We start from the raw sequence: 56,849 nt of genomic DNA, 5'->3' as shown, positions 1-56,849 counted from the left end.
GTGGTCGCGGTCATCGGGCTGCTCCCTCGGCGGTGGCGGACTTGCGGCGCCTGGCCAGCCGCATGGCTCCTCCGACCACCAGCAGGGCCAGTGCGAGGACGTAGGCAGCCGACGCCCCGTAGCCGGCGGTGAAGTTCTTGAACGCCTGCTCCCAGATGAAGTAGACGATGACGGTGGTCGAGCCGAGTGGCCCGCCCTTGGTGGTGACGTACACCAGGTCGAACACCTGGAGGGACTGGAGTGTCTGCCACATCACCAGGAACACACTGACCGGGGTGAGCGTCGGCAGGACGACGTGGCGCAGCAGGTGCCGGCGGCCCGCCCCGTCCAGCTTCGCCGCCTCGATCAGGTTCTGCGGCACGTCCTGAAGCGCCGCGAGGTAGATGACCACGCAGAACCCGGTGCCGCTCCACAGCGAGACGGCAACGAGGACGGGGAGCGCCTGGTTCGGATCCGTGAGGAAGCCCTGGGAGGGCAGGCCGAGCTTGTTCAGCACGGAGTTGGCCGCACCGAACTGGGGGTCGAGGATGAAGGAGAACAACACGCCCTGCGCCGTCTCGGAGATGATGAACGGGACGAAGATCAGCGTCCGGTACAGCCCGACGAGTTTGATGCGGCGGTTCAGCACCAGGGCGAGCAGCAGGCCGAGGACGATGCTCAGCGGCACGTAGAGCACCGTGTAGAGCAGTGTGTTGCCGACGGCCTGGCTGAAGTGCGGGTCCTCGGTCAGCGCGCGGTAGTTGTCGAGCCCGACCCAGTGGCTCGGCGTGACCAGGTCGTCCGCCCGGAACGACAGCAGAAGCGACCAGATGACGGGCACGACGCTGAGACCGATGATGATCAGTACGGCGGGGAGGACGAACCCCCAGGCGGTGGCGGACTCGCGGCGGCGGCCGCGGCGTTTGGCGCGCAGTTGGCGCTCGTGGTCGGGGAGCGTGAACGGGGTGGGCAGTGCGGACATCGAAACGCTCCTCAACGCGGGATGACGAGGGCGGCCTTGGCCTCGGAGGCGCAGCGGCGCATCGCCTGCGCCGGGCTGCTCTTGCCGAGCAGCACGGCCACGATGGCCTGGCCGAGCGCCGTGGACACCTGTGCGTAGGCGGGATGTGCGGGGCGCACGCGCGCCGAGTCGAGCGCCTTGGTGAAGACGTCGAGCCCGGTGGTCGCGGCGGCGTGCGCCCGCCAGGTGGGCTCGTCCTCGCTGCGCCGGCTCAGCGGCAGGCTGCCTGCCTCGATGTCCCAGTGCACGTCCTGGTCGGGCTGGGCGAGCCAGGACACGAAGGTGCGGGCTGCCTTCGAACGCGCGCTCCCGTTGTCGAAGACCGTCCAGGTGTCGGGGCCGGATATGGTGACGGGCTTGCCGCTGTAGCTCGGCAGCGGCACCACCGCGTAGTCGATCTTCGCCTGGCGGATGTCGGGGAGTTGCCAAGGTCCTGTGACGACCATGCCCATGCGGCCGGACGCGAAGACCTGGTACATCTGCTCGCTGCCGGGCTTGGGGTCGATGTAGACGCTCTTGGCGCGCGCGAGTGCCTGCACGGTCTCCAGGGCACGGGCGCCGGAGTCCTCGAAGCCGATGCTGCGCCCGTCCGCGCCGATGACGTCCCCGCCGAGGTCCCACACCATCGGCCACAGCCGCCAGACGGTGTCCTCGTCCCCCACACCTGGCCAGCCGGTGCCGAACGTGCCGCGCCCCGAGTCTGTGAGGCGGTGGGCGACGTCGACGAAGTCCCGCCAGGTCCAGCCCGCTTCGGGCAGGTCGACGCCTGCCTGGCGGAACAGCTTCTTGTTGCACACCACGGCGAGTGAGTCGAGGAGCGCGGGCGAGGCGCGTACGCGCCCGTTGATGGTGACGGCCTCCCTGGCGGGTCCCCAGTAGTTCTTCCAGGGCGTGGGCGCGGAGTGCACCGTGTCGGTCAGGTCGACGACCTGCGGGCTGCGGGCCACGCCGGCAAGGTCGGAGCCGAAGATGTAGGCGATGTCGGGGTAGGAGCCGGAGGCCAGGGCCGCGGTGACCTTCTGGAGCATCGCGTCGGCCAGCACGCCCCCGCTGAGGTCCACGCGGATGTGCGGGTGGAGGCGGGTGAACCGCGCCACCAGGCGCTTGATGGCCGCAAGACCGGTGTCGGTCTGGCCGTGCCACATGTTGATCGTGACCGAGCCGTCGGGGCTCACACCGTCGCTCACGCCGCCGCCGCACCCGGCGAGGAGGGCGGTCGCGGCGGCCCCCGAACCGGCGAGCAGCACGCTGCGGCGCGGATGCAGGGCGGGATGGTGCTGGCCGAGTGCCACTGGACCTCCAGGTGGGGATCGAAAAGCGCGGGTCGGGGACGGGCGTGGCCCGGGCGGCGGAACGGTACGGTGCGGCGCTGCGCGGCGTGCTGCCGCGGGCTTCCGTGGGCGCCGGCACGGTGGCACCACGGGGACGGCGGCGCGAAACAGGGCCCCGGTACGTGGACGCCGGCGGGAAGGGCCCGCGGCCCGGCTACGGGTGGTCGCCGACGTGGTCGGCGCGGCGGGCAGCAGGGGCGCTGCGCGACCCCCGCGTGCACCGGCGGCGGGCGCAGGGGCGGCGGGACCCCGGGAGGAGGCGGACGTTCATCATCGAGCTCCGGCGGTGGCGGGCACGTCCCCGCCTCGGGCGGTGTCGACCACCGCCCTGGCGACTTTGTCCGGGCTCGCGGCATCACACCGTCCACCGGCTGGGCGTACCTCTGACGCCGACCACTGGTGCGGCGTCGCCAGCAGTAAATCGAGCAGTATTCGTCATGTCAAGGGTTCGAATCTGATCAGAACTGCGCACTGGATTGGGGCCGTCACGAGGGGAAAACGTCCTCTGTGCGGCCGTGGGATCTCTATTGAGAGGCTCCGACGAGTGCGAATGGCTATGCTGCGGGCATGCTGAGAACTGAGCGCCATGCGCGCATCCTTGAGCATGTCTCCGCGAAGGGCAGCGTGGGCGTCGAGGAGTTGTCCCGGCTGCTGCATGTCTCAGGGGCCACGGTGCGGCGCGATCTCCAGCACCTGCACGCCCTCAACCTCCTGCGGCGTACACACGGCGGTGCGGCGGTGGGGAACATCGGCCTCGAAGCACCACTGCAGTACCGCAGCGAGCGGCGCAGGCCGGAGAAACTGGCCATCGCCCGCGCCGCGGCCGCGCTGGTGCCGGCGGGCGCGGTGGTCGGGATGACGGGCGGGTCGACAGCGACGGAGATCGCCCGGCTGCTCGCCGAGCGCGGCCCGGTCACCATCGTCACCAACGCGGTGAACATCGCGGCGGAGCTGGTCCTGCACAAGGACGTCACCCTCGTCGTCATCGGTGGCACCGCGCGCACCGAGAGCTACGAACTGGTCGGCCCCACCGCGGAGAAGGCGCTCACCGAATACCACACCGATGTGACGTTCCTCGGCGTCGACGGCATCAGTGCCGCGCACGGCTGCACCACGCACGACCAGCTGGAGGCCGCGACCGACCGCGCCTTCACCAACAGCAGCAGCCGCACGGTGGTCGTCGCGGACAGCTCGAAGATCGGCAAGGTCACGCTGGCGAAGATCTGCCCGCTGGCGGCGGTCGGGCACCTCGTGACGGACGGCGAGGCCGCGCAGGAGGAACTGGAGCGCATAGCGGCCGCGGGGGTCCCGGTGACCTCGGTCTGACGCGCGTCACCCGTCGGCGAGGCGCTGGATGGCGGCGCTCAGCCACGCCTGGAGATCAGCCGGGTGGCCGAGTTCGGAACGCAGGACACGGCGGCGCGTGGAGACCCCGAGCACGAAGGCGTCGATCGCCGCGGCTCGTCCGCGGGCGTCCGTGTCGTCAAGGCTGCTGTCGCGCAGGTAGTGGTGCAGCGGCTCCAGCGAGTTCGTGTCGAGGAAGGCGGCCAGCGCCTCCGCGGCCTCCGGGCGTTCCCCGGATGCGCGTTGAAGCACCAGCAGCGGATCCTCTCCGGGGTCGCTGAACCAGCGCTGCACGATGCTCGCCGCGAGACGTGAACCCAGCGTGGAGCGGTCGCCGACGAAAGGGTTGGAGACAGGAATCCGCACCTGGGTCGCCGCGAGGAACAGGCCGTCCTTGCCGCCGAAGTACCGCGTGATGAGGTTGGGCGACACCCCGGCCGCGTCTGCCACGCCTTTGACCGTGGCCGCCGCGTACCCGCGCTGGGCGAACTGGCGTTGCGCGTGCTCAAGGATCCGCTGCTTGGTGGCGGCCGCATTGCGGTAAGTCATGTGTATGAGCGTACACAGTTTGTGTACGCTCATACACATGACCAACGAGATACGGGAACGACTCCGGCGGACGCGGCGCGTCACCACCCCGTGGAGCGACGACGAGGCGCGCGGCATCAGCGGAACCCGCCTCGACGAGCTGCTCGAACGCTGGGCGAACGGGTACGACTGGGGCGTGCACGAGCGCCGCATCGGCGCGTACCCCTGGGTGACGGTGCGGGCAGGCGGCACCGACCTGCGGGTGATCCATCAGCGGTCCGCGGACCCGGACGCCCCGGCTGTCGTGCTGCTGCACGGCTGGCCCGACTCGGTGCTGCGGTTCGAACGCGTTCTGCCCCTGCTCGCGGACATGCACGTGGTGGTGCCCGCGCTGCCGGGCTTCCCGTTCTCGGCCCCGCTCACCGTTCCGGGTATGTCGTTCAACCGGATCGCCGGGATCGTCGCGGACGCCATGGATCACCTCGGCTATCGGCGCTACACGCTGTCCGGCGGCGACGTGGGGGGCGCCGTCGCGGAGCTCCTCGCGGCCGAACACCCGGACCGGGTGGCTGCCCTGCACCTCACGAACACCGCCCCGCAGCACGCGTTCACCGCCGACCCGGCGAAGCTCGCCCCCGACGCGGCGGCCCACCTCCGCCGCTCGGCTCAGTGGTTCAAAGCCGAGGGCGGGTACATCGCGGAGCAGTCGACTCGGCCGAACACACTCGCCGTCGCCCTCGGCGACTCACCCGCGGGGCTCGCGGCGTGGATCGTCGAGAAACTGGAGTCCTGGTCCGACGAGTCGGCCTTCACCCCGGACGAGCTTCTCACCTGGGTCACCGCCTACTGGGTCACCGGCACGATCGGCACCTCCTTCGCCGCCTATGCCGAACCGGCCGCCTTCCCCGACCGGATCGACACGCCGACCGTGCTCTCCGTGTTCGCGCACGACACCAAACCGGAGCCACGAAGCTATGCCGAGGCGTTCCTGAACATCTGCCACTACGTGGAACACCCTGCCGGCGGCCACTTCGCGGCCTGGGAACAGCCCGCGGCGTACGCCGACGACGTACGCCGCGCGGTCGAATCGAGCGGCTGAGGGCGGCCCGCGGCTTGCGGTTGCCGCTGCGTCAACTCCTACGGTCGTCCGTGTGGCCGGAGGTACCGGCCCGGTGATGGGAGGCACGGCAATGTCCTGGTCGATCGCGGACGTGGCCCGGATGTCCGGGGTGACGTCCCGGACGCTGCGGCACTACGACGCCATCGGCCTGCTGCCGCCCGCGCGCATCGGATCCGGCGGGCACCGCTACTACGAGGACGCGGACCTGCTGCGGCTGCAGCAGATCCTGCTGATGCGGGAGCTGGGCCTGGGGCTGCGCGCGATCCAGGCGGTGCTGGACAGCCAGGTCGACCGCGTGACCGTGCTGCGCGAGCACCACCGGCGGCTCCTGTGCGAGCGCGACCGGCTGGACACGCTCGTACGCACGGTCGGGCGGACCATCGCCGAACTGGAGGAGAAGGACGGCAGCGCCATGACGAAGATCAATAGGCCGGAGAACCTCTTCGAGGGTTTCCAGGCATCGTCCGCCGACGCCCGGGCCATGGACGCGGAGGCGAGAGAGCGGTGGCCACGGGCGTGGGAGGAGTCCCGGCAGGCCATACAGGGAATGACCGACGCCGACCAGGAGCAGTGGCAGCGTGAGGTGACGGCGCAGATGATCCGCGTGGCGGAGTTCATGGTGGCCGGCACACCGGTCGCCGATCCCGCCGTACAGGCCGAGATGGACGCGCACTACCGGGGCGTGTGCCGGTTCTGGACGCCGGACGCGGCCGCGTACAGGGGCCTGGCCCAGACGTACGTGGACGACCCCAGGATGCGCGTGAACTACGACAGGATCGCCGACGGGCTGGCCGTCTACCAGCGTGACGCGATGGTCGTCTACGCCGGGACCCGGCTGGGCTGACGGCACCCGTCCGGGCGCGCTCGGCGATGCTCCTCGCGGGCAGCCATCGGCGGTGCGCCGCAGGCGGCTGCGCGCCGGGCCACCATCGCGACGCCGGTGCGCTCAGAGGGACTCGCGGGCCTCGGCCGTGGGTGACATGTCCGCGTAGCGGTCGCCGCCACCCGCCCGGCCATCGGTTCGAGCAGGGCCAGTTCGCCGGGGATCGGCACCACGGCCGGTCCGTGCACTTCGGCCGCCCACTGCTGCGCTCGGGCCAGGGCGGTCTGCGCCGTCGTGGCGCCGTGCTCGTCCGCGATCTCGCGCATCGGCGCGAGGGCGACGCCGAGCCCGGCGGCCGCGGCGACCGCGCTGCGCTGCGGGCACCCGCCGGGCGCCGTAACGACGGCAGACGGCAGACGGGCTTGAACCTCACGCCGCGTGAGGATGCATCGTTGTCCCATGGACGTTTCCGGGACCTGGAAGGTGGGCCCACTCGCCGAGGCCAGTGGGGTGACGGTGCGCACGCTGCACCATTGGGACTCCATCGGCCTGCTCAGCCCGTCGCGGCGCACGCCCGGCGGGCACAGGGAGTACGCGGAGGAGGACCTCGTGCGCCTGTACCAGATCCTGGCGCTGCGCGGGCTGGGGTTGAGCCTGGAGTCCGTCGCCGCCTGCCTCGATGCCGGGGTGGAGCCTGCGCGCCTGGTCCGTGACCATCTGGCCGGCGTCGAGGCGTCCATCGCCGCGCTCGGCGCGCTGCGCGAGCGACTGGTGCGGCTCGAAGGGGAGCTGTCCGACGGCCGGGCTCCGACGGCCACGGCTCTGCTCGACGCGCTGCGGGCAATCGGTGCCGCAGGGCCCGAGGCTCAACAGGCGCTGCTGCGCCACCTGGACGCCGACCAGGTCCAGCTCCTGCGCACGCGCACCGCCGCGCTCGGTCCGGCGGCGCACTATCTCCTCGAGGTCGAGTGGCCGGAGCTGTACCGCAGGGCGGACCGGCTGCGCGCGGCCGGGACCGCACCGACCGATGACAGGGTCCGCCGGCTGGTGGCCCGAATGGACGAGTTGAGCGCGCTGTTCACCGGCGGTGACGCGGGCGTCTCGGCCGGCGTGCGGCAGGCCTGGCACGACGATCCCGCCGCCGTGTCCGGTGAGGCCGGCGCGCCGGCCGACGACTGGCGGGACCTGGCCGACTACCTCGCACGGGCCCGCGACAGCTCAGCCCCCGGCAAGGAGCTTCCCGGCAAAAGGTTTCCCAGTAAGGGGTCCTCATGAATCGCCGTACACGTGTGCGCATCGCGTTCGCGTCAACAGTGCCCACTTTCCTGGCCGTTGCCGCATGCTGCCTCCTGGCTGCCGTCGGCTCCGTGGCGTGGAGCCTTCTGCTCGCCGTGGCGGTCTCGATTCCGGTGCATGCGGCCTTCACCTATGCGCGTCTCGGCCGGAGGCTGCCGGACGCGGGCGCCGCCGGCCAGGACCGCGCGTAGCGGGCGCCGTCACGACGTCGCCGGCTGCGCGGCCGCCTTCGCGGGGGCCTCGGACGCGCGGCGCAGGGCGACCAGCGTGAACAGGCAGCAGGCCAGTGCCGCGGCGCCGCAGACCACGTAGCCGACCGCGTATCCGTGGCCGAGCGCGTGCAGGGCCAGGTCGGACGCCTTGCCGACCGTGCTCGTGGCGGGCTGGTCCTCCACGGGCAGCGGGCTGCCCGTCTGAGCCGCGAGCGTGCCCGCGGCGGCCTTGACGTCGGAGGGCAGCGAGGAGCCGGCGAGCGCGCTGGTGAAGGCGGCGGACGAGCGGGCCGCGGCGACGGCGCCGATGACTGCCGGGCCGAGCGTGAAGCCGAAGTCGCGCAGCATGCTGGTGGTGGCGCTGGCCATGCCCGACAGGTGGTGCGGCACCGTTCCGACCACCGTCTCCGTCACGGACGAGACGACCAGGCTGAACCCGACGCCCACGAGGCCGAGCGGCACGATGAGGGACGGCAGGGTGGAGTCGGTGACGGGCAGCCGGCCTGCGAGGAAGTCGCCCACCGCCATGAGCACGAACCCGGCGCCCAGCACCCAGCGCGGTTCGAGTGTCGCCATGAGGCGTGCGGTCAGCGGCATGAGGAAGATCGTCAAACCGCTGAGCAGCAGGAACGCGACCGCTATGCGCAGTGAACTCTGGTGCTGCACGGGGCCCATGCGCAGGCTGGTGGTGAACGCCGTGCCGAGGAAGGCGAACATGCCGATGACAGTGACCGCGGAGGCGACCGCGAACGCCCGGTTGCGGAAGAGGCCGAGTCGCAGCAGCGGGTTGCGCACCCGCAGCTCCACGACGATGAACAGGGCGATGGACAGGGCCGCCACGATGAACGCCGTGACCACGAGCGGACTCCGCCAGCCGTCCGAAGCGCCCTGGATGACGCCGAACAGCAGGGCGCACAGGCCGATGCCGATCGTCGTCTGGCCGGCCGGGTCGAGCGAACGGCCCTCGGGGGACGTGGACTCCTGCGCCCCGAACCAGCTCAGCCCTGTGCCCACGACCGCCAGAACGACCACCACGATGAAGGCCCAGCGCCAGGTGGCATAGGTGGCCGTGAGGCCGCCGAGCAGGGGCGCGAGGAAGTTGCCCGTGGACAGGATGGCGGCCCACAGCGCGATCATGCGGGCGCGCCTGCCCGGCGCGGGCGAACCGGACATGAGCATCGCGAGCGACGTGGGGAAGAGCGCCGCGCAGCCGAGACCCGCGACGATCTGCCCGGCCCACATCACGTGGACGCCGTCGGCCGACGCGGAGACAGCCTCGCCGATCGCCAGCAGCAGGGCGCCGACCATGAGCAGGCGTTTGCGGCCGAACAGGTCGCCCAGGACGCCGAAGGTGAGTTCCAGCACGGTGATGGGCAGCAGCGAGCAGTCGGATATCCACGTCAGTTGCGAGCCGACCGGATGGAACTCCTCCTGGAACACGCCGTTGAGCGTCGCGGGCATGGCCAGACCGATCTGCGCGAGGCAGACAGCGACAAGCGCGGCCACGACCGTCCCCGTGCGGACCGCGCCCCTGTTCTCGTCCGGAGTGTCGTGCTGTGTCGTCGTCGGCATGGCGTCCTTCGCTGTCGGTGGGCTCGGCGCTGTGCCGGACCGTAGACGCGCGCCGACGAGCGGCACAAGAGTTGCGACCTAAATTGTTGACGATTTTGTGGACGGCACCTAGGGTCGGCGCCACCCAGCAGCCGTCCCTCGAACGAAGGATCACCGGCCGTGGCACCCTCGCACGAGATCGCACACCTCGCCCACGTCGAACTGCTCACCCCTGAGCCGGAGAAGAGCCTGGACTTCTTCACCCGCGTACTCGGGCTCACCGAGAACGGCACGGAAGGCGACTCCGTCTACCTGCGCACCTGGGACGACTACGAGCACCACTCGCTCAAGCTGACGGCGCACCACACCTCGGGCATCCGCCGCACCGCCCTGCGCGCATCGAGCCAGGAAGCCCTCGACCGCAGGGTCGAGGCGATCGAACGGGCGGGCCTCGGTATCGGCTGGCGTGACGGCGGTCCCGGACTCGGGCCCACGTACCTGTTCCGTGACCCGGACGGCCACGAGATGGAGGTCTACTGGGAGAGCGAGTGGTACGAGGCCCCGCCCGAGCTGGCCCCGGCGCTCAAGAACCAGCCGCAGGCGTACCCGGCGCGCGGGGTGTCGGTGCGCCGCCTGGACCACGTCAACTTCCTCGCCGCCGAGGTGGAGGCGACCACCGGGTTCGTGCAGGACGTGCTCGGCGCCCATGCCACCGAGCAGATCAGGCAGGACGACGGTGTCATCGCGGGACGGTGGCTCACCTTCACCAACAAGTCCTACGACATGGTCTACACGCGGGACTGGACGGGCAGCAACGGCCGGCTGCACCACATCGCGTTCGCCACCGACACGCGCGAGGACATCCTGCGCGCCGCCGACATCTTCCTGGAGAACGGCGTCTTCATCGAGACGGGTCCCCACAAGCACGCCATCCAGCAGACGTTCTTCCTCTACGTCTACGAACCGGGCGGCAACCGCGTCGAGTTGTGCAATCCGCTCACCCGGCTCGTCCTCGCACCCGACTGGCGCACGGTGACCTGGACGCAGGCGGAGCGCGCCAAGGGGCAGGCGTGGGGGCTGAAGACGATCGAGTCCTTCCACACCCACGGCACTCCCCCGGTCGGCCCCGGCTGAGCGGCCGTGTCACGCGTTCAGCGGCCCAGCGCCTTGCGCAGTTCCCGCTTGTTCATCGACGAGCGGCCCTCGACGTTCTTCTTCTTGGCCTCTTCGTAGAGCTGGTCCTTGGTGGGCCCGCCCGGGCCGCTGTGCGAGCGCTCGCCACCGCGCTGCGAGGCGGACTTGGGGTCGCGCGTGGACACCCTGCCCGACGACTTGGCCTCACCCGAACGGGCACGCTCCTTGTTGACCGTGCGGGAGGCGATCTCCCTGGCGCGCCCCTCGGAGGTGCCGCGCTTCTCGGCGCCCTCCTTGATGTGCTCGTACTGGCGTTCACGCTTGCTGCTGGATCCCGCTGGCATCGGCTCTGACCTCCGTGTCCGGTTCCCTTGCGGTGCCCGGGTACCCGGCACGGGCCGGTTCAGGCACGTTCAGGGCTTGAGCGGAATCTTCACGAGGACGACGCGGGCGCACCGCACCGCGGGCGGCTCAGCCGGCCCCGGGCAGGCACACCTCCAGCGTTCCGTCCGCGCCGGTCCTCGTCTCGAAGCACGGCTGAGGGGCGGTGGCGGGCCCGCTCACGGGCTCGCCGTCGGCGAGGCGGAAGACACTGCCGTGCCAGGGGCACTCGACGCAGCCGTCGCGCACGGTGCCGTCCGAGAGGGGTCCCGACTGGTGGCTGCAACGCTCGGCCAGGACGTCGACCCGGTCGTCCGCGTGCCGGAACACCAGCAGCGGGACCTCGCCGAGTTGCCGCCGTACAGGTTCCCCGACGGGCAGGCCGTCCAGCGCGCAGAGCGCCTGCCAGCCGGGTTCCAGCAGGTGCGGTACGGGCTCCGCCTTGTTGGCGCCGGCCCCCTGGCGGTACGCGAGGTGCCCGCCGAGTGCGCCGGACGCTCCGGCCACGGCGAGACCCGCGTAGGCGAGCGCCCGTCCCCGTCCCGTCCTCCCGCGGCCGCGCGCCACCCAGGACGACGCGTACAGCCACACCGCCACCACGTTGCCGGCGGCGTGCACGAGGCCGGTGCGCATCTGCTGCTCGTGCTGCTCGGCCCAGTCGACCCAGCCGGCCAGCCCCGCGGGTCCTGCGGCGAGCAGGCCGACGCCGATGAGCGCGCGGCTCTGGCGTGCGCTGCCCGGCACGGCGTCCAGCACGGCCGCCGACAGCCACGCGCCGATCGGCACCTGCACCAGGAAGGGGTGCAGCGGGTGCCCGACGTCCAGGCCGTGCAGCACGTCACGGGCCCGGCCGAGCGGCAGGGCCCGTACGGCGCTCTGCATCGGCTTGATCAGGGGGTCGATGCGGTCCCACTCCCCGAGGGCGTCGAACGCCTTCACGGAGGCGGCGAGGGCGCCGTGAAGGAGGCTGCCCTGCCCGGACCTTGCCGGGGTCACCGCGGGTTTCGTGTGTTTCGTCGCCGGTACGCGCATGACCAACGGTGTTGCCGTCACCGAGCGATTCCAAACCGTTGTGCGTCCCAACGAGTCCGGACCAAGAGCACGTGCCGGACGGAGGGGGCGGGCCGGCTGTGGTGAGCGCTTGCTCCGGTCCCGGTGGATGTGCGCGACGGCATCCGTGGCACGGCGCCGCCCAAGTGGCGGGTGTGGGCGTCGATTCGCCGTGGTGCGAACGCCACTCGCCGAAGTTGTCGTTGACGTGGATGACGGGCACGTCCACGGCCCTGGCGCACTCGATGAGCCGCACGGTGTGTCGGACGTGGGCCGGGCAGCGGAGTTCCGGACCTCCGCGCTTGGCCTGGTCGCCTCGACCGAATGGGAGAGCGAGGTCGAGCGCCCCGTCTCGCCGGGCCCGTGGTGCTCGCCGACCCCGACGGGAACCGCTTCTGCGTGGTCGACCTCAGCCACGCGCACACGGCCACCACTGACGGCGGAACGCCGCGCCGGGGCGCCCCCCTGTTCGCACACCGGGGCGCTTCCCGCTCGGATCGCCGATGTCGGCGGCCAGGACGGCTGAGCCGCGGCCGGCGACGCGGACGGTCAGGCGCCTCCCGCCCGGATCACGCGGGCCGACGCCTCGGCGGTCGCGACGTCCTTCGGGTAGGTGCGCAGCGCCACGAGGCCGAGCAGGCCCGCCGCGATGAGTGGCAGGAGGAAGACCAGCAGCGTGTACTCCAGGCCGTGCGGGCCGCCGAAGACCCCGGAGGAGACCCAGCCGAACAGGGTGGGCGCGGGCCCTTCCGCGAGCGTGCGCAGCACGGTCCTGACGCCTTCGGCCCTGCCCCACAGACAGGGGTGGATGATGTCGAGCCTGGCAGCGTCCAGCGGCGGGTTGACGGCGCCGAGGAGGACGAGGGCGGAGATCAGCAGGGGCAGGGCGACCAGCAGTGTGGTGCTGTGGATCGCGGGGGCCGCGAAGACGGGGACGGCGAGCAGGCACACGGTGGGCACGAGGACCCGGGCGTTGGGCCGCCGCCGCCCCAGCAGCCGGTCCGCCACCCGCCCGCCGGTCAGCACGCCGGCCAGCGCGCCCGCCCCGACGACCAGCACGAGCAGGCTCGCGACCGAGGTGCTGACGCCGTACTGGTGGGTGGTGAAGAGGGTGGCGAACGACCGCAGCCCCGCGAAGAAGAAGTAGCCGAGCGAGGAGGCGATGATCAGCACGAGGTTGGTGCGCACCCGCAGGATGCGGCCCACGGCCCGCCACAGCGGAAACCCGCGCGGGTCCTCGCGCAGGACGAGGTCCTCGTCCGCCGTGACGCCGCTCGCCTCGACGGCCTTTCCCGCCGGGTCGCGGCCCCTCGGCGCGCCTTCGTCTCCGCCACGGTCCTCGTGCGGTGACATGCCTTCGCTTCCGGGCCGCCGTTCGCCGTCCGTGCTGCCCTGGCTGCCGCGCACCGGCTCCGGCAGCCGCCACACCGCCCGTACGAGCAGGACGCCGGGGATGACGAGCCACCAGAAGGCGAAGCGCCAGCCGAGCGCCGAGCCGACGGTGCCGGAGACCGCGAAGCCGAGGCCCGCGCCGGCCAACTCCCCGGCGAGAACGGTCCCGTAGGTCCGCGCACGGTCCCGCACGGGAAAGTAGTCGCCGATCAGCGAGGCGATGGTCGGGCCCGACGTCGCGCTGACCGCGCCGAGCGCGGCCCGGGAGGCGAGCAGCCACAGGTACGAGGGCGCGCAACCGGACAGCGCCGTGGCCGTGACCCACAGCATGGTGGAGAACGCCAGGAGGCGGTTTCTGCGCACCCGGTCGGTGAGCGCGCCCACAGGGATCGTGAAGACGGCGCCGACCACCGCCACGACCGTGGCCAGCAGCCCGATCTCGGTGTTGCCGATGGAGAACGCGTGCTTGAGGGGGCCCGCCATCGCGGAGACCGCGCCCTTGTCCGCGCCGTCGAGCCCCAGCACGGCGCCGAGGACGAGCACGCGCTGTGCGCGCGCCCCGCCGCCGAGGGCGCGCTTCACCCGTTCCCGCAACAGGCGGATCGTGGCTTTGGGCCTCATGAGCCATGTGCTCCGGCCCTGGTCACGGCCGGAGGCGTACGCCGCGCGCCGGACGCGCGAGGATGCCGGCGATCAGCTCAAGGGGTACGGCGAGGGCGACAACGAGCGCGTACGGGCTGCCGGCTGCGGGCCGCAGTACGACACGCGTCACACCGGCGACGCAGGCAGCCTCGGACGCGGCTTCGTACCCCGCCACCTGCCGGTCGTCCTGCCGCGCGTGGTGATCGTCGTCGTCCGGCGGCATCGCCTGCTCCTGACACTTTCCGTCGCCTTTCGCGCACACTACGCGAGCGGGTCATCCGGCGGTGTGAGGCAGAGCCGGGGCCCGTGGTCGGCAGCACCGTCAGGACACCGCGTCCACGCCCGGACGCTCGGCGAGCATGGCGTCCGCCGCGGCGACCGCCTCCGCGATCGTCCGGGACGACGTCATGACGCACAGGGTGTAGGACAGGTCCGCCAGCAGGCGCGCGGTCTCACGGCCGGGGCGCTGCTCGTGAACGATCCTCGCGTCCGAGTACCGGGCGAGCAGCTCACGCAGGACCTGGCGAGAAGGGATGATCATCGTGGCTCCTGACACGCGACGCCGTCGATCCGGCGGAGACGACGAGGAGGGAACCGCTCGTGACACATCGGCCCGAGCGCCGCCATCTGCTGCAGATCCTTGACGGATCGGCCGTGTTCGCGACAGCCCAGGGCAATGCGGATCACCGCCCCGCGCACGGTACTGAATCAAGGGCGAACACTCACGCTGAAGCCATGGTTCAGAGCCGGCAAGTCGTCATGGCATTGCCACGCAGGGCATCAGGCATCGTCCTCGTCCTCGTCCTCGCCTTCCGCCTGTGACGGCGTGGTGCGGGGCACCTCGGGCCGGTCCTCATCGCGGTCGTCCTCACCCTCGGCCTGGGACGGAGTCGTGTCACTCACCGGCGGTACCTCCAGTCCGTACTGTTGACCATTCGCACAATTTTTAACCTTTCGTCACTATCAACGCCAGTCCTGCCTGCCGCATGGAGCAGATGGCGCCCGCGCATCACCCTGGAGAGCTTCGCCCTGACACAAGGAGCACGAGCATGCCGAATGTCGCCGAACTCGTCCTGCGACGACTCAACGAGCGGGGTGCGCAGCGGGTCTACGGCTGTCCGGGGGACGGCATCAACGGGTTCCTGGCGCGGTGCACACGCTGAACGGGCTGTACGACGCGAAGCTCGACCGGCTCCTCGCCGACGGCTCCGCGTACTGCGAGACGGTCGTGCATCCCGGTCAGGCACGGCACCGTCGTGGACCGCGCGTTCAAGACGGCCCTGACGCCGCCGAAGGCCCACGGCTCCGTCTTCTCCAGCGTCGGCTGGAGCGAGCCGAGGGTGCTGCCCGACGAGGCCGGGGTGATCGAGGCCGCCGAGCTTCTCGGCGCGGGTGTCGCGAAGGCCCTGCTGGGGCGCGAGGCGTCCGCCAACCTGATCCAGGGCTGCGACCATCCCCCACCTGCGGCGCGAGGAGGACTGCGGCCGGCGTAAGAAGGTCGAGATCAGGCCGTGGCGAGCGAGCTGTCGCCGCTGCTGCTGGCGAGCGCGGCACCTGAAGCTGCGCGACGGCATGCGGGCGTCGCTCATCGCGGTACACGGACCGGCTCGCGGGCAGCCCGCCGTTCGTCTTCTGCGTCTTCAACAACCAGAACCTCAACCAGGTGACCTGGGAGCAACGTGCCATGGCGGGCGAGACCGCGGCGTCCGCCAGAAGCTGACGGAGTACGCCGAGCACCTGCCCGGACGTGGGAACGGCCACTGAGTCTCACATCCACGCGTCAGGCGTCCGGTTGCGGGCACACGAGAGAACCAGGAGGGGAGAGCAGGGATTTGAGGCCACAGCACACCACCGTCGACGCCGTGCGGGTCCACGCCTTCAAGGTGCCGACCGACGGGCCCGGAGGACGGGAGCAGGACGGCACGCTCGAATGGGACGCGACGACCATGGTGCTCGTCGAGGTCGACGGCGGGGGCGCCACCGGCATCGGCTACACGTACGGCGACGTCTCGGTGGCGTCCTTCCTCACCTCGACGCTGCTGCCCGTCCTCACCGGCTGCGACGCGCTCGCGCCGCCCGCGGCCTGGCAGAGCATGTTCACGGCCATCCGCAACGCGGGCCGCCCGGGCGTCGGTGCGATGGCCGTCTCCGCGGCGGACACCGCCTTGTGGGACCTCAAGGCGAAACTGCTCGGCCTGCCCGTCTTCCAGGCGCTGCCCGCTTTCCACGACCGGGTGCCGGTCTACGGCAGCGGCGGCTTCACCAACTACCCGCTCCACCGGCTGGCGGAACAGCTGGCCGGATGGGCCGGGCAGGGCATCGGGCGGGTCAAGCTCAAGACGTCACGCGATCCCGCGCGTGACCCGGCCAGGCTCGACGCGGTGCGCAAGGCGGTCGGCAACGGCTGCGAGCTGTTCACCGACGCCAACGGCGCCCTGTCCGCGAAGGACGCCGTGTACTGGGCACACCGGTTCGCCGAGCAGTGGGGTGTGACCTGGTTCGAGGAGCCGGTCAGCTCCGACGACCTCGAAGGGCTGCGGTCGGTGCGCGAGAGCGCGCCGGGGGGCATCGAGGTGGCGGCGGGCGAATACGGCTTCGTTCTGCGCGACTTCGCGGGCCTGGTCACCCCGCGCGCGGTCGACTGCCTACAGGCCGACGTCACGAGGTGCGGCGGCATCACCGGCCTGCTCCACGTCTCCGGCCTCGCGGCCGCCCACCACATCGACCTGTCCGCACACTGCGCGCCGGCGCTTTCCGCGCACGCGTTCTGCGCGGTCGACCGGCTGCGGCACCTGGAGTACTTCCACGACCATGTCCGCTTCGAGCGGCTCCTGTTCGAGGGGACGCTCCAACCGGAAGACGGCGCGCTGCGGCCCGATCCCGGCCGGCCGGGGTTCGGCCTCGACGTCAGGTGGGCCGATGCGGAGCGCTACCGCACGTACGGCACCAGCACACGCTGACCTCCTGTCCACCGGCCCTGGGCCGAGAGGTCAGGGCCGGTAGAACGTGACGGAGTCGGGGTTCGGCACGGCGAGCGACGCCCCGGTGCCGGTGAGCCTCCCCGAGCGCCGGTCGACGGCGAAGACGTCGACGGTGCCGCTCGCCTCGTTGGCGACGAGCAGCCACCGCCCGCCGGGGTGGAGCGAGAAGCTCCAGGGCGTCACGCCTGCGCAGGGGACGCGCTGGACCTGCGTGAGCAGGCCGGTCACCGGGTGGGTGGCGAGGACCGCCAGCGCGTTGCCTCCCCGGTCGCCTGCGTAGACGAAGCGGCCGTCGCGGCTGACGGCCAGGTCGGAGGCGCTTCTCGTCCCGTCGGCGCTCGGCGCGCCGATGGGCAGGGTCTGGCGGTGGGTCAGCGCGCCGTGCGCCGGGTCCCAGCGGAGGGTCTGGATGTCCGCAGTCAGCTCGTTCAGGAGGTAGAGCGTGCGGCCGCCGGGGTGGAAGACGACGCGGCGCGGGCCGGAGCCCGGCGCCGTCGCGTAGGCACGCGGGCCGCCGCCTCCGCCCGTGTGCAGGGTCCGTGTCGGCCGGTCGAACCGGCGGACGAAGACACGGTCGGCGCCGAAGTCCGCGACGAGGGCGAATCTGCCGCTCGGGTCGATCGCCACATGGTGCGGATGCGGTCCTGCCTGCCGGGGGTTGGGGCCTGAACCCGCGTCCTGGACGACGGAGGCCGGCGGGCCCAGCTCCCCCGTCCTCGCGATCGGCAGGGCTGCCGCGAGGCCGCCCTCGAAGTTCGCGACGAGGAGTGTCCGCGACGGCTCGTCCACGCCGATGTACGCCACACCGCCGCCGCCCATGCCTGCGCCGCCGGTCGCGACCTCGCCGGTCCTCGTCAGAGCCCCGGTGGTTCGGTCGATGCGGAAGGCGTAGACGACGCCTCCCTCGTCCATCGTGGCGACGTAGAGGACGGGCAGCGCCGGGTGCGGCACGGCCCAGTCGGCGTCCGCCTCACCGACCGGGCCGATCGGTGTCAGGTCTCCGCGTACGGGATCGAACCATGCCCCATAGATGTGTTCGCCCTTCCACGTGTTGACGTAGATGAGTTCACGCGCGGCCCTCCTCGGCGCGGCCTCGGCCACCGGCGCGCGCCCGAGCAGTGGCAGGGCCGCCGCTGCGGACACCGTCACGGCGCCGAGCACGCGTCTGCGCGAGGGCATCGGGGCCGGTACGGCGTCTTCGGGCAGGTGGCGGCCGGGTGCTGCGTGTTCGGGCATGGCGGGTGAACTCCTTCTCTTCTTGGCCGGAGAGTGCCGCGCGGGCACCGGCGCCCGGCGCGGGCCGTGTCAGGGACGACGCGGGGCCGAGCGCCGGTTCGCGAGGCCCAGGCGCCTGAGTGCGTACTTGTCGAGCTGGGTCAGCAGGCCGTTGAGGATCAGTGTCATGATCACCAGGACGATCAGGCCGGCGAACTCGGTGGGGGCGTCGAGGTTCATGGCCGACGTGAACAGTTCGTGTCCGACGCCCTCGGACGAGGCGATGAACTCCCCGCCGATGACGCCGAGGATGGCCAGCGGCCCGCCGGTCTTGAGCGCGGCGAAGAAGGGCGCGGCCAGGGTGGGCACCGTCACGTAGCTGAGCACATGGTGTTTGCGGCCGCCCATCACCTCGATGATCTCGACGAGTTCGCGCTCCCTCAGCCGCAGGCCGAGGTAGATGTTGTAGAAGACCACGAAGGCCACACCCGCGGCGGCTATGTACACCTTCGACCAGGCGCCGATGCCGAAGAACAGCACGAACAGCGGCGCGAGCGCGATCTTGGGTATGCCGTTGACGGCCGCGACCAGCGGCTCCATCACGCGCCCTGCCAGGGGGAAGGAGCCCAGCACGAGACCCATCACGAGCCCGATCGCCACGCCGATGGCGAAGCCGACCACCACCTCGAACGCCGTCGCCCTGATGTCGGTCCATCCGGTCGCCGAGCCGAGCAGCTTCCACAGGGCCCGCGCCACGTCGGTGGGCCTGCTGACCGCGAACCGAGGGATGACGGGCCCACTCATCATCTGCCAGAGGACCAGGGCCAGCGCGATCACCGCGAGGCGCAGGGACACCACCATCGCGCCGCCCCGCCAGTTGCCGCGCTTGCGGCCGGGGTCGCCCTGGCCGCCGATACCGGCGCCGGCCTTTCCGTTCTCGCCGTTCTCTCGGGTCTTGCTCACCGTGTCGCCGGCAGCAGTCACCATCGTCTGCTCCTTGTCCGCTCTCGCCGGCTGCGTCACGCCGATCCGCCCGGCAGGTAGGTGTTGGTCCAGTCGTCGGACGAGACCCTCGCCTTGCCGGAGAGCGCCCCCAGCTTGTCGACGAAGGCCAGCGTCTTGTTCCAGCCGGCGGTGTCCATCTCGTCGGACTTCGGCCAGTCGACCTGCGGGAGGCTGGCCTTGATGACCGGAGCCGGCACGCCGGCCAGTGCCTGGCTCGCGACTTGCTGCACGGACGCGTCGTCCAGGTGCCCGCGCATGTAGTTCGTCGCCTGCTGGACCGCCGTCGCGAACTTCTTGGTGACGGCGGGGTTCTTGGCCGCGTAGTCCTTGGTCGTCACCACGAACTGCCCGTAGCCGGCCTCTTTCGCGGACCACGCGGGGACCTTCACCGGGTCCGCCACTACGACGCCGTCCCCGCTGTTTTGCACCTCAAGCGGCACCGGCTCGGAGGTGACGAACCAGTCGATCTGGTTGCTCTTGAGCGAGGTCTTGTCCGCGGCCGGGCTGGGCAGCGACACCCACTTGCCGGGCTTGGCGTGGTACTGGTCGAGGAAGATCTCCGCCTCTGCCTTCGTGTTGGCTGAACTGGCGCCGCCGGTTGAGCCCTTCAGCGCCTTGGCCACCTGTGACGCGGGGGTGCCGGCGGTCAGCCCGTGCGCCTTGGCGAACTTCGTGCTGACGATGAGGCCGAGCGGATTGCCTCCCCCGTTCTCACCGATCGCCAGCTCGGGCAGGCCCTTGCCGACGGCGGACAGGAAGTTGGTCGGGCTGTCGTTGAGGAACTGCACCGAGCCCGACTGGAGGGCCGATGCGCCGGTCGCCGCGGTGAGCGTCACGTACTTGACCTTCAGCCCCGCCTTGCGGAAGTAGCCCTTGGCGTCGGCGACGCGTATGGACATGTCGAAGATGTTGCCCGAGATCCCGACGGTGACCGTCGTGGTCCCGCCACCGCTCGCGCTGCTGCTCGCGGAGGAGTCGTCGCCGCACGCGCTCAGCAGGACGGATCCGAGCGCGGTGACCGTCGCCAGTGCGAGGAGCCGGTGGCCACCGTGCGCGAGCGGCCTGCGTGCGCGTCCGTCTCTCGTGCGGTGCGGGTCGTGGTGTGTCATCGGGTCTCCTGTAGGTATGCGTGCGGTGTGCGTGCCAAGCGGGGAAGGAACCGCCGTGTCACTGCCCGAGTACGAGTGCGTACCTGGCGGTGGCGACGTGGTGGCGCATCGCGGCCGTGGCCGCGGCCGGGTTGCGCGTGACGATGGCGAGCAGGATGGCCTGGTGTTCCTCGTACGAGCCGGTCCTCGGGTGGGGTGCGGAGACGTTGCGGTACTGGCGCATCACCAGGGGATACAGGAGGGTGGCATAGGCGCGTGCCAGTGTCTCCTGGTGTGCCGCCGCCTTCACCTGCTGGTGGAAGCGGCGGTTGCCCCGCGAGTACGCGGCCTGGTCGCCGTGCGCCTGGGCGCGTGCCATGCCGTGGAGTGTGGCGCGCAGTTCGCGTATCTCGTCCTCGGTGGCCCGCTCGGCGGCCTTGCCCGCGAGCGCGGACTCGAGGGTCTCGCGGGCTTCGAGGATGTCGGTCGCCTCCTCCGGTGTGAAACTCCTCGTCCTGACACCGCGGTTGACCTCGCTGGTGACGTAGCCCTCCTGGGTCAGGTGCACGAGGACCGCACGCACCGTGGACCGTGAGACGTTGAACCTCCGGGTCAGATCGGCCTCCGTGAGCCGCGTGTTGGGTGCGATGCTGCCCGATAGCAGCAGCGAGCGCAGCTGGTCGTAGGCATGGCTGTACCGGGTGGTGGGGGTGCTCGGCCCGGGGGTGCTCGACTCGCTCGTCATGCCGTTGTTCATGCCTCGTGTGCGTGGTCGGCCGCCGTGTGCCGGTGGTGGCGCTCGTGGTGGCGGCGCAGCAGGTCGACCCCGTAGTCGTTGCCGTTCGGTGTGCGGACGACGGTGTGGATGTGGCGCCGGGTCGGTACGTCGTTGTCGAACATCACACCGGCCTGGTGCTCGAACTCGATGAGGATGACCGGGCTGTGCACGCGGTAGTAGAAGACCCCGTCCGGGTCGCCGATCCAGCCGAAGTAGGTCTCCGCTGCGTGGGCGAACACCTCGTCCGTCCGTACCCGGGCGTGTCCGTCGCCTGCGCGGCCGACGTACAGGCCGAGCAGCTCCGAGGCGAGTGCGTGCTGGCCGGGGGTCAGCGCACCGAACGGCAGGCCCTCGTAGTTGAGTTCGAAGTTGTCGCGGAAGGCGCCGGCGAACAGGTCGGGCGGCATCGTCTCGGCGATCGTCGCCAGGCCGCGCCGGCGCCCGTCGAGGCTCGCGAACAGCTCCTGGCCCACGGACTCCTCGCGCCGGAACACGGTGGTGCCGGCGTACTTACCGGATTCGGCGACGACGGGCTCGGCGCCGAGGAACGTCGGTGTGAGGGTCATCTGGTCGCCCACGAACACGCAGTTGACGTTGACGTGGTGCCCGTCGAGCTGCCAGCCCCACGGGCGGCCTCGCTCGGGCTCCCCGTAGACGGTGAACCAGTACAGCCACTCGTTCAGCAGATCGGTCTCGCCGCGCAGTTCGCCAATCGTCAGGTTGAGCCGCATCAGGTCGGTGACCTGGCGGAAGCCGGCCTCGCTGAGGCTTCGGCGCACGATGTCGAGTGCCAGGCGGCGCCTGTGCTCGTCGAACTCCTCCAGGCACAGGCCGTGCCGCAGGAAGTAGCGTGCGCCGTTCGCCCAGTGCCGCCAGGTCTCGTCCTCCATGCCAAGCCGGCCCTCGGCGAGTTGACCGGGGTCGAGGGTGGCCAGGTACTCCTCGGCCGCGGTGCGTACCCCGCGGACGTCGACGCCGGTGCTCCGCAGCGGGAACAGGTCGGGCCGCGTGCCCTGCGCCGTGGCGAGGCCGCGGAAGGGCTCCGCCGCCGCGCGCCTGCGCCATTCGACCTTCTCCAGCAGTTCCGGTGTCCACACCTCGGGCCGGCGTGTGGGCGCGCTCGGGCGGTGCCGCAGTCCCGTCATGGCCGCCTCACCTCGCCCCTGCGGAGGCGCCTGACAGGTCGATCTCGGACTTGAACACACTCCAGAGCTCGTTGTAGATCTCGGAGAACTCGTGCGAGTCGACAAGGGAGCCGATGCTGCGCGGCCGCTCGAAGGGGACCCGCAGAACACGTGTCACCGTGCCCGGCCCCTTGGACATCACGACCACCTCGTCGGCGAGGTAGATCGCCTCGTTGAGGTCGTGGGTGACGAAGACCAGCGTGCCTTCCTGCTCCTGCCACAGATTGAGCAGGTCCTGCTGGAGCTTGAGGCGTGTGATGGCGTCGAGCGGCCCGAACGGCTCGTCCATGAGCACGATGGACGGGTCGTAGATCAGGGCACGCGCGATCGCACACCGCTTCTGCATACCGCCGGAGAGCTCCCTGGGGTAGTGGTCCTCGAAGCCCGTGAGGCCGACCACCTTGACCCAGTGGGCGACACGCTCGTCGCGCTCGTCCTTGGGCACCTTGCGGAACTTCAGGGCCAGGCCGATGTTCGCCTTGACGCTGAGCCAGGGCAGCAGGTGCGACTGCTGGGTGACGTACGCCGCCGAGGAATTGACGGCGGTGACACGCTCTCCGTCGAAGTGCACCTGGCCCCGGGTCGGCGACAGCAGCCCCGCGGCCAGGTTGAGGATGGTGCTCTTGCCGCATCCACTCGGCCCGATCACGGCGACGAGCTTGCGCCGCGCGACCCGGAACGTGACGTCCTGGATGGCGGGTTGGTGCGACCCCGGGAACTCCAGGGTGACGTTGTCGAAGCGGAGTGCCTCCGCGCTTGGATCACGCTGGTTGGTCGACAACTGCGTCTCCTTGACCGGCTACGGGTGAGGCGATGCGGCACTCGCGCCCGCGGCGTTCGAGTAGCCCTGTCGGTTAGATTGTCCAACAACTTGCGAGCGACCGTAACACCGGGAAATCGCCTCCACAAGAAGTGTGCACGAAAAATGCGATGCGATGGAGATCCTCACCTCCCAGTCCTGGTCAGCTTGTTGGACAAAATTCTGACAGAGCGCTCACAGGATCGCCGAGGACCACGCTCAGCGCCCGCCACACCGCCGAGTCGGCCGCCACCCACACTCCCGTCGGCCACTTCCACGAAGATGCGAGCAGCATTGTCTGACAATAATTGACGCTCTGACCTCGTAAAGCGCGTGAACTATTGAGAGTCGATTTCAAGAGTGTTAGCGTCTCGCGCACCTTGTTGGACAATCCCCCGACGAAGGGATCTGGTACAGCGATGTCATTCGAGATGAAGCGCCGGGTGTTCCTGGCGGCCGGCGCGGGTGCCGCGGGCACCGCGCTCCTGCCCAAGTCCTTCGCCGTGGCGGCCGCCGCACACGGCAAGAAGGGTGTGATGCTGATGAACCGCATCGCACCGTCGTCGTCGACCCTGTACGTCTCCGACGCCGACGGCTCGAACGAGCGTGCCCTGCTGCGCGAGGCCGCGTTCGACCACCACGCCGCCTTCTCCGCCGACGGCCGCTCGGTGTTCTTCACGTCGGAGCGCACCGGCGACGGCAACTCCTGCCTCTACCGGGTCGGCATCGACGGAACCGGCGTCCGCCCCCTGGTGGCCGGCGCGTCGATGGCCGACTGCGCCGTCCCCTCGCCCGACGGGACGACGGTGGCCTTCGTGTCCACGAACAGCGACGACCACCTCACCCAGATCTGGCTGCTCGACCTGCGCACACAGAAGCTCACCAACCTGACGGGCACCGCCGCGCTCGCGGGCGATCCCGCGAGCCCCGACGGCCACTTCCGCCCGTCCTGGTCGCCCGACGGCCAGTGGCTGGCCTTCTCCAGCGACCGCGACACGGCCTGGCGAGGCCACGACAACGGCAAGGGCTGGGAGCACACCCAGGAGCTGAGCATCTACGTCATACGGCCCGACGGCACCGGCTTCCGCCGGGTGGCGACCCGGGACGGGTACTGCCAGGGCTCCCCGAAGTGGTCGCCCGACGGCTCCAGGATCGTCTTCTACGAGCTCACGGTGGAAGCGACGTGGGGTGCCCACCGCCCGGAGGACATCGGCATCGTCGAGTCCCAGATCGTCTCGGTCGACGTCGCCACCGGCGCGCGCACCGAGCACACGTCGGGAGCCGGTCTGAAGGTCGCTCCCCAGTTCCTGAGCGGCACCGAGATCGGCTACCTGGTCAAGGGCGGTCCCGACGAGGGCCTTGCCTACGTGTCGGGCACGCTGCCGGCCGTCAAGCGGTCGTCGCTGCGCTCGCCGGTCTGGTCGCCGGACGGCAAGTCGGTGATCTACGAGAAGGTCGACTTCACGACGCGCAAGCTGGACGCGCCGCTGTACAGCTGGGACCCGGACTGGGACTACCGCTTCTGCGACGTGTTCCCCGTCCTGTCGCGCCAGGGGCTCCTCGCGATCACGGACAAGCAGCTCGGCAACTCGTCGATCGTCACCATGAGGCCGGACGGCTCGCGGCAGAAGGTCGTCCTCAACACCGCGAACACCGACCTCGACCAGACGCTGGTCGCACAGGGACTGGCCGGCGCGTTCCGTCCCAGCTGGTCGAACGACGGCAAGTGGATCGCGTTCGGCCTGGGCGGCTGGTTCCAGGAGCGCGCGGTGTCCACCGCCGCCATCTACCGCGTGGCCGCCGACGGCTCGTCGTACGAGGCGCTCACCGACGGCACGGTCAACGCCGGCTTCCCGAGCTTCTCCGAGGACGGCAACCGGATCGTCTACCGCGTGTGGGGGGAGGACAACGGCCTGCGCGTCCTCGACCTGCGGAAGAGGACCACGACCGTCCTCACCACCGAGTCCGACAACCTGCCCGACTGGTCGCCCGACGGCAAGCTCATCCTCTTCACCCGCAGAACGAGCGCCACCAACTTCGACGTCTGCACCATCAGGCCCGACGGCACCGGGCTCGCCGTCCTGACGAGCAGCGGCGCCAACGACGGCCACGCCGTGTGGGCCTCCGACGGGCGCGTCCTCTACAACAGCGGGATGTACGGCTTTCGCGAGGAGGCCGCGCTGTACGACAACACCTTCCAGCCGTACGGCCAGATCTTCAGCATGAAGGCGGACGGCTCGGACAAGCGGATGCTCACCGACAGCCAGTGGGAGGACTCCATGCCGATCTACATCCCGCAGTCCCTGCTGACCGGGTGAGGTGACGTGAGGCGCGCCTGCATCGCGCGGTAGGTGGTGGCGGCGGGCACGGGCAGGCCGTCGCGGACGCTCTCGGCCACGCGGACGGCCGCGTCGACGGCCGCGCGATACGGCAGCGACCCCGTGCTGACGCGGCGGACCCCGAGGCGGCCGAGGTCCGCTCGCGAAAGGCCGGGCACGACGAGGACGTTGAGTGGCACGGGGATGGCGGACGCGAGTTCCCTGAGCTCGTCCGGCTCGCTCGCCCCGGGCACGAAGATCCCGTCGGCCCCGGCCTCCACATAGTGCTCCGCACGGCGCAGCGTCGAGCGGACGTCGGCGTCCTCGCCGAGCCAGTAGGTGTCGACCCTCGCGTTGACGAACACCTCGGGACTGCGGCGTTTGACGGCGGCGACCTTGGCGGCATGGGAACGGGGGTCGGCGAGCCGCTCGTCCGTGCTGTCCTCGATGTTGACCCCGGCGGCGCCGAGTGCCTCGACGTAGGCGGCGACCTGCTCGGGGTCGTCGTCATAGCCGTCCTCGACGTCCGCGCTGATGTGGACCGGGAGGCGGGACAGCCCGCGAACGAGGCCGAGAGTCGCCTCCCGGCTCGCCCGGCCGCCGTCGGGCCTGCCGGACGCGGCGGCCACGCCGAAGCTCGTCGTGCCGACGGCGGGGAACCCGGCGCCTGCGAGAGCGAGGGCGGAGGAGAAGTCCCAGGCGTTGGGGAGGAGAAAGGGCAGATCGTCCTGGCGGTGCAGCTCCGAGAATGACGTCACACTCCATTGTCCGCGCTCCGCCCCCGGTGCGGAAGTGATCTCGGGGTCCGTGGCGGGTACGTGTCGGCGGTGAGCGCCGCGTGCCGGACAGGGCGGGCGGCTCCGTGAGCGCGAGAGGAAGCCTCCATGCCGACGAGTCCAGATGCGTCCCGTGAACTGCCGCTGTCCGGGACCGTGTCCCTGGTGACAGGGGCTTCGAGCGGCATCGGCGCGGAGGTGGCGCTGGGGATCGCCCGGCGGGGCGGGGCGGTCGCCCTGGTCGCGCGGCGGGCGGACCGTCTCAAGGACCTCACGGGACGGATCGAGGAGGAGGGTGGCACGGCGTTCGCGGTGCCCGCCGAGCTGAGCGGGGCGGAGTCGGCGCGGGCCGTGGTGGATGAGGTGGCCGGGCGGTTCGGGCGGCTCGACATCCTCGTCAACAACGCGGGCTACGGCGTGCGTGCAGATGTCGAGGACAGCGATCCGGAGGACTGGGACAGGATGGTGGACGTCAATGTCAGGGCCGTGCTGCACCTGTCCCGCTGTGCCCTGCCGCATCTGCTGAGTGCGGCGGCGGGCGGCCCGCGCGGCGTCGCCGACCTGGTGACGACCGGTTCGGTGGCCGGGCGCATCCCCCGGCCGCACAACAGCGTGTACTCGGCGACGAAGCACGCGGTGGGGTCGTTCACCGAGGCGCTGCGCGCCGAGGTGACCGGCCGTGGGGTGCGCGTCGGCATCGTGGAGCCCGGCATGGTGCGCACGGAGATGACGGCGGGCGGGCAGTCGTCGGCCGGCGGCGCCATGCCGCGGGAGAAGTGGCTGGCGCCGGCGGACGTGGCACGGTCGGTGCTGTTCATGGTGGAGCAGCCGCCGCACGCCGCCGTGAACGAGATCATGGTCCGCCCGACCGCGCAGGAGCACTGAGCGGTACGGGCCGGGCGTCGCGGGCGCGGGGGCGTGTCAGCCCTCCGCGCCCGGCGCCCAGCCCGGCGGGCGGAAGAGGTAGCCGACGCGGTCGCGCCAGCGCCGTGCGGAGCGTACGTCGTGCCAGGCCGCCGCGTACTCGTGGAACGCCACGCGCAGCGGGTTGTACGTGGCGATGTTCTTCGTCAGCCCGTACACGACGCGCTCGCCCTCGGGTTCGAAGGTACGCAGGAGCCGGTCCCAGATGATGAGGATGCCGCCGTAGTTGCGGTCCAGGTAGACGTTGTTCGAGCCGTGGTGCACGCGGTGGTGTGACGGTGTGTTGAACAGCAGCTCGACGGGCCGCCACAGCTTGTCGACGCGTTCGGTGTGCAGGAAGAACTGGTAGCCGAGGCTGATGGACTGCTGGAGCAGGATCATCCAGGGCGGCAGGCCGGCCAGCGCCAGGGGCAGCCAGAACGGCAGTGTGGTCATCGGTGTCCAGCTCTGCCGCAGCGCCGTCGAGAGGTTGTAGTGGACGCTTGAGTGGTGGGCCACGTGGCTCGCCCACAGCACGCGCACCCGGTGGTGTGCGCGGTGGAAGACGTAGTACGCGAGGTCGTCCGCGAAGAACAGCAGCAGCCACGTCCAGCCGCTGGAGGCCGGCAGGTGCCACGGGGAGACGGCGTACAGGCCCGCGTACAGGACGACCGTCACGGCCTTCCACGGCACGCCGATGACCTGGCTGCCCGCGCCCATGGACAGGCTGGTCGCGGTGTCGCGCACCTCGTAGCCGCGCTCGTCGTCGTCCGGCAGGAAGCGGTACGAGAGCGCCTCCACCACCACGAGCAGCACGAACGCGGGTATGGCGTAGATCACGGCAGGGATCATGTCACCGCACCTCCTTGGCGGTTGCCGCGGGCACACTGCGGGTCAGGAGTTCACGCGCCAGGCGCTCGGCGGCCGCGGCCTCGCGCGCGGCGATGTGTCCGGCGAGGCGCACGTGGGCGTCCACGTCGAGGAGTTCGGCGGTGCGCAGGTCCTCGGGGACGTCGGCGGCCGGGATGGCGCCGCCCACCAGGCTGTTGAACGCCAGCAGGTAGGCGAGGTTGCCCGAGCCCTCGACGATCAGCCGCCACCAGGCCACGTCGGCGGTGTCGAGCTCCGGCAGGTCGGGGCCCGCGTTCGCGTAGCGGCCCGCGGTCTCGACGATCGCGGCGGCGACGGGTTCCGGGCATCTCGTCGCGCACAGGCGGGCGGCGTCCGCGCCGATGCACGCGCGCATCTCCATCGCGTCGCGTACGAGTTCGGCGGGGGTGGGGCCCGCGCCGATGGCGGCGATGCCCACCGCGAGGTCGAGCCCCGCGGTGCGGCGCCAGTCGAGGACGAGTGTCCTGCCGCCCTGGCTGACCTCGACAAGGCGTGCCTGCTGGAGACGTTTGACGGCCTCGCGGACGGCGTGCCGGTTCACCTGGAACTCGGCAGCCAGGTCGCGTTCGGCGGTGAGCGCGGAGCCCGGCGGCAGCTCGCCGCCGACGATCCTGTCGCGCAGGCGTGCGTAGACCTGGTCGGAGACGGCCTCGCGCCGTATGGGTGGCTGGGGCATGGCCGTCATGGTGGACCCACGGAGCCGACTGGTCAACTGGTTGGACCGGATGGGATGGTGCCGAGGACGACTCCGGGCCCCCGCGCGGTGGTGCCGCGCGGGGGCCCGGAGCGTGCCGTGCGGTACTGCCTCAGCCGGCGGGGCAGCCGGCCACGGTCGGCTGCGACGCGTCGCGGATCAGCGCCTGCTGCGCCGCCCTCACCCGCTTCACGTCCGGCTTGACGACCTTCCTGTCGTACGTCATCAGGCCGTTGAGCTCGCCCTCGACGTCCGTGATCTGCGTGTACACGGCTCCGTTGTCGCCCTGGCAGGCCAGCTTGCGCACCTCGCCGAGCTTCTCCAGGTAGTCGTCCGTGTAGGCGGCCGAGTCGACGTCCACGTACGACTGCTGGACGGCCCAGGAGTGCCCGGGCACGGCGAGTCCGAGCCCGCCGTACTCACCGCTGACCAGAGCGCGCTTGCCGTCAGGGCTCGGCGGCAGTGCCGGGCTCGGGTAGCCGTGTTCGTCGATGATGTCGCCGGCCCCGCCGTCCGTGCCCAGGTTGACGCCGGACATGTTGTTGACGAGGCGGGTGGGGTCCCACGACTTGGCCTGCTGGGCGATGCGGCCGACGTCGTACTGGCCCCAGCCCTCGTTGAACGTGACCCACATGATGACCGAGGGGTGGCTGATGTGCTGGTCGATCATCTGCTTCATCTCGTGCTCGTACTCGGTGCGCTGCGCGGCCGTGTCGGGCGTCCTGCTCATGGCCGGCATGTCCTGCCAGACGAGCAGGCCGAGCTTGTCCGCCCAGTAGAACCAGCGGTCGGGTTCCACCTTGATGTGCTTGCGCACCGAGTTGAAGCCCATCGCCTTGTGCATCTTCAGGTCGTAGGCCAGGGCGTCGTCCGTCGGCGCCGTGTACAGGCCGTCGGGCCAGAAGCCCTGGTCGAGCGTGGCCATCATGAAGATGGGCTTGCCGTTGAGCATCGTGCGCGGCGTGCCGTTCACGTTCTTGACGGCGATGGAGCGCATACCGAAGTAGCTGCCGACACGGTCGTGCCCGACGCGCACCTTGAGGTTGTACAGGAACGGGTCGTCGGGCGACCACAGATGCGCCTTGTTGATCTTCAGGGTCAGCGGTTCGCCGGTGCGCCCGCGGGCCGTCGCGACCGGGCGCTTGCCGTTGTACGCCGTCGCCGTGATCGGCACGCCGTCGCGCACGCCCTCGGCCTCGACCGTGGCCCGGCCGTCCTTGACGTCCGGGGTGATCTTCAGCGATCCGACGTGGTCCGCGGCCACCGGCTCCATCCACACCGTCTGCCAGATGCCGGAGGACGGCGTGTACCAGATGCCGCTCGGGTCGGTGCGCTGCTTGCCCACCGGCTGGTCGGGACCGCCGGCCTCGTCGGTCGGGTCGTAGACGCCGACGATCAGCTCCTGGGTGCGTCCGGGCTTCAGCGCGTCGGTGATGTCCGCGCTGAACTTGTCGTAGCCGCCCTTGTGTTCGGCGACCTTGTGGCCGTTGACGTACACCTCGGCCTGCCAGTCCACGGCGCCGAAGTTCAATTCGAGGCGCTTGCCGTGGGCCTTGCTGACGTGCCAGCTCCTCGGCACGGTGAAGGTCCGGCGGTACCACATGCGGTCCTCGTGCTTCTCCACGCCGGAGAGCTGCGACTCCACCGGGTACGGCACGAGGATCTTGTCGTCGAGGCGCTTGCCGACCGGCGGCTGCTCGCCCGCCTTGGCCGCGGAGAACTGCCACTCGCCGTTGAGGTTCTGCCAGGCGCCGCGGGTGAGCTGGGGCCTGGGGTACTCGGGGTGGGCATTGGACGGGCTGACGTCGGCCGCCCACTTGGTGGACAGCTCGTACTCGGACCCGTTCGGGCCGCTGCTCCAGAAGTGGCCGACCGCCGTGCCGTCGGCGCCGGTCAGGCCGCCTTCGCCGTCGTAGGTGACGTCGGCCTGCCCGGAGGCGCCGCCGCCCTTCTTGCCGACGACCGGCTCCTTGAGTCCGACGAGGAGGGAGCGCGGGTCGGCCGGGTCGGCCTTCACCGTGCTCAGCGGCCACTTGGCACCGCCGATGACGGCCTGCAAGTGGTCGAGGAGGCCGGCCGGCGGGGCCGCGAGGGCCTGGGCGAAGTCCAGCTTGAGGGTGCGGCCGTCCTTGAGGACGGACGTGGAGATCGCGCCGTCGTAGTGCCAGTCGGGAGGCAGGCGGAAGGCGGAGGAGGGTATGGCCTCCTTGGCCTCACCGGGCTCGGTCCACCGCAGGTGGAGGTTGGAGCCGCCGAAGTGCTCGAAGTACTCGACCTTGATGTCGTAGGCCTTGCCCGCCGTCAGGTTGACGGGCTGCGAGGTCTGCTCGTTGTCCCAGTCGTCGACCCAGTGGTCGATGGCGAGCTTGCCGTCGACCCAGAGCCGGAAGCCGTTGTCGCCGGTGATGGAGAACGTCGTCGCGCCGGACTTCTCCGGGACGACCTCGCCCGTCCAGCGGACGGTGTCGTCGTCGGACTGGCCGGTGGCCGTCTGCAGCCTGGACTCCAGGCTGTCGAAGTCGATGTTCGGGTCGAACCCGGTGGCCTTGAGCGTGTGGAAGTCGAAGGCTCCTGGGGCGGATTGCGTGTAGTACTCGCCCTTGAGGCCGTGCGGGCCCGCGGGGGCGTCGTCGGCCGCGCTGGCGGACGGCGGCACGGCGAATGCCGCGAGGCCGAGGCCCGCGGCCAGAAGCATGGCCAATCGGCGTCTTGGTCGTTTGGTGCGCACGAATCCTCCGTGACGTGGGTGGGGACGGCCGGTCAGCGCATGAGTAACGGTGACCGTGCCGCGCGACCGCTTCCGACAACGTTGTCAGCGACGCCGTCGCGGCCGGTTCGCCGGTTGGAGACCACCGAGCGCGTCACGTGCGCGGCCCGCACATCGCGAGAACGGCGAGGCGGCAGGCGGTCGGCGCGCTTGTTCGCCACCCTCGGCGAATCGCCTTCTTTCCCGCCATCTCCAACCAACTCCGGTAATCGAGCGGTCACGCTATGCCGTCTGGTGCGTCTCAAGACGTTATGGGCGTCCCCATCTGATCGTCAAGAGGTGGAAAAGCACCGGGAGTCGACTGTCCGCAAGCGGCATCGCCGAGTGGCAGGCACCCTTGGCTGGGCGCTGCGGGTCAGCGCCGGCCGTCCACGAGAGCGATCGCGCGCGCCTCGGGCACTCCCAGCATCAGCAGGCTCGTGATCGTCGCAGCCCGGGCGCCGAGAGCCCCGTTCGAGCGGGCGCCGTCCGCGACGGCGAACACGACGCCGTAGGCGATCTGGCTCAGGATGCCCGCCGGGAGGTGCTGCGCGAACACATCACTGCCCTGGCCCCGTCGCACGAGGTCGGCGAGGAGGTCGTCGACCGGCCCGAGCAGGCCGTGGATCGCCTCGCCGTACTCGCCACGGCGCAGCGCCAGCAGCACCCGGTACCGGTGCGCCACCGGCCAGACGCGGGCGACGAATGCAGCCCACGCCGCATCCGCCCGCGCCTCGGAGGCGTTGACGTCGGTGAGCACCGCCGTCATCTCGGCGACGGCCCGTTCCGTGAGCGTACGAACCAGGTCGAGGCGCGAGGGGAAGTGCCCGTAGACCGTGCGGCGGACGACGCCGGCGGCCGAGGCGATGTCGCCCATTCCGGCGTCGGGGTTCTCCCCCAGCACGTCGAGGGCGACGTCGAGGATGCGGTCGCGCTTCTCGTTCATCGAGCGCGTACGGGGGGACTCGGCAGGCACGGCGCCATTGTTGCACACCCATGTGCAACGCAGTAGATTGCACATGGGTGTGCAACTTACTCAAGAGGAGATGGCCATGACCGCACCGATGACGCCGACGTCGGCCCCCGTCCGCCCGTTCACCGTCTCGATCCCGCAGGCGGAGATCGCCGACGTGAAGCAGCGGCTGGCCAGAACGCGATGGCCGGATCCCGAGACGGTGGGCGACTGGTCGCAAGGGGTTCGCGTGGAGAACGCCAGGGCCCTGGTCGAGTACTGGGAGCGCGGCTACGACTGGCGGCGCCTCGCGTCCGAGCTCAATCGCTTCCCCCAGTTCCTGACCGAGATCGACGGGCTGGACATCCACTTCATCCACGTCAGGTCCAAGAACCCCGACGCGATGCCGCTGCTGCTCACGCACGGATGGCCGGGCTCGATCCTCGACTTCCTGAAGCTGATCGGCCCCCTGACCGATCCGGTCGCGTACGGAGGAGAAGCGGCCGATTCGTTCGACGTCGTCGTCCCCTCACTCCCCGGGTTCGGGTTCTCTCAGAAGCCCACGGAGACCGGGTGGAACGCGTCCCGCATCGCGAGCGCGTGGGTGGAGCTGATGGGGCGTCTCGGCTACGCGAAGTGGGCCGCGCAGGGCGGTGATTGGGGTGGCGCCGTCACCACCGCCCTCGGCGCCATGGAACCTGAGGGGCTTGTGGGAATTCATCTGAACACCCAGTTCGCCTTCCCCGCACAGATTCCCGACACCTTGTCGCCCGAAGAGCGCCAGGCCGTGGAGAGTCTCGCCCTCTACACCGGCGGACTCGGGGGCTCGAACCACCTCCAGGGCACGAAGCCGGAGACGGTGGGATTCGCCCTGGCGGACTCCCCTGCTGGTCAGGCAGCCTGGATCTACGAGAAGTTCCAGTCCAAGACCGACAACCACGGACTCGCCGAGGACGCCCTCAGCAGGGACGACATGCTCGATGCGATCTCCCTCTACTGGTTCACGAACAGCGCGGCGTCGTCAGGACGGATCTACTGGGAGAACAAGGCGGCCAGTTTCGCCGGCCCCAGGCTGACGCTTCCGGTCGCGGTGACCGTGTTCCCGAAGGATGTCCCCCGCCTGCCACGAAGCTGGATCGAAGACACCTACAGCAATCTGGTCCACTACGGCGAGGCAGACAAGGGCGGGCACTTCGCCGCCCTGGAACAGCCCGAAATCCTGGTCAATGAAATCCGCGCTGGCCTGCGCAGCCTACGTTCCTGACGCCGGGCAGTCAGGCTCCTCCGGGAAGCGGGATGTCGCAATCGAGAGCACTGCTCTCAAGGAAGGCGCGCACCAGCGCCCGGCCCCGGGTGGCCGCGGTGGCGTGCTCGGACGGCGCGGCCGGGAGCGGCGCGTTCAGGTTCTCGCAGAGGCCGCACATGCCTTCGTGGGCCGTTGGCCGACCGCACTCCGTGCACTCGTGCGGGCGCGGGGCCCGTGGCGGGGCGGGTGGCTCCGCGGCCGGTGGGAGTTTGCGGGTGAGGCGGTCGCGCAGGAGGGCGGAGGCGCTGTGGATCCGGCCAGGCAGGCCGTCCAGGAGGGCGTGGGCCAGCTCACGGGGGCCGTAGCCCCGGTCCAGCCAGGGCGTGACCAGCGGGGCGAGTGCCGCCGCCTCGACCGCGCCCAGGCGCAGGCGTGGCTCCGGCGCTGTCACGCGATGGAGGAGGGCTGCGGCTTCGCCCGTCCCCGCGTCCGGCGGTTCGGCGGTGAGTGCGGAGCTCGACTCCCTGCCGCCCGCCCCGGCGTGCAACGCGGCGTCGCGCGCTGCGCGCCGACCTACGCGCTGACGCGGGAGGGTGGGTTCTTTCTCCGGGGTATTTACGGGGTGGGCGTCCGCGCCGTCGGCAGCCGGTCGACCGGGACCCGGGTCCACGGCACCCGGCGCGACCGCCCCGGCACCCCCGGGCACGTCGAAGACATGGACCTGACTGCTGAACGTGCCGTCCGCGTGGCGCACGCGTTCGACGAGGTAGTAGCCGAACGCGGCCAGTTCGCGCAGCGCCTTCGCCACGGCGAGGCGGCCCTGCGGGCTCGTGTCGGCCATCTTGCGGCCATCCTCGCGCCAGCCGTCCGGGCGCGACAGGAGGTCGGCGAGCAGGCCCCGGGCGGTGTACGACAACCGTCGGTCCTGCAACAACGCGTTGGGTAGGACAGTGAAGCCGCGCGTGGGGCGGCTACGATGAATGTGCATGGGGAGTGTTGGCTCCTTGTGCCCGACCCCGGAGCGTTGGTGCGCTTCGGGGTCATCTATTGAGTTTGTCGCAACAGACGGTATCACGATGCTCACATATCGTTACCCGCACATGCGGGTCGGGCCCGAGAGCGGCTTCCGCTCTCGGGCCCGACCCGGTCGGTTCAGCCGGCGGACGCGAACCGCACGAACTGCCCCCAGCTCTCCTCGCCCACGGCGAAGGCCGGGAGAGTCACGTCCTTGGAGTCCCGTACGTGAACGGACCGTTCGCCGAGCGCGACCTCCACGCAGCTGTCACCCTGGCTGCCGCTGTAGCTGGACTTGAACCAGGCGAGTTCTCCCGTACCCATGCTCATGCCTCTCCTCGCATTCGCTCCAGCAAGGCCCGGGATTCCTTGGGGTTCAGGGCCTGCGAACGCAGTGTGTCATAGCGCTGGCAGAGCACACTCACCACTTTCACGTCGGAGATCAGCCGCCCGTTCTCCTGGCCTTCGGAGTACCCGAGCCGCCGCCCCTCCGCCGTCTCCAGCACCTGCACCGGCCCGTCCAGGCACGCATGCAACCCGGCCCCCGACGGCACCACCTGCAACGTGACGTTGCGCGGCGCGCTGCGCTCCAGGACGTGGTCGAACAGCTCCCGCATCGCCCGAGCGTCCCCGAACCGGCGCCGGAACACGTGCTCTTCGACGATGAAGCTGAACGGCACCCTCGGCCGCTCGCGCATCATCGCCTGACGCTCCATCCGGGCCGCGAGCTGCGCCTCCAGCTCCTCGTCCGTCCGCAGCGGGATCGTGCCCTCGAACACCGTCCGCGCGTAGCCCTCCGACTGCAACAGCCCCGGCACCAGCCGGCACTCGTACGTGCACAGGCTGATCGCCTCCCTCTCCAGCCGGGCCCACCGACGGAACCAGGCAGCGAACCCGGCCTCGCCACGGCTGAGGTGCCGGGACGCCCTCCGCAGCGCGCCCGTGTTGCCGAGCGCCTCCTCCGCGCGTTCCACGAACGCCTCGTCCGGCATGCGGCGGCCCAACTCCACCGACTCGACCGTGTGCTTGGAGTACTGGACCCGGGCGCCGAGGTCGACTCGGCTGAGCCCCGCGTGTTCGCGGAGCGCCTGGACGACCGCGCCGAACGTGCGCAGACTGTCCGACGGGTGGGGCTCGCGCTCCCACTCCCCCGCCGGTGCGCCCGCGCCCGCCGGTGCGGTCGGCGCCGCCGCGCCTGCCACCGTCCCGCCGGCGCTGCCCGCACTCCCCGCGCCCGCCGCTGCCCCCGTAACGACCCCCTCGACGTCGCCCATTCCCGCCCGCCCCTCTCCCGGTTCGCGCTCCGCGACGGGTCGTCGCGGTCCTCGCGCTCGGGACTCAGCGTGACGGAAACACCGCGTACCGTCCACCGTCCGTGCCCGTACGCTGACTCAGCGTACGGACCGAACCGCTCGCGCTGCCCCGCCCCGGCGGCCACGCTGGCCCCATGAACCAGGTCGCGCCCCTCGCCCCCGTCCCCGCCCGGACCTTCTCCCAGCTGCTGTCATCGACGCGGCGCGGCGCCCGGCTCGCCCGGCTGCTGACCGTGACCGAGCTGCACGCATGGGACGCGGCCCCGGACCTCACGGAGCGTGCCGAACTCGTGGTCGGGGAACTCGCCGCGAACGCCGTACTGCACGGCCGCGCGAACGGCCGCGACTTCCGGCTCGGACTCGTCTTCGACCCGCCGCGCGGCCGCCTGCGCGTGGACGTCACCGACGCGCGCGGCGACCGCCATCCGCGGCCGCCCGAGACAGGCACCGCCCCCGATGCGCTGTGCCCCGGCGGGCGCGGCCTGCTGCTCGTCGCCGCGCTCGCCGACCACTGGGACACCGTCCCCTACCCGCCCAGCGGCAAGACCGTCCGCGCCTTCCTCATCGCCCCGCGCCGCGCGTGATCGCGCCGACGGACGGAGAAGAAGTCGGCCGACACCCTACGATGCGCCTCATGTTGGTGAGAGTTGTCCATGGGCCGCCGGTGAAGGATGGCTTAACGGCATGAGCGCTCCCTCTCGGATGCTTCGCACGTCCATTCGCACCGGATTACCCCTGGTGGTTCCGGCGGCGCTGGTCGCCGGTACCACTGCCTTGTCGGGATGCACGCCCAGAGTGCCGCCTCCGTCTCGCCTGTCCGTCTGCGGCACCACACTTCAGGAAGGCCGCGAATCGCTCGTGCCCGACTCCGTGCACTCGCCCCCTTCCACGGAGACCGTGTCCCCGGCTCCCCGGCATTCGCTGCTCCCGCCTCCCGCGCCCACGGGCGCGGTTGCTTCCACGGTCGTCCTCATCACCCGGAACTGTGACGCTGACCCTGTCGTGACCGTCACCCCCAGGGACACGGCTCGCACCGCAGCAGTCGCCCATACCCACCCCGGAGGAGTCGCCGGCATCGCGCTTGCCTGGCCGGGCTCGCGAGCGACCATCACTATCCGCGTTTACACCCGCGGCGAACTGACGGGGTGGCGGCGCATTACTGGCCCCTGACCTGTCCGTGGCTCGCTGCCCGCAACGGGCCCGTCAGTCCAGCAGGCTTTCAGAGCGCCGGTACGTCGCGGAGATGTTGCCCGCCGTCTGACCTCAGGCCCCGCCCGTCCGCCACAGCCGGACGACCCAGCGCTCCGCGCCGCGTGGCATGAACTCGCCATTCGCCTCGCGCTCGTTCGCGGCGTCGGCGCCCGCCGTCCAGGCGCGGAGCGCGTAGGTGCCGGGCGCCACCTCAAGGCGGTGGGCGCCCATTTCGAGCAGCAGGCCCGACGAGGACTCCAGGCTTCCGCTCGCCGCACGGAACGGGGCCTCGGCGACCGCCTCCCACGCGGGGTACGGCGCCGGGTCGGGGGCGGGGGGCTCGGCCGACCAGCACTCCAGGGACAGCTCGGCATAGTGGTCGCTCAAGCCGCTGAGCAGCAGCGCCGTCCCGCGGCGCGCGGAGACCAGTCGCTGCTCCCCCCCTGCCTGTCTACCGCGCTCAGGCCCTGACGTCGACCCAGAACGGGTCGTTCACCTTGTCGGCGTCATCGGCGATGATGCGGCGAAGGGTCCAGAAGTTCTTCTCGACCGCGCCGCCGGACGCGTTGTCGCTCCGCGAGATCGCCTTCACGCTGTAGTTCAGGGCCGGGGTGGCCCCTTCCAGTGTGGACGCGAAGGGGAACTCGTCGCACTGCTCCTTCTTGGCACGGTAGCCGGGGAAGTACGTGTCGCAGGACGCGACGGCCTGGGCGCGGTGTGCGTCGACCTGGGTGGTGTCGCGGGTGCGGTGCAGCGGGGTCGTCCCGGGCCGTCCCGGGATGGACTTGCCCGCCTTCGGCGGCTTGGTGGACGCCGGCGAGTAGAGACCGGCCTTCACGTTCTGCGCGGAGCCGCCCTGCTTGGCGAGGCTGAACCACATCGTCTCCGTCACCCACGGAAACACGCAGCCCTCGCCCGCGTCGGCCCTCAGGTAGGCGGCGGAGTCGCAGCGCACCTGGGCCGGCGGCCCGTCCGGGTGGATGGACACCTCCGACCCCTTGACCCGGTAGTGCCACCGCAGGCGGGCGTAGCTGAGGCGGTCGGGGCCCCAACCGGCGGATGCCGGCTGCTCCCAGTCGTGCACCGTCCAGGTGATGCCTCCGAAGATCTCGGCCTCGGCGTACCAGGCGGCGAGGGACTTGGTCGTCGGGCCGTCGGAGCCCGTGCAGGGTCCGGAGGCGTGCCCGCTCACGGTCTGGGCGGTGCAGGACTCGTCCACGGTGAGGCTCAGCTTGCTCAGGTCGCCCCACACGTGGAAGCCGCTGAGGAACTGGTAGTTCCAGAAGTAGCGGCCCGAACTGCCCTTGCCGGCGTTCTCGGTGTACCGGATGTCGGCGACGGTGACGTCCGCGGCGGCCTTCACCCGGCAGTTGATGCCGAACCACCAGCAGTCCACGTACAGCATGTGCAGGCGCTGGGCCTGGCAGGAGACGAACCGCGTCTTGCCGTAGCCCTGCCCCCGGCCGTACGCGCCGTGGTTGTTGACGCACTCGTTGACGGTCATGTCGTCGTCGGCGTTCGCGGCCGCCGGCGCGGGTGCGGTGGCGGACGCCTCGGGACCTCGTGCGGCGGCCGCCTTGCGCATCAGCTGCCGTACGGTCATGTCCCCGCCGGGGACCGTGATCCTGGCGGGCTCCCCCGACCCGGTGGTCGGCCGGGTGTCGTCGGTGATGAGTGCTGAGCCGGTGGTGCGCAGGTGGTGGGCGGCGGTCTTCGCCCACTGCGGCGCCTGGGCGAGCCTGCCGTGCACCGGCGCCGTGCCGGCGCGTGCGGCGTCGGCCTGCGCGTCGATCGTGCGGACGACCGAGTCGCTCAGCGTGGCGCCGCCGCCGGAGCGGCCGCCGCTCCCCGTGCTCGCCTGGGCCGTGCCCGCCGCCGCGACGGTCAGCAGCGACAGGACCGCCAGCAGCGCGGCGATCCGTCCCCGTCGTTTTCTGTTGCCTGGTGTGCTTGAAGGAATCCTCATCGATCCCATCCCCGTAGTGTTCAATCGTGCACCTGACAAGCGGTCACCTTAACGGCCGCAAAGGCCGAGAAACAGATCAAATTCCCGTGCACACAGTCGAGTTGGCGGGTATGCCGACAAACGGGCGGATCAATTCCACTGACTCCGCTGCCTTTGCGTACGGCACGGGTGACCTGCGCCGGGGAATGCGGGCGAAAGATCGCGGCCGATGCGCCGGACCTGCGGCGCGGGACCGCCGCCGATCACCCAGCGGCACGTTGGAGAGATCCTGTGAGGCTGTTGTGCCCGCATCGGGTGGGCGGGCTGCGACGCCGCGAACGACGGGGTCCGGTTAGCCGCCGCCCTCCCCGTCGCGGCAAGCGAGAGAGCCGGTCAGACGTCCGTGAGCAGGGGTTTCACGGCGTCCCGGGGCGTTCCGGTCCACCTCAGGACTCCCCCGGACGCCTTGATACGTTGACGACGTTGTCACGACCGCGGTGGCGCCGCATCGAGCCGGGCGCCGCCTGACAGCGCACCAAGAAGCGCTTCACCGAGGGAAATTCCTTGCGAAAGTCTGCACACAAGAAGAAGCCGCGCAAATTGCTGGTGGGGATAGCGGCGGGAGCCGCGGTGGCCGCGGGGTGTCTGGTGGCACTGCCGTCCGCCCAGGCCGCCCTGACGGGCGACTCCGGTCCGCAGGACAGACAGGCGGACTTCGCGGACGCGGCGAAGGAGTTCCACGTACCGCTCGACGTCCTCCTCGGCGTCTCCTACCAGGAATCGCTGTGGGACGCGCACGGCGGCCAGTACAACACGTCGGGCGGCTACGGCCCGATGAACCTGACGGACGTCACCGCCAAGATGATGTCCGGCGGCGCCGCGGGTGCGGCCGGGCGCGGTGACATCGCGTCGCTGACGTCGAGCCCCGCCCTGCACACGCTGACAGCGGCGGCGAAGCTCACGGGCACCTCCGAGAAGGACCTGCGCACGGACGACCGCGACAACATCCGCGGCGGCGCGGCGCTGCTTGCGTCGTACGAGAAGAAGCTGACGGGCGGCACCCCGTCCGACGCGGCGTCCTGGTACGGCGCGGTGGCACGCTACAGCCAGTCGCCCGATCAGAAGGCCGCCGGCCTGTTCGCCGACCGGGTCTTCAAGTCCGTCACGTCGGGCGTCAGCCGCAAGACGCAGGACGGGCAGAGCCTGAAGCTGGCGGCCAAGCCGTCGGTGCGCCCCTCGACGGGGCAGCTGTCCGAGCTGAAGCTGAAGGCGGCCAAGTCCACCGTCACGCCCGAGTGCCCCACCACCGTGGACTGCACGTACCTGCCGGCGGCCGCCTCCGCGGGCCAGGTCGCGAACCGGCCCGGCGACGGTGTCGACATCAAGTACATCGTCATCCACGACACGGAGTCGTCGTACCAGGCGGCGATCGACACGTTCCAGAAGAACGGCGGAGCCGACTCGGCGCATTACGTGATGCGCGCGTCGGACGGCGCCGTCACGCAGATGACGCCCGACAAGGACATCTCGTACCACGCGGGCAACTACTGGTTCAACATGCACTCGATCGGCATCGAGCACGAGGGCTTCGCCGCCCAGGGTGCGAGCTGGTACCCGCAGACGCAGTACCGGGCGACCGCCGAGCTGGTGAAGTACCTGGCGGCGAAGTACGACATCCCGCTGGACCGCGAGCACATCATCGGCCACGACAACGTGCCGGGTCCGCTGGACAGTTACGTGGCGGGCATGCACTGGGACCCGGGCCCGTACTGGGACTGGTCGCGCTTCATGGGCATGGTCGGCGCGGGCTACGGCACACGGACGGGGCGCACCCCCGAGGTGGGTTCCGCGGTGACGATCACACCGCCTTTTGACGGCAACAAGCAGACCGTGCACGTCTGCCCGGCCGAGGACCCCAGCGGCAAGACCACCGCCTGCACCGACCGCACCGAGCCGGCCAACTTCGTTCCCGTGCGCACCGCACCTGACGCCAAGGCGCCGCTCTTCGCGGACCCGGCCGTGCACCCGGGTTCCGACGGCAAGGGCACGGACGAGATCAACGACTGGGGAAGCACCGTCGAGGACGGGCAGCAGTTCGTGGTGGCCGAGGTCAGCGGCGACTGGACCGCGATCTGGTTCAGCGGGTCGAAGGTGTGGTTCTACAACCCGGGCGGCCGCAACACCATGCCGGCGCACGGCGCGACCATCGTCAAGCCGACCGGTGACAGCGCCGCGCTCTACGGTTCCGGCTACCCGAAGGCCTCGGAGTACCCCTCGGGCCTCTCCCCGTCGACCGAGAAGCCGCTGACCGTGTACTCCTTCCCCGCGGGCCAGGCGTACGTGGCGACGCAGCCGCCGGTCAGCTCGGACGACTTCTTCGTGACGGGCGACAAGCACGTCACCGGGTCGCAGAAGTTCTGGACGATCCAGTACAACCACCGCGTGGCCCTGGTGGACAGCGCGGACGTCGCGTAGGCGCCGTAGCCGTACCCGCTGACGGACCCGCCCACGGACCGGTACTCGCCGGCCGGGGGCGGGTTCTCGCCCACGGGTCACGTGCTCTTGACGGTCAGGCGCGTTCCCGGACGTCGGAGGAGGTCCAGCCCCGGTAGGGCTGAAGCGCTTCTTCCGCCAACGACTTCTCGATGACCTTTTTGGCAGCCAGATTGTTCACGGCTTCCATGATGGATTTGGTGATGGGCGTCGCGGTGCCGCCCACGATGATGCCCGGGTCGAAGTGCTCCTGGATGGTGGAGTTCTCACGGGAGTGGCCCGCTCGCAGGTTCCGGCCGTTGTTCGAGGCCGCACCGACGACGTCTCTGAAGTTCCCCCCGGAGAGCCGGCCGAACTCGTCCATGATGTGGTCGACCGATCCGGACGGAGCGCACGCGGTGACGAACTGCTTCACCGCGGTGTCGATCTCCACTACGCGCAACCCGTCGTTGCCGGCCTTGCGCCGGGCCGCGGCGGCGTTCTCCATGACGTGACCGACATAGTGGTCCGACAGCCGGTGGTTTCGCGAGATGGGGACACCGCTCTGCGTCTGGCCCGTGCGCTTGCCCGCCTTCCAGTTGGCGGCGAGCGCGGTGTCGAACTGGTTGTCGCCCTTGAGTTCCTTCAGACGCTGCTCCGCCCGCGGTGAGGACGGCGCGCCGTCCGCTCCTTGGTAACTCAGCATCTCCTCGGTCGCCGCGTTGGAGATGCCCGGGCGGTCGTAGCCCTGCATGAACGGGCCCTTCGGCGCCCGCTGGACGGGGAGTGCCGAGCCGGGGCCGCCTGCCTGCCCCGGCTGCCGCGCGGCATTCTGCTCGATCGAGCGGACGACCGCCGCGTTGCCCGCGCTGCGCTGGAGGGTCCGGAGGGTTTGGGGGCTGTGGGCGCCGGCACCGACGGGACGGTGCGTGCCGGCGACGTCGGCGGATGTGCCGCGGCCTGGCGCCGGTGCGGCCTTCCGCTGCACCGCTTTCGGCTTCCGGTCCTTCGCGTGCATCAAACACCCCTCCGATCGCAAATGTTCAGCCTCGCCCGCCACGAGCCCCTCGCGCAAGGAGCGTCGGGGCACTGGCGTACCGCTGAAGGGCAGACGCGGCAGGTGCGAAGGGGCAACCACGCGGACGTTCGAGTCCCGGGGCAGATGACCGGCGACGGCCTCCATACCGGTAGGACCGGCGTCAGCCCACCTTCGGCGGCTTCTGCGTGTCGAAGGCGAACAGTGTGTTGTCGGCCGCGGCCACGACCACCGCGCGCCCCGCGACGGTCACGCGCGGTCCTGCTCCCTGCTCGCCGGTCGGGCCGTCGGCCTTCGGGATCGTCGTCCACAGCTGCTTGCCGGTGCGCGGCGAAAGGGCGACGACCCGGCCGGTGGCCGAGCTGAAGTACAGCGCGCCGGCGCCCGCGGTGGGGCCCGACGCGCCCTCCACGCCCGTCTGCCGCGACCACTTCTCACGGCCGGTCGCCGGGTCGAACGCCGTGATGAGGCCGGCGTGCCCGCTCACGTAGACGGTACCGTTCGCCATGCCGGGCGTTCCCGCGTACGTCCTGGCCAGCCGGGAGTACGTGACCTTCCTGGAGGCCGGGTCGACCCGGACCACCCCGTCGTATCCGGTGAGCGCCGTCCCCTCGTAATGCTCCCGCAGGAGCACGAGCCGGCCTCCCGCGACGCCCATCGGCACGAGCGAGCCGTCGACCGCGATCGGCCTGCCCAGCTTTCCCGAGGCGCGGTCGACCGTGCGGATGGTGGCGTGGCGCACGTCGACGGAGTCGACTTCCTGGCTCGTCGCGCACATCGCCAGCAGCCGCGCCCCCGCCACGACGGGAGCGCACTGCTCACCCGCGGGGAACGGCGTGGTCCAGACGACCGCACCGCTGTGCGCGTGCCGGTCCTCCAAGCGCGAGTTGGACGCGTCGACCGTCACGACGTCGGAGCCGGCCACGACGGCGTCCTCACTCCGCCCGGTGACGGCCTGCGACTGGTTGCCGAACGGCACGGACCACAGCTGCCTGCCCGTGCGCGCGTCGAGCGCCACCACCTCGCGGGGAGGGCCCTGCGGGGCGTGCTCGGCGGCGAAGCGGTAACCGAGCACGGTGTCGCCTGTGGCGCCCACCATGTGCATGCCCTCGACGGGAACGCCCGGGCTCTTCACCGTCCACGCGCGCGAACCGTCCCGTGCGCTGATGCGGGTCGCCACGACACTGCCGCCCCCGCAGAACAGCGCATCGAGGCGCGCGACGCAGCGCAGTTCGTCGGGGATGTCCGGGCGGCCGCCCTTCACGGTCTCCTGCCACGGCGCGAAGCCGGCGGGGAGCGCGGCGCTCGGCGCCGCGACGCCGCTGCCCTTCCCGCCGTCGCCGTGCCCGTCGAAGCCGCCCGTCCGCAGCGCGGCGACGCCGCCGCCGATCGCCGCGACCGCGACCGCGACGGCGAGCGCGGGCCGCCAGCGGCGGCGCAACCGGCCGCCGGGGGCCCTGCCGCTTGCCGTGTCCGTGCCCGCGGGAGGGCCTGCCGCCGCGGTGTCGGGCATCGCGACGTGGTGCTGGGTGACCATGTCCCGGGTGCGGCCGGCGCCGGGCCCGTTCGCGCCCGCCCCGTCCGTGCCGCCCGCGCCCAGGTCGGCCGGGAGGTCCCGCAGCAGCACGAGGAGTTCGTCGGCCGAGGGGCGCCGCCCGGGCTCCTTGTCCAGGCACGCCTCGACGACGGAGCGCAGGGCCGCCGGCACGGAGCCGAGCGACGGCTCCTCGTGCACCACCTGGTAGGCCGTCATGTAGGGGCTGTCCGCGTCGAAGGGCCCGCGGCCCGTCGACGAGTACACCAGCAGCGTCCCGAGCGAGAAGACGTCGGAGCCCGGACCGACACCGCGCGGCGCCTGCAGCTGCTCGGGCGACATGAAGGGCGGCGTGCCGATGACCCGCCCGGTCATCGTCAGCGTCTGCTGGTCGGCGGCGCGCGAGATGCCGAAGTCGATGACGCGCGGGCCCTCGGGCGAGAGCACGACGTTCGACGGCTTCAGATCGCGGTGGACGACCCCCACCCGGTGGATGTCCCGCAGCGCCTCGGCCAGCCCGATGGCGAGCCTGCGCAGCTCCTCCCCGTCCAGTGGGCCCTGTGCGGTGATGCGCTGGGCGAGCGTGTCCCCCTCGATGTACGTCGTCGCCATCCAGGGCTGCTCGGCCTCGGGAGCGGCGTCGACCACGGCGGCGGTGAACGCGCCGCTCACCCGCCTCGCCGCCGCCACCTCCTGCCGGAAGCGGATGCGGAACTCGTCGTCCTCCGCGAACTGCTGGTGGATCAGCTTGATCGCGACGGGCCGCCCCGACGTCATGCGGGCCAGGAAGACCGTGCCCATACCGCCCGAGCCGAGCCGCGCCTCAAGCGGATAGCCTCCGATCTCGGCTGGATCACCTCCGCGCAGCGACACCCTCCCCGACCTCCCGTTCCCGTCTCCCGTGCGCCTTCGCCGCCACGGGCCCGCGTACCTGTCCTGTGCTGTCCAGTGCTGTCCAGTGCTGTCCTGCACACAAACTAGCCGGAGCGCATCACGGCAGAGCAAAGCGGGTGGGGTGGAACACGGGAGGGCGGCGCCGGCCCCGCAGGCGTCACTCGCCTGAGACGATCTCGCTCCTTAGCCGGGTCAGCAGCGCGTAGGTGTTGACGGCGGGGTCCTTGTCGACAGCCATGACGGCGAGGACCAGCAGGTCGGCGATGAGCAGCGAGCAGAGGGGCTCCGCTGTCAGGCCGCCGGGCGAGCCCTGTTCGCGCAGGACCACGTCCACGTCGCAGGCGATCTCCTGCTCCGGCTGTTCGGTGACCAGGATCAGGCCCGCGCCCGCGGCCCGGGCCTGCGCGACCAGCAGCCTCAGATCGGGCAGCGGGCGGCCCGGTGCGAAGATCACGACAGTGTGCCGTGAGGTGAGGGCCAGCAGGTCGTCGGCGAAGGCGAAGCCGGTGGCGCCGGATGCCAGGGCGCGCTTGCCGGCCCGGCGAAGCTTGAGGGCGAGGTAACGAGCGCTCATCTCGTTGACCCCCCAGCCGTAGCAGAAGACCTCCGCGGCGTCGGTGAGCAGCCGCAGCGCCTCGGCCAGCCGCTCCACGTCAAGGCCGTCGCCGAAGCGGGTGATGCGGCTCAGCGCGTCGTCGACGATCTGCCTGGCGGTGGCCCCCAGGTCCTCGGCCGCCCGGGAGGCCTCCAGGCGGGAACTCAACTGGGGTGGGCCGCCCGCCGAGGCGTGCGCACCGAGGGAGTTCTTCAGATCCGGCAGGCCCGCGTAGCCGAGGCGACGGGCGGTGCGCACGACGGTGGCGTCGCTGGTGCCGGCGCGCCGGGCGATGTCGCTCGCGGTGGCGAGCATGATCTGCTCCGGCGGTGAGGCGGCGAGATGGCGTGCCACGACCCGCTCCGCCTTGCTCAGACGGCTCCACTCGTGGTTGACGCGGCTCGCGAGGGAGCTCTTCTCCGGCGCCTCTGACGCATCCATATCAATCTTCTTCCTTTTCGTCGTGGCTGCTACATTACCCGCGCTGCCACGCCGCCCGCCCATCTGGTTGAGGAGCTACCTTGGCAACGACACACGGCGCGATCGCCACCCCGCACCACCTCGCCACCGAGGCGGGAGAGCAGGCGTACCACGCGGGAGGCACCGCGGTCGACGCGGCGCTGGCCGCGGCCGCCGTACTCACCGTGGTCTATCCGCACAACACCTCCGTCGGAGGCGACCTCGTGGCGCTGATCCGCGATCCGAAGAACACGATCACCTGCGTCAACGCGACCGGGACCGCGCCCGCCGCCCGCTCGCTGGAGGAGATGCGCGCCCGGCACGGCGCCAAGTTGCCCTCAAAGGGCCCGGACACCGTCACCGTGCCGGGCTCGGTGCGCGGCTGGGAGGAGTTGCACCGGCGCGGCGCCGCACTCGACTGGCCGGACCACTTCAAGGCCGCCGTCACGTACGCCGCCGACGGGTTCCCGGTCTCCGGCTCGCTGGCCGCCGCCTTCGCCGCCGCCCCCGAGCGGCTCACGAAGGACACCGGCGCGCAGCGGGTCTTCGCGCCCGGCGGCGATTTCCCCGGCCAGGGACGGACCCTGGTGCAGGAGCGGCTCGCCCGAACCCTCGAACAGATCGCAGCGGACGGGCCCGGCGCGCTGTACGGCGGCCCGGTCGGCGCCGCTCTCGCCCAGGGCCTGCGGGACCTGGGCTGCCCCATGACGACCGAGGACCTCGCCGGCTACGCGGCCCGCACCGTGGACGCCCTCTCCGCGCCCCTCGGTGACCTGCGGGTGTACACCAGCCCGCCCAACACCCAGGGCTTCGCCCTGCTGCGCACGGTACGCGCGCTCACGGCGCTCGGCCTGGACGGCGCCCCGGGCCGGGTACCCGCCGACGTCCTCGCCCGCCTCTTCCACGACGGCACCCAGGTGCGCGACATCCTCCTGGCCGACCCCGACTTCGCCACCGGCGATGTCGAGCACGACGGCTTCGACGCGGTGCTGGAACGCATCCGCGCCCGCGCGCCCCGGTCCGCCGAACCGGTCGCCGCGCCCTCCCTGGCCCGCGGCGACACCATCGGCATCGCCGCGGCCGACTCGCACGGCTGGGCCGTCTCACTCATCCAGAGCGTGTACGGCAGCTTCGGCGCCGCCGTGCTGGAGCCCACGACAGGCATCCTCCTGCAAAACCGCGGCACCGGCTTCTCCCTCGACCCTGCCTCGCCCAACGTGCTGCGCCCCGGCAAGCGCCCCAAGCACACGCTGATGCCCGTGCTGGTCACCCGCGGCGAGCGCCTGCGGTGGGTCAACTCCACGATGGGCGGCCACGGACAGCCGCAGATCCACGCCCAGGTGCTGCTCGGCCTGATGGACGGGCGCTCCCCGCAGGAGGCGGTGGACGCACCCCGGTTCGTGGTCGGTCCGCGGCGTCCTGGCGACCCCTCCGACACCGTCCACCACGAGGCCGATGTGGCGCGCGGCACGGTCCAGCAGCTGGCGGACGACGGCTTCCCGGTGCGCGAGGTGCCCTCGCGTACCGAGTTCCTGGGCCACTTCAACGTCGTGTCTGTCGATGAGGACGGCACGCTGGGCGCGGGCAGCGACCCGCGCTCGGACGGCTCGGCCGCCGTGGTCGCCCCGGCGTCGCCGACGTCCCGCTAGCCGCCAGGCCCCGGACGCATCCATTCCCGCAATGCTCCCGGCCCCGGACCGCGCCCGGTCCGGGGCCGCTTGGTGTCGGCCCAAGATTCATATAGCTTATAGGCTATTCAAGGAGGGGCATGATGCGTACAGGGTCGTTGAACAGCTTCGGCAGCCTCACACGGCTCGAGCTGGCCGATGAGGGCTTCACGGTGCACCGGCTGGATGCCGTCCCCGGCTCGGATCGGCTGCCGATGAGCCACAAGATCCTGCTGGAGAACCTGCTCCGCCACGAGGACGGGCATGTGGTGACGGCGGAGCACATCGAGAAGCTGGTACGCGGGGAGGCCGGCGGGGACGTACCGTTCTCCCCGTCGCGCGTGCTGCTGCACGACACCAACGGCGTCCCCGTACTCACGGACCTCGCCGCGCTGCGCGACGCGGTCGCGGCAGCCGGCGGCGATCCCCGCCGGGTCCGCCCGCGTATCCCCAGCCATCTGACGGTGGACCACTCCATCGCCGCCGAGGTCTCCGGCCGCCCGGACGCGCTCCGGCTGAACGTCGAGCGGGAGTACGCCCGCAACGCGGAGCGCTACCGCTTCCTGAAGTGGGGCGAGCGCCTGGGAGACCTGCACATCGTCCCCCCGGGTGCCGGCATCATGCACCAGGTCAATCTGGAGTTCCTGGCCGGCGTGGTGGAGCGGCGGGACGGCTGGGCCTTCCCCGACACCTGCGCGGGCACCGACTCGCACACCACCATGGTCAGCGCTCTCGGCGTGCTGGCGTGGGGGATCGGCGGCGTCGAGGCCGAAATCGCCCTGCTCGGGCAGCCGCTCAGCATTTCCGTACCGCCCGTGGTGGGGGTCGAGCTGATCGGCGAGCTCGGCCTCGGTGTCACGGCGACGGACCTGGTGCTCACCGTGGTCCAGACCCTGCGGGAGCACGGTGTGGTCGGCAAGTTCGTCGAGTTCACCGGCGACGCGGTGGCCCGCCTCCCTCTGGCACACCGGGCGACGATCTCCAACATGAGCCCGGAGTACGGCGCGACGACCGCGCTGTTCCCCGTGGACCGTGCCACGCTGGACTACCTGCGGCTGACCGGCCGTCCCGAGGACCACCGCACGGCCGTGGAGACGTACGCCAAGGAGCAGGGCTTGTGGCACGAGCCCGGCCACCGCCCGCGTTTCGACGAGCACCTCACCATCGACCTGTCAGAGGTGTCGGCGTCCCTCGCCGGACCGCGCCGCCCGCAGGACCGCCTGCCGCTTGCCGAGGTCCCGGCGGGCGCGGCCGAGGCGGTCAGGGCCCTGACCGCCGGCCGCCGCACGCGGCCGAGGGCCGGCGGCGTCGGCGACGGCCAGGTTCGCGACGGGGCCGTGGCCATCGCCTCCCTCACCTCCTGCACCAACACCTCGAACCCGCACGTGATGGTCGCCGCCGGCCTGCTCGCGCGCAACGCTCGCGCCCGCGGTCTGACCGTCAAGCCGTGGGTGAAGACCAGCCTTGCGCCCGGCTCGCGCACCGTCACCGACTACCTCGACCGCGCCGGTCTGACGAAGCCGCTGGACGAACTCGGCTTCCAGCTCGTCGGTTACGGCTGCATGACCTGCATCGGCAACTCGGGACCGCTGCTGCCGCAGGCCGCCGAGGCCGTCGCCGAGCGGGACGTGGTCGTCGCCTCCGTGCTGTCCGGCAATCGAAACTTCGACGGACGCATCAACAACGACGTCTCGATGAACTTCCTCGCCTCGCCCCCGCTGGTCGTCGCCTACGCGCTGGCCGGCTCCGTCACCCACGACATGGCCAAGGACCCGCTCGGCACGGACAGCGACGGCCTCCCGGTGCACCTCGCCGACCTGTGGCCTAGCGACGCCGAGGTGGACGAGGTGGTCAGCGCCCACCTGGTGCCCGAGCTGTTCACCCGCGCCTACGAGCGGATCTGGGACGGTGACGCGCGCTGGGCGGCCGTACCCGCCGCGGACGGCGACCTGTTCCCATGGCCCGCCGGCTCCACCTATCTGCGCCGTCCGCCGTTCCTCGACGGCGTGGACGAGGAGGTGCCCGAGCCGCGCGACATCACCGGCGCCCGAGCCCTGGTGCTGCTCGGCGACTCGGTGACCACCGACCACATCAGCCCGGCCGGCCGCATCCCCGCCTCCAGCCCGGCGGGACGCCACCTCGCAGCGCACGGCGAATCCGATCTCAACACCTACGCCTCTCGCCGCGGGAACTACGAGGTGATGGTGCGCGGCGGCTTCGCCAACCCCCGGCTGGACAACCGCCTCGCCCCCGGCGCGACCGGAGCGGTCACGCCGGACTTCACACGGCAGGGCGCCCTGGTTCCGGTCCACGAGGCCGCCCGGTCCTACGCCGCCGCCGGCACCCCGCTTCTGGTGGTCGCCGGCCGCGAGTACGGCACGGGCTCCTCCCGCGACTGGGCGGCCAAGGCGACGGCGCTGCTCGGCGTCAAGGCCGTCCTCGCCCGCTCCTTCGAACGCATCCACCGCTCCAACCTGGTGCTGCTCGGCGTGCTGCCGCTGCAGTTCCTCGACGGCGACAGCGCCGACTCCCTGGGCATCGACGGCACCGAGACGTTCGACGTGCGCCGGATCGCGGAGGTGGCGGAATCCGCCAGGCCGACCGTGACGGTGGAGGTCCGGCCGCGCGGGGGCGACCGGCCGCCGTTCACGTTCGAGGCCACGGCCCGGCTGGACACCGCACAGGAGGCACGCTACTTCGCGCACGGAGGCGTCCTGCCTTACGTGTACCGCGGGCTGCTGGGCGAGGAGCGCACGGAGGCCGCGGATGCCTGAGTCGATTGACACCGGCCGCACGGAGTCCGGAATGCCTGCGCCTGTTGCCGTACCGGCGGACGGGACACCGGTCGTCGACACCCTGCTGGTCGGCATGGGGCAGAGCTGGGGGCAGGGCAGCAGCGGCTTCGGCGCGGTGTACCTCGTCACCGCGCACGGGCGGCGCATCCTGTTCGACTGCGGGCACACAGGACGCAGGCGCGCCCTGCTGGCCGCGCTTGGGCTGCGCGGCCTGACTCCGGACGACATGGACACGCTGGTGCTCTCCCACGGGCACTGGGACCACTTCCAGAACGCCGACCTCTTCCAGCGGGCCGAGGTGCTGCTGCACCCGGCCGAGGCGGCCCACCTCGCCGCCGCCCCCGCCGACGACCCGTTCACTCCCCCGTGGTCGGCAGCGGTGCTCACGCACTGCACGGTGCACGACGCCCTCGACGGCCAGGTACTGGCCGACGGCGTGAGCGTGGTGGGGCTGCCCGGGCACACCGAGGGTTCGGTCGGCCTCACCGTGCGGACGGCCACGGGCACCGCGCTGCTGACGGGCGATGCGGTCTCCTCCGCCCGGGCGCTGCGGACCGGCCGCTGCACGCGGGTGACGGCCGGCGAGCAGGCGGCGGCCCGCTCGCTGGAACTGGTGCGTGCCCGTGCGGACGTGCTCTACCCGGGCCATGACCGGCCGTTCGAGGTGGTGTCCGGGCTCCCCGGACGTCCTCTGCTGCCATGGACGCATCCGCGCACCCTCGCCTCCCCCGACTCCGATCGGGCCGTGCGGGGGCCGGGCGCCGGCTGAGGATCGTCCCGTCAGGCGCGGCGAGTACCGCGCAGGGACGGCAGGCGCGTCGGACCGGAGTTGATGTTGACGGACCGTTCCACGCTCACGTCGTACTCGCCGATGCGGACCGTGAGGTGATCCACGAAGGGCGACTCGGCGAAGTACCAGGTCAGGCCGAGGGTCTCGGCCTCGTTTCCGCGCCTGTCGAGCCATTCGGCGCTGGCCAGCAGCAGTGCCGACTCCTCCTGGTAGGAGTGGTGCAGCCGCCAGGTGCTGACGCCGGTACGCTGCCGGACCCAGCGTCCGCTCCCGTGCTCGATCCCGTGGCGGCCCTGCTCGTCCTCGATCACGACCAACACCGAGTCGTCGCGCACGTCGAGGGAGAGTGAGCGCAGCCCCTGGCCGTTCTCGGGGAAGTCGTACGTCCGGCGCAGACCCGCATGGCACACGGTGGTGTCCGTCCACCCCTCCGGTTCCTGTGCCCGGGCCTGCCATTCCCGGACCGCCTCGGCCGAGCCCGGGTCGGGGGCCGGGTCGCCGAACGCCTCGGCGAAGGTCTTTCGCAGCATGCCGGGCAGGTCGTGGTAGGTGCCGTCGCCCATGGCGCCGGTCGTCACGACGACCGCGTCGTGCCTCGGGAAGACCATGCACTCCTGGCCGAAGATGCCCGATGCGTTGTACACGCCGTCCGGGGTGGTCCAGAACTGGAATCCGTAGCCCTCGTCCTCCGGGCCCGCGGGTGGCGGCGGCACGATCTCCGTGCCGTTGTACGTGCCGCTGACCGCCTTGCGCACATGCAGCGCGGACGCCTTCTGCACCCAGCCGACCGGCAGGACGCGCCGTCCTGCCCGGACGCCGTCCTCAAGGTGGAGGACGCCGAACGCGAGCAGGTCACGGGGCAGCATGGACAGGCCGTTGCCGCCGCTCGCGACGCCCTCCGGGTCGTGCTCCCAGGTGAAGTCGGTGATGCCGAGCGGCTCGAACAGGCGCGGGCGCAGGTAGGCGTCGACGGGTTCGCCGGTGGCCTGCTGGACGACGGCGGACAGGACGTGGCTTGTGGTGGAGTTGTACTGGTAGTGGCGGCCGGGGAGTCCCACCACGGGCTCCTCGAAGAACTCGTCGGCCCAGCCTGTGGTGCGCAGCCGTGTCGTCGCCCCTGACAGCCCCCTGGGGTGGCCGGTCTGCATGGTCAGCAGGTCGCGTATCCGCATGAAGGAGAGCAGGTCGCTCCCGGGTTCGGCAGGCCGGCCGGGGAAGAAGGACAGAACCGGGTCGTCGAGCCGCAGGAGTCCCTCGGCCTCGGCGAAGCCCACGGCGGTGCCGGTGAAGCTCTTCGTCACCGAGTGCATCTTGTGTTTCAGGCCAGGTTCGTGGGGCCAGCGCCACAGGTCGAGCACTGTCCGGCCGTGCCGGTGCACGAGCAGGGAGTGCAGCCGCATGCCGCGGCTGTCGAGGTCTTTGAGTAGGGCGTGCACCGGGCGCAGGCCGAGGGCCGGCACGTCGTTGGTCATGATCACCGCGTGTCTGCTCGGGGCGGCAGGCGGCACGGCCCAGCGACGGAGCGGAGCACCGGGGTGGGCACGGCGCGCTCGCCGGCCGCCGGAGGGTGGGCCGAGGCCTTTCGGCCTGACCCGTGGAGAACGTTTCGTGGCCCGTCCCGGTGGGAGGTGCCGGGCCACGGGGTCACAGCACCTGGGAGAGGAAGGACTGCAGCCGGGGCGTGCGGGGGGAGGTGAGGACTTCGCGGGCCGGGCCCTCCTCGGCGACCACGCCGCGGTCCATGAACAGGACACGGTCGGCCACTTCCCTGGCGAAGCCCATCTCGTGGGTGACGGCCACCATCGTCATGCCGGAGGAGGAGGCGAGGTCCTTCATGACGTCGAGGACGCCCTTCACCAGCTCGGGGTCGAGGGCGGAGGTGGCCTCGTCGAACAGCATGATGTCGGGTTCCATCGCGAGCGACCTGGCAATGGCGACCCGCTGCTGCTGGCCGCCGGAGAGCTGCCCCGGCCGTGAGGAGGCGAGATGGCGCAGGCCGACCTTCTCCAGCTCGGCCAGCCCGCGCTGCCGCGCCTCCTCGCGTGACATCTTGCGCACCCGGCGCAGCGCCACGGCGATGTTGTCCAGCGCGGTCTTGTGCGGAAAGAGGTTGAAGTGCTGGAAGACCATGCCGGTGCGGGAGCGTACGGCGTTCAGATCCACCTTCGGGTCGGTGATCGTCTTGCCGTGCAGCCGCATCGTCCCGGAGGTGGGGGGCGAGAGCAGGTTGACGCATCGCAGCAGAGTCGACTTGCCGGAGCCCGATGCTCCGATGAGGCAGACGGTCTCGCCTGCACCGACCGTGGCCGAGATTCCCTTGAGTACCTCGGTCTTGCCGAACGACTTGCAGACGTCGACCAGTTCGATGGCGGGCTCGCCCTCGGGCGGCCGCTCGGGCGCCTTGCCGGTGAGCGGGGCTGCCTGTTCCGTCGTCATACTCCTGCCTCCAGGGTGGTCGTGTTCAGAGGTGACAGGGTCTTGTCGTCGCCTTGGCCGTCGGTGGGTGTGGGGTGCTTGCCGCCCTCGCGCAGGCGCCGGTCGAACCAGTTGACCAGGTGCGTCAGCGGCACGGTGAAGGCGATGTAGATCAGGCCGGCCGCGACGAACGAGGAGGAGTTGTAGGTGGTCGCCTGGGCCTGCTGGGCGATGAAGTACAGCTCGCGCTCGCCGACTGCGAGACCGAGCAGGTAGACCAGCGCGGACTCCTTCACGGCGACGATGAACTGGTTGGCCAGCGCGGGCAGCACGTTCCTGATGCCCTGCGGGACGACGATCAGCATCTGCGTCGCGAGGTGGCTCATGCCCAGGCTCCGGCCCGCCTCCGTCTGGCCCCCCGGCACGCTCTGGATGCCGGAGCGGAAGATCTCCGCGATGTACGCGGCGTTGATGAGGCCGATCGCGAGGATCGCGTAGCCGGTCGGCGAGTCGCCGAAGGGTTTGACGTTCGCGGAGGGCAGGCCGATGCCGATGAGGCTGACGGTCACGATGGCCGGGAGCCCGCGGAAGACGTCCACGTAGATGCGGGCCGGGGCACGCAGCCACCACTGGCCCTGGATCAGGAGCATGGCGAGCAGCAGACCGGCCGCGAGGCCGAGGATCAGCGAGAGCGCCGCGATGATCAGTGTGTTGCGCAGTCCCTCACCGAGGAGGGTGGGCAGCACGTCCAGGATCTGATGGATGTCGAAGAACGAGTGGAGGAAATCGCCCATGGAACAAGATGTCCTTACCTATGGTCTGCCGTCGCCGCGGGACACGCTCCACGCGTCCTGGCCGGCCCGGGCCCGAGGCTCCTTCGGGAGCCGTCGAGGGACCCTTGGGGCTCGTTCGCCGCCCCGACATGCGTCGTGCGACATGACGGTAACGTAGCAGCGACGACGACATTGTCAATGGGCGTCGTGACTATTTCATGTCGTCGTACGTCGGGCGAGCACGTCCGCCACGAACTCCTGCACCGCGGGCGCCACACCAACGCCCTCGTGTCCGACGCCCGGGACCAGGTCGAACCGCACCTCGATCCCCTGCCGCTCGAAGTCGTCCCGCAGGGTGCGCAGCCGCTCGATCCGGGTGGCGCCCGTCTTCTCCACGCCGTCCATCCAGTTGGAGTCGCCCGGGTTGTTGATCTCCCAGGTGTCGGTGTCCTCGGCGCCGACGACCATCTGCACCGGGACCCGGCGCAGCGCGTCGAGGTCGATGGTGGCGCCGAAGTGGTCCTTGAAGTCCGCGACACCCAGCCACCAGGGCAGCGAGTCGTCGAGCCGGGTGATGCGGCCGGGGGCGCCGATCGACAGTCCCGCCAGCCGCCCGGGGTGCACGTAGGCGAAGCGGTGGACGAACTGGCCGCCGCCGGAGAACCCGTGCAGCACGAACCGCTCGGACCGGGCGTTGAACAGCTCGCCCACTTCGTCGACGATGTGCAGCAGCTCCTCGTCGAACCGCATGTCCTCGTACTTGAGGAACTTGAAGTTGTGCAGCTCGCCGGGCCGTCCCAGACCGGCCGGGAACAGCGGGGTGAGGATGATGCAGCGGTGTGCTCTGGCGAACTCCTTCCAGCGGTCGCGGTAGAGCTCGGCCGAGCGGCCCGTGCCGTGCTGGATGACGACGAGCGGCAGGGGCGCCGCCTGCGCCGTGTGATCCTTGGGCACGTACAAGGCGTACGAAAGACGCTGGTCGTGGCGGGAGGCGAAGAAGGGGGTGCCCCCGACGAAGTGCGCATGCTCCGCGTCGGACGGGAGGGCCTGGGTCATGTGAAGGCTCCTGTGCGTGATGCAGTGTGGTGCGTGGTCCGGCGATGCGCGGGACGCGATGCGTGGCGCGTATGGTCAGCGGATCCACGTTTCATATAACCTATAAGAAGTAGGATCGCAGGACCAGGGGTCGCCGGACGCTCTCCGGGTCTCGTTCTCGTTACGGGACCCCGCCGCAGCCATGTGGTTTCGCCGGGAGCGGCACGGCCGATCGCCCGCTCGGTATCCTTGCGGTCGCCTTGTCTGCCGAAGAAGAGAATCCCACCTCGATGAACGCCAGTTCACGTCCCGCCCCGACCAAGAACGTGTACGCCTACCAGGAGTTGCGCCGTCGCATCCTGTCCGGCGAGCTGCGGCAGGGGCAGCCCATTTCCCAGGAACAGCTCGCCACGGAACTCGGCGTCAGCACAACCCCGTTGCGCGAGGCGCTGCGGCGGCTCGACGCCGAGGGGCTGGTCGCCATCGACGCCCACCGCAACGCGCGGGTCACCGAGTTGAGCGCCGAGGAGGCCCGCAGCCTGTACGAGGTGCGCGAGCAGATGGACCCGCTGGCGGCGAAGCTCGCCGCGACCCGTCGCAGCGAGGCCGACATCGCCGCGATCCGGGCGGCGCTCAAGGGCCTGGAACCGCTCACCCCCTCGGCCGACGTCGACAGCCTGCTCGTGCACCGCGCCTTCCACCGCAGCATCTACACGGCGTCGCACAACACGCTGCTGATGTCGCTCCTGGAAGGCCTGTGGGACAAGGCCGACCGCTACCGCCAGCTCAGGCTCCAGGCCGGCCCGGACTCGCCCGAGGACCAGGCGCGGGTCAAGGAGGAGCACAGCGCCATCGCCGAGGCCGTGATCGCCGGCGACGCACGGGCCGCGGAGCGCGCCATGCGCACGCACGTGCGCGCGAGCCTCGGCAAGCGCGCGATCGCAACGCTGACCGTCTGACAGGAGCCATTCGCCACGCGAGGCTCACGGCCCGTGCCGGCCGTGCTCGTCACACCACGGACGGCATCACGGCACGGCCGATGTCACAACACGGCCGGGGTCACAGCACGGCGAGCGGGTTGGCCGGCGAACCGGTGCCGCCCTCGACCACCAGCGGCGCCACGACGAACATGAAGGTGTAGCGGCCCTCGGCCGCGCAGGCCGCGGCGAGCGGGGCGAGGTCGCAGTTGTCGACCAGTGCGAGTCCGTACGCGAAGACCGAGCCGTGCACCGTCCACGGGATGCCCCAGTCGTTGGGCGCGTGGTCCAGCATGTCCCACCCCAGTACGGCGCAGTCGCTGTCGCTCAGGAACCGCAGGCACGACGCGTGCAGCCCGGGGCGGCGCGGCTCCCCGCGCTCGGTGCGCTCCGTGCCCCAGACAGGGTTCTCCAGGTCCCAGCGGTCGCGCCCCGAGTGGACGAGCACCGCGTCGCCCGGCTCCACCGCCACGCCCTGCGCCTCGGCGACCTTGACCAGCTCGTCACCGTGCACCGGCCGCTCGAAGGTGACGTACGGTTCGCCGCGGAATGCCGGCACGTCCA

Annotated in this window: 51 protein-coding genes and 2 pseudogenes (2 of these 53 cut by a window edge); 17 read left to right on the top strand and 36 right to left on the bottom strand. The window is 71.1% G+C overall.

Going from position 1 to position 56,849, the window contains the following annotated elements; all coding sequences use genetic code 11:
* The 3 genes in view from IH48_RS0109475 to IH48_RS0109465 are tightly spaced (at most 11 nt apart) and all read right to left on the bottom strand, a layout consistent with a single transcriptional unit that may run on beyond the window.
* Positions 1–14 carry the 5' portion of a carbohydrate ABC transporter permease gene (locus tag IH48_RS0109475; protein WP_030901755.1) on the bottom strand. Its footprint begins 883 nt before the window's first position, so 14 of the gene's 897 nt are visible here — the first part of the coding sequence; its start codon is at positions 12–14; the stop codon falls past the left edge of the window.
* A complete protein-coding gene (locus IH48_RS0109470; RefSeq protein ID WP_030901751.1) occupies positions 11–961 on the bottom strand; it encodes a carbohydrate ABC transporter permease in 951 nt (316 codons plus the stop codon). The genes IH48_RS0109475 and IH48_RS0109470 overlap by 4 nt, the downstream gene beginning before the upstream one ends.
* Before the next feature lie 11 nt (positions 962–972).
* On the bottom strand, positions 973–2,292 hold the full coding sequence (locus tag IH48_RS0109465; RefSeq protein ID WP_107059269.1) for an ABC transporter substrate-binding protein: 1,320 nt from the start codon (positions 2,290–2,292) through the stop codon (positions 973–975).
* Between the two features lie 606 nt (positions 2,293–2,898).
* Here IH48_RS0109465 and IH48_RS0109460 point away from each other — a divergent pair.
* Positions 2,899–3,657, top strand: a complete 759-nt coding sequence (locus IH48_RS0109460; protein ID WP_030901746.1) for a DeoR/GlpR family DNA-binding transcription regulator — start codon at positions 2,899–2,901, stop codon at positions 3,655–3,657.
* Positions 3,658–3,663: 6 nt separating this feature from the next.
* Here IH48_RS0109460 and IH48_RS0109455 read toward each other — a convergent pair whose 3' ends face one another.
* Positions 3,664–4,224, bottom strand: a complete 561-nt coding sequence (locus IH48_RS0109455; RefSeq protein WP_030901744.1) for a TetR/AcrR family transcriptional regulator — start codon at positions 4,222–4,224, stop codon at positions 3,664–3,666.
* Positions 4,225–4,261: 37 nt separating this feature from the next.
* On the opposite strand from IH48_RS0109455, the gene IH48_RS0109450 reads away from it, so the two are divergent.
* The 4 genes from IH48_RS0109450 (at position 4,262) to IH48_RS33110 (ending at position 7,633) form a co-directional block, all read left to right on the top strand.
* Positions 4,262–5,302, top strand: coding sequence for an epoxide hydrolase family protein (locus tag IH48_RS0109450; protein ID WP_030901743.1), 1,041 nt, complete (start codon positions 4,262–4,264; stop codon positions 5,300–5,302).
* 91 nt (positions 5,303–5,393) lie between these two features.
* On the top strand, positions 5,394–6,167 hold the full coding sequence (locus tag IH48_RS0109445) for a MerR family transcriptional regulator (protein WP_030901741.1): 774 nt from the start codon (positions 5,394–5,396) through the stop codon (positions 6,165–6,167).
* Between the two features lie 438 nt (positions 6,168–6,605).
* Positions 6,606–7,421: a MerR family transcriptional regulator gene (locus tag IH48_RS0109435; RefSeq protein ID WP_107059268.1), complete on the top strand. Its 816-nt coding sequence runs from the start codon at positions 6,606–6,608 to the stop codon at positions 7,419–7,421.
* Entirely contained in the window at positions 7,418–7,633 is a 216-nt protein-coding gene (locus IH48_RS33110) for a hypothetical protein (protein ID WP_037841432.1), read from the top strand. The genes IH48_RS0109435 and IH48_RS33110 overlap by 4 nt, the downstream gene beginning before the upstream one ends.
* 9 nt (positions 7,634–7,642) lie before the next feature.
* Here IH48_RS33110 and IH48_RS0109425 read toward each other — a convergent pair whose 3' ends face one another.
* Positions 7,643–9,226, bottom strand: a complete 1,584-nt coding sequence (locus IH48_RS0109425; protein WP_051839455.1) for an MFS transporter — start codon at positions 9,224–9,226, stop codon at positions 7,643–7,645.
* Positions 9,227–9,385: 159 nt separating this feature from the next.
* Here IH48_RS0109425 and IH48_RS0109420 point away from each other — a divergent pair, with 159 nt between their 5' ends.
* On the top strand, positions 9,386–10,339 hold the full coding sequence (locus tag IH48_RS0109420) for a catechol 2,3-dioxygenase (RefSeq protein ID WP_030901732.1): 954 nt from the start codon (positions 9,386–9,388) through the stop codon (positions 10,337–10,339).
* Between the two features lie 17 nt (positions 10,340–10,356).
* On the opposite strand, the gene IH48_RS0109415 is transcribed toward IH48_RS0109420, so the two are convergent.
* From IH48_RS0109415 to IH48_RS37355, 7 genes and pseudogenes are all read right to left on the bottom strand, one after another.
* Positions 10,357–10,683 (bottom strand): hypothetical protein, encoded by a 327-nt coding sequence (locus tag IH48_RS0109415; RefSeq protein WP_030901729.1) that lies wholly within the window; start codon positions 10,681–10,683, stop codon positions 10,357–10,359.
* 127 nt (positions 10,684–10,810) lie between these two features.
* On the bottom strand, positions 10,811–11,716 hold the full coding sequence (locus tag IH48_RS0109410) for a Rieske 2Fe-2S domain-containing protein (RefSeq protein WP_234434189.1): 906 nt from the start codon (positions 11,714–11,716) through the stop codon (positions 10,811–10,813).
* 220 nt (positions 11,717–11,936) lie between these two features.
* Positions 11,937–12,023, bottom strand: a pseudogene (locus tag IH48_RS36935) (cysteine hydrolase); the annotation flags it as partial.
* Between the two features lie 296 nt (positions 12,024–12,319).
* The gene (locus IH48_RS0109405) at positions 12,320–13,783 is read right to left on the bottom strand and encodes an MFS transporter (protein WP_030901725.1); all 1,464 of its coding nucleotides are present in this window, start codon (positions 13,781–13,783) and stop codon (positions 12,320–12,322) included.
* Between the two features lie 22 nt (positions 13,784–13,805).
* Positions 13,806–14,027, bottom strand: coding sequence for a hypothetical protein (locus IH48_RS0109400; protein WP_030901724.1), 222 nt, complete (start codon positions 14,025–14,027; stop codon positions 13,806–13,808).
* Between the two features lie 99 nt (positions 14,028–14,126).
* The gene (locus IH48_RS0109395) at positions 14,127–14,345 is read right to left on the bottom strand and encodes a DUF5133 domain-containing protein (protein ID WP_030901721.1); all 219 of its coding nucleotides are present in this window, start codon (positions 14,343–14,345) and stop codon (positions 14,127–14,129) included.
* Positions 14,346–14,584: 239 nt separating this feature from the next.
* Complete coding sequence (locus tag IH48_RS37355; protein ID WP_267885306.1) at positions 14,585–14,707, bottom strand: hypothetical protein; 123 nt, start codon at positions 14,705–14,707, stop codon at positions 14,585–14,587.
* A 238-nt stretch (positions 14,708–14,945) separates the two neighbouring features.
* Between IH48_RS37355 and IH48_RS37605 the strand changes: the two are divergent.
* Together IH48_RS37605 and IH48_RS0109375 are read left to right on the top strand one after the other, a co-directional pair.
* Positions 14,946–15,500 (top strand): annotated as a pseudogene (locus tag IH48_RS37605) (hypothetical protein); the annotation flags it as partial.
* A gap of 136 nt (positions 15,501–15,636) precedes the next feature.
* Positions 15,637–16,764 carry an enolase C-terminal domain-like protein gene (locus tag IH48_RS0109375; protein ID WP_030901715.1) on the top strand — a complete coding sequence of 376 codons (1,128 nt, stop codon included), beginning with the start codon at positions 15,637–15,639 and terminating at the stop codon, positions 16,762–16,764.
* Between the two features lie 30 nt (positions 16,765–16,794).
* Here the strand turns inward: IH48_RS0109375 and IH48_RS0109370 are convergent, their stop codons facing one another.
* From IH48_RS0109370 to IH48_RS0109340, 6 genes are all read right to left on the bottom strand, one after another.
* Positions 16,795–18,021: a lactonase family protein gene (locus IH48_RS0109370; protein WP_234434188.1), complete on the bottom strand. Its 1,227-nt coding sequence runs from the start codon at positions 18,019–18,021 to the stop codon at positions 16,795–16,797.
* A 69-nt stretch (positions 18,022–18,090) separates the two neighbouring features.
* Positions 18,091–18,987: an ABC transporter permease gene (locus IH48_RS0109360; protein ID WP_078849585.1), complete on the bottom strand. Its 897-nt coding sequence runs from the start codon at positions 18,985–18,987 to the stop codon at positions 18,091–18,093.
* 32 nt (positions 18,988–19,019) lie between these two features.
* Positions 19,020–20,114: an ABC transporter substrate-binding protein gene (locus tag IH48_RS0109355; protein ID WP_078849584.1), complete on the bottom strand. Its 1,095-nt coding sequence runs from the start codon at positions 20,112–20,114 to the stop codon at positions 19,020–19,022.
* 58 nt (positions 20,115–20,172) lie between these two features.
* Entirely contained in the window at positions 20,173–20,850 is a 678-nt protein-coding gene (locus IH48_RS0109350; RefSeq protein ID WP_234434187.1) for a GntR family transcriptional regulator, read from the bottom strand.
* Complete coding sequence (locus IH48_RS0109345; RefSeq protein ID WP_051839453.1) at positions 20,847–22,016, bottom strand: DUF3500 domain-containing protein; 1,170 nt, start codon at positions 22,014–22,016, stop codon at positions 20,847–20,849. The genes IH48_RS0109350 and IH48_RS0109345 overlap by 4 nt, the downstream gene beginning before the upstream one ends.
* Positions 22,017–22,023: 7 nt before the next feature.
* Positions 22,024–22,836, bottom strand: coding sequence for an ABC transporter ATP-binding protein (locus IH48_RS0109340; RefSeq protein ID WP_030901699.1), 813 nt, complete (start codon positions 22,834–22,836; stop codon positions 22,024–22,026).
* A gap of 437 nt (positions 22,837–23,273) precedes the next feature.
* Between IH48_RS0109340 and IH48_RS0109335 the strand changes: the two genes are divergently transcribed.
* Complete coding sequence (locus IH48_RS0109335; protein WP_199809920.1) at positions 23,274–25,172, top strand: PD40 domain-containing protein; 1,899 nt, start codon at positions 23,274–23,276, stop codon at positions 25,170–25,172.
* Here IH48_RS0109335 and IH48_RS0109330 read toward each other — a convergent pair.
* On the bottom strand, positions 25,142–25,930 hold the full coding sequence (locus IH48_RS0109330; RefSeq protein ID WP_051839451.1) for an isocitrate lyase/PEP mutase family protein: 789 nt from the start codon (positions 25,928–25,930) through the stop codon (positions 25,142–25,144). The two genes, IH48_RS0109335 and IH48_RS0109330, sit on opposite strands and share 31 nt — an antisense overlap.
* Positions 25,931–26,056: 126 nt before the next feature.
* Between IH48_RS0109330 and IH48_RS0109325 the strand changes: the two genes are divergently transcribed.
* Positions 26,057–26,833: an SDR family oxidoreductase gene (locus IH48_RS0109325; RefSeq protein ID WP_051839449.1), complete on the top strand. Its 777-nt coding sequence runs from the start codon at positions 26,057–26,059 to the stop codon at positions 26,831–26,833.
* Positions 26,834–26,869: 36 nt separating this feature from the next.
* Here IH48_RS0109325 and IH48_RS0109320 read toward each other — a convergent pair whose 3' ends face one another.
* The 4 genes from IH48_RS0109320 to IH48_RS0109305 all read right to left on the bottom strand — a co-directional run bounded on the left by IH48_RS0109320 (position 26,870) and on the right by IH48_RS0109305 (position 32,158).
* The gene (locus IH48_RS0109320; protein WP_030901688.1) at positions 26,870–27,703 is read right to left on the bottom strand and encodes a sterol desaturase family protein; all 834 of its coding nucleotides are present in this window, start codon (positions 27,701–27,703) and stop codon (positions 26,870–26,872) included.
* Position 27,704: 1 nt separating this feature from the next.
* The gene (locus IH48_RS0109315; RefSeq protein WP_030901686.1) at positions 27,705–28,418 is read right to left on the bottom strand and encodes a FadR/GntR family transcriptional regulator; all 714 of its coding nucleotides are present in this window, start codon (positions 28,416–28,418) and stop codon (positions 27,705–27,707) included.
* Positions 28,419–28,548: 130 nt separating this feature from the next.
* Complete coding sequence (locus tag IH48_RS0109310) at positions 28,549–31,164, bottom strand: glycoside hydrolase family 2 (protein ID WP_030901682.1); 2,616 nt, start codon at positions 31,162–31,164, stop codon at positions 28,549–28,551.
* 394 nt (positions 31,165–31,558) lie between these two features.
* Positions 31,559–32,158 carry a TetR/AcrR family transcriptional regulator gene (locus IH48_RS0109305; protein ID WP_199809919.1) on the bottom strand — a complete coding sequence of 200 codons (600 nt, stop codon included), beginning with the start codon at positions 32,156–32,158 and terminating at the stop codon, positions 31,559–31,561.
* A 76-nt stretch (positions 32,159–32,234) separates the two neighbouring features.
* On the opposite strand from IH48_RS0109305, the gene IH48_RS0109300 reads away from it, so the two are divergent.
* Positions 32,235–33,398 carry an epoxide hydrolase family protein gene (locus IH48_RS0109300; RefSeq protein WP_030901676.1) on the top strand — a complete coding sequence of 388 codons (1,164 nt, stop codon included), beginning with the start codon at positions 32,235–32,237 and terminating at the stop codon, positions 33,396–33,398.
* 10 nt (positions 33,399–33,408) lie between these two features.
* Here IH48_RS0109300 and IH48_RS34325 read toward each other — a convergent pair whose 3' ends face one another.
* From IH48_RS34325 to IH48_RS0109285, 3 genes are all read right to left on the bottom strand, one after another.
* Positions 33,409–34,296, bottom strand: coding sequence for a hypothetical protein (locus tag IH48_RS34325; protein ID WP_030901674.1), 888 nt, complete (start codon positions 34,294–34,296; stop codon positions 33,409–33,411).
* A gap of 236 nt (positions 34,297–34,532) precedes the next feature.
* The gene (locus IH48_RS0109290) at positions 34,533–34,724 is read right to left on the bottom strand and encodes a DUF397 domain-containing protein (protein ID WP_030901672.1); all 192 of its coding nucleotides are present in this window, start codon (positions 34,722–34,724) and stop codon (positions 34,533–34,535) included.
* The gene (locus tag IH48_RS0109285; protein WP_078849582.1) at positions 34,721–35,668 is read right to left on the bottom strand and encodes a helix-turn-helix domain-containing protein; all 948 of its coding nucleotides are present in this window, start codon (positions 35,666–35,668) and stop codon (positions 34,721–34,723) included. Before IH48_RS0109285 ends, IH48_RS0109290 begins: the two co-directional genes overlap by 4 nt.
* 173 nt (positions 35,669–35,841) lie before the next feature.
* On the opposite strand from IH48_RS0109285, the gene IH48_RS0109280 reads away from it, so the two are divergent.
* A complete protein-coding gene (locus IH48_RS0109280; protein ID WP_030901668.1) occupies positions 35,842–36,291 on the top strand; it encodes an ATP-binding protein in 450 nt (149 codons plus the stop codon).
* A gap of 679 nt (positions 36,292–36,970) precedes the next feature.
* On the opposite strand, the gene IH48_RS0109275 is transcribed toward IH48_RS0109280, so the two are convergent.
* Both IH48_RS0109275 and IH48_RS0109270 read right to left on the bottom strand, forming a co-directional pair.
* Complete coding sequence (locus tag IH48_RS0109275) at positions 36,971–37,285, bottom strand: hypothetical protein (protein WP_030901665.1); 315 nt, start codon at positions 37,283–37,285, stop codon at positions 36,971–36,973.
* 73 nt (positions 37,286–37,358) lie between these two features.
* Complete coding sequence (locus IH48_RS0109270) at positions 37,359–38,864, bottom strand: NucA/NucB deoxyribonuclease domain-containing protein (RefSeq protein ID WP_158710267.1); 1,506 nt, start codon at positions 38,862–38,864, stop codon at positions 37,359–37,361.
* A 543-nt stretch (positions 38,865–39,407) separates the two neighbouring features.
* Here IH48_RS0109270 and IH48_RS0109265 point away from each other — a divergent pair.
* Complete coding sequence (locus IH48_RS0109265; RefSeq protein WP_030901659.1) at positions 39,408–41,318, top strand: N-acetylmuramoyl-L-alanine amidase; 1,911 nt, start codon at positions 39,408–39,410, stop codon at positions 41,316–41,318.
* Between the two features lie 94 nt (positions 41,319–41,412).
* Here the strand turns inward: IH48_RS0109265 and IH48_RS0109260 are convergent, their stop codons facing one another.
* From IH48_RS0109260 to IH48_RS0109250, 3 genes are all read right to left on the bottom strand, one after another.
* Positions 41,413–42,498 (bottom strand): hypothetical protein, encoded by a 1,086-nt coding sequence (locus IH48_RS0109260; RefSeq protein ID WP_158710266.1) that lies wholly within the window; start codon positions 42,496–42,498, stop codon positions 41,413–41,415.
* A 16-nt stretch (positions 42,499–42,514) separates the two neighbouring features.
* Positions 42,515–44,758, bottom strand: coding sequence for a serine/threonine-protein kinase (locus IH48_RS0109255; protein WP_030901654.1), 2,244 nt, complete (start codon positions 44,756–44,758; stop codon positions 42,515–42,517).
* Between the two features lie 178 nt (positions 44,759–44,936).
* Complete coding sequence (locus IH48_RS0109250; protein WP_030901651.1) at positions 44,937–45,815, bottom strand: MurR/RpiR family transcriptional regulator; 879 nt, start codon at positions 45,813–45,815, stop codon at positions 44,937–44,939.
* A gap of 80 nt (positions 45,816–45,895) precedes the next feature.
* Between IH48_RS0109250 and IH48_RS0109245 the strand changes: the two genes are divergently transcribed.
* The 3 genes from IH48_RS0109245 to IH48_RS0109235 all read left to right on the top strand — a co-directional run bounded on the left by IH48_RS0109245 (position 45,896) and on the right by IH48_RS0109235 (position 51,064).
* On the top strand, positions 45,896–47,482 hold the full coding sequence (locus IH48_RS0109245) for a gamma-glutamyltransferase family protein (protein WP_030901648.1): 1,587 nt from the start codon (positions 45,896–45,898) through the stop codon (positions 47,480–47,482).
* A gap of 119 nt (positions 47,483–47,601) precedes the next feature.
* A complete protein-coding gene (gene acnA / locus IH48_RS0109240; protein WP_030901645.1) occupies positions 47,602–50,274 on the top strand; it encodes an aconitate hydratase AcnA in 2,673 nt (890 codons plus the stop codon).
* A gap of 31 nt (positions 50,275–50,305) precedes the next feature.
* Positions 50,306–51,064, top strand: coding sequence for an MBL fold metallo-hydrolase (locus IH48_RS0109235; RefSeq protein WP_030901643.1), 759 nt, complete (start codon positions 50,306–50,308; stop codon positions 51,062–51,064).
* Positions 51,065–51,075: 11 nt separating this feature from the next.
* On the opposite strand, the gene IH48_RS0109230 is transcribed toward IH48_RS0109235, so the two are convergent.
* The 4 genes from IH48_RS0109230 to IH48_RS0109215 form a co-directional block, all read right to left on the bottom strand.
* Positions 51,076–52,557, bottom strand: coding sequence for a serine hydrolase domain-containing protein (locus IH48_RS0109230; RefSeq protein ID WP_158710265.1), 1,482 nt, complete (start codon positions 52,555–52,557; stop codon positions 51,076–51,078).
* 172 nt (positions 52,558–52,729) lie between these two features.
* Positions 52,730–53,521 carry an amino acid ABC transporter ATP-binding protein gene (locus tag IH48_RS0109225; RefSeq protein ID WP_078849578.1) on the bottom strand — a complete coding sequence of 264 codons (792 nt, stop codon included), beginning with the start codon at positions 53,519–53,521 and terminating at the stop codon, positions 52,730–52,732.
* Positions 53,518–54,294, bottom strand: a complete 777-nt coding sequence (locus IH48_RS0109220; protein ID WP_030901634.1) for an amino acid ABC transporter permease — start codon at positions 54,292–54,294, stop codon at positions 53,518–53,520. Before IH48_RS0109220 ends, IH48_RS0109225 begins: the two co-directional genes overlap by 4 nt.
* A 195-nt stretch (positions 54,295–54,489) precedes the next feature.
* On the bottom strand, positions 54,490–55,329 hold the full coding sequence (locus IH48_RS0109215) for a hydrolase (RefSeq protein WP_030901631.1): 840 nt from the start codon (positions 55,327–55,329) through the stop codon (positions 54,490–54,492).
* A 239-nt stretch (positions 55,330–55,568) separates the two neighbouring features.
* Here IH48_RS0109215 and IH48_RS0109210 point away from each other — a divergent pair, with 239 nt between their 5' ends.
* Positions 55,569–56,267, top strand: a complete 699-nt coding sequence (locus IH48_RS0109210; RefSeq protein ID WP_234434186.1) for a GntR family transcriptional regulator — start codon at positions 55,569–55,571, stop codon at positions 56,265–56,267.
* A gap of 100 nt (positions 56,268–56,367) precedes the next feature.
* Here IH48_RS0109210 and IH48_RS0109205 read toward each other — a convergent pair whose 3' ends face one another.
* A protein-coding gene (locus IH48_RS0109205; protein WP_051839445.1) for a cyclase family protein crosses the window boundary here: on the bottom strand, positions 56,368–56,849 show its 3' portion. The gene runs 469 nt beyond the window's last position; 482 of the gene's 951 nt are visible here — the last part of the coding sequence; the start codon falls outside the window, past its right edge; the stop codon is at positions 56,368–56,370.

It is taken from the genome of Streptomyces sp. NRRL F-5126 (assembly GCF_000721265.1).
Lineage (GTDB): Bacteria > Actinomycetota > Actinomycetes > Streptomycetales > Streptomycetaceae > Streptomyces.
Note: the sequence above shows the minus strand (reverse complement) of the source record. Positions and strands in the feature narration are given on the sequence as shown.

Coding starts and splice junctions, on each gene's coding strand:
- IH48_RS0109470 (WP_030901751.1), bottom strand. CDS start 961: ATGTCCGCACTGCCCACCCCGTTCACGCTCCCCGACCACGAGCGCCAA.
- IH48_RS0109460 (WP_030901746.1), top strand. CDS start 2,899: ATGCTGAGAACTGAGCGCCATGCGCGCATCCTTGAGCATGTCTCCGCG.
- IH48_RS0109455 (WP_030901744.1), bottom strand. CDS start 4,224: ATGACTTACCGCAATGCGGCCGCCACCAAGCAGCGGATCCTTGAGCAC.
- IH48_RS0109450 (WP_030901743.1), top strand. CDS start 4,262: ATGACCAACGAGATACGGGAACGACTCCGGCGGACGCGGCGCGTCACC.
- IH48_RS0109445 (WP_030901741.1), top strand. CDS start 5,394: ATGTCCTGGTCGATCGCGGACGTGGCCCGGATGTCCGGGGTGACGTCC.
- IH48_RS0109435 (WP_107059268.1), top strand. CDS start 6,606: ATGGACGTTTCCGGGACCTGGAAGGTGGGCCCACTCGCCGAGGCCAGT.
- IH48_RS33110 (WP_037841432.1), top strand. CDS start 7,418: ATGAATCGCCGTACACGTGTGCGCATCGCGTTCGCGTCAACAGTGCCC.
- IH48_RS0109425 (WP_051839455.1), bottom strand. CDS start 9,226: ATGCCGACGACGACACAGCACGACACTCCGGACGAGAACAGGGGCGCG.
- IH48_RS0109415 (WP_030901729.1), bottom strand. CDS start 10,683: ATGCCAGCGGGATCCAGCAGCAAGCGTGAACGCCAGTACGAGCACATC.
- IH48_RS0109405 (WP_030901725.1), bottom strand. CDS start 13,783: ATGAGGCCCAAAGCCACGATCCGCCTGTTGCGGGAACGGGTGAAGCGC.
- IH48_RS0109400 (WP_030901724.1), bottom strand. CDS start 14,027: ATGCCGCCGGACGACGACGATCACCACGCGCGGCAGGACGACCGGCAG.
- IH48_RS0109395 (WP_030901721.1), bottom strand. CDS start 14,345: ATGATCATCCCTTCTCGCCAGGTCCTGCGTGAGCTGCTCGCCCGGTAC.
- IH48_RS0109370 (WP_234434188.1), bottom strand. CDS start 18,021: ATGCCCGAACACGCAGCACCCGGCCGCCACCTGCCCGAAGACGCCGTA.
- IH48_RS0109360 (WP_078849585.1), bottom strand. CDS start 18,987: ATGGTGACTGCTGCCGGCGACACGGTGAGCAAGACCCGAGAGAACGGC.
- IH48_RS0109355 (WP_078849584.1), bottom strand. CDS start 20,114: ATGACACACCACGACCCGCACCGCACGAGAGACGGACGCGCACGCAGG.
- IH48_RS0109350 (WP_234434187.1), bottom strand. CDS start 20,850: ATGAACAACGGCATGACGAGCGAGTCGAGCACCCCCGGGCCGAGCACC.
- IH48_RS0109345 (WP_051839453.1), bottom strand. CDS start 22,016: ATGACGGGACTGCGGCACCGCCCGAGCGCGCCCACACGCCGGCCCGAG.
- IH48_RS0109335 (WP_199809920.1), top strand. CDS start 23,274: ATGTCATTCGAGATGAAGCGCCGGGTGTTCCTGGCGGCCGGCGCGGGT.
- IH48_RS0109325 (WP_051839449.1), top strand. CDS start 26,057: ATGCCGACGAGTCCAGATGCGTCCCGTGAACTGCCGCTGTCCGGGACC.
- IH48_RS0109320 (WP_030901688.1), bottom strand. CDS start 27,703: ATGATCCCTGCCGTGATCTACGCCATACCCGCGTTCGTGCTGCTCGTG.
- IH48_RS0109315 (WP_030901686.1), bottom strand. CDS start 28,418: ATGCCCCAGCCACCCATACGGCGCGAGGCCGTCTCCGACCAGGTCTAC.
- IH48_RS0109300 (WP_030901676.1), top strand. CDS start 32,235: ATGACCGCACCGATGACGCCGACGTCGGCCCCCGTCCGCCCGTTCACC.
- IH48_RS0109290 (WP_030901672.1), bottom strand. CDS start 34,724: ATGAGCATGGGTACGGGAGAACTCGCCTGGTTCAAGTCCAGCTACAGC.
- IH48_RS0109285 (WP_078849582.1), bottom strand. CDS start 35,668: ATGGGCGACGTCGAGGGGGTCGTTACGGGGGCAGCGGCGGGCGCGGGG.
- IH48_RS0109280 (WP_030901668.1), top strand. CDS start 35,842: ATGAACCAGGTCGCGCCCCTCGCCCCCGTCCCCGCCCGGACCTTCTCC.
- IH48_RS0109270 (WP_158710267.1), bottom strand. CDS start 38,864: ATGAGGATTCCTTCAAGCACACCAGGCAACAGAAAACGACGGGGACGG.
- IH48_RS0109260 (WP_158710266.1), bottom strand. CDS start 42,498: ATGGAGGCCGTCGCCGGTCATCTGCCCCGGGACTCGAACGTCCGCGTG.
- IH48_RS0109250 (WP_030901651.1), bottom strand. CDS start 45,815: ATGGATGCGTCAGAGGCGCCGGAGAAGAGCTCCCTCGCGAGCCGCGTC.
- acnA (WP_030901645.1), top strand. CDS start 47,602: ATGATGCGTACAGGGTCGTTGAACAGCTTCGGCAGCCTCACACGGCTC.
- IH48_RS0109235 (WP_030901643.1), top strand. CDS start 50,306: ATGCCTGCGCCTGTTGCCGTACCGGCGGACGGGACACCGGTCGTCGAC.
- IH48_RS0109230 (WP_158710265.1), bottom strand. CDS start 52,557: ATGACCAACGACGTGCCGGCCCTCGGCCTGCGCCCGGTGCACGCCCTA.
- IH48_RS0109225 (WP_078849578.1), bottom strand. CDS start 53,521: ATGACGACGGAACAGGCAGCCCCGCTCACCGGCAAGGCGCCCGAGCGG.
- IH48_RS0109220 (WP_030901634.1), bottom strand. CDS start 54,294: ATGGGCGATTTCCTCCACTCGTTCTTCGACATCCATCAGATCCTGGAC.
- IH48_RS0109215 (WP_030901631.1), bottom strand. CDS start 55,329: ATGACCCAGGCCCTCCCGTCCGACGCGGAGCATGCGCACTTCGTCGGG.